The 56,252-nt window shown below is 56.8% G+C and carries 58 protein-coding genes and 1 pseudogene (2 of these 59 running past the window's edge); 23 read left to right on the forward strand and 36 right to left on the reverse strand.

The features are described from left to right. The 12 genes in view from H8E27_08070 to H8E27_08125 are tightly spaced (at most 31 nt apart) and all read right to left on the reverse strand, a layout consistent with a single transcriptional unit that may run on beyond the window. Window positions 1–704 carry the beginning of an NADH-quinone oxidoreductase subunit N gene (locus tag H8E27_08070; GenBank protein MBC8325566.1) on the reverse strand. The gene continues 796 nt to the left of window position 1, outside the view, so the window shows 704 of its 1,500 coding nt (coding positions 1–704); it begins with the start codon at window positions 702–704; its stop codon lies beyond the left edge, outside the window. A 1-nt stretch (window position 705) separates the two neighbouring features. Further along, window positions 706–2,169, reverse strand: coding sequence for an NADH-quinone oxidoreductase subunit M (locus H8E27_08075; GenBank protein ID MBC8325567.1), 1,464 nt, complete (start codon window positions 2,167–2,169; stop codon window positions 706–708). 4 nt (window positions 2,170–2,173) lie between these two features. Next, window positions 2,174–3,613 (reverse strand): NADH-quinone oxidoreductase subunit M, encoded by a 1,440-nt coding sequence (locus H8E27_08080; GenBank protein ID MBC8325568.1) that lies wholly within the window; start codon window positions 3,611–3,613, stop codon window positions 2,174–2,176. After that, the gene (gene nuoL / locus H8E27_08085) at window positions 3,610–5,517 is read right to left on the reverse strand and encodes an NADH-quinone oxidoreductase subunit L (protein ID MBC8325569.1); all 1,908 of its coding nucleotides are present in this window, start codon (window positions 5,515–5,517) and stop codon (window positions 3,610–3,612) included. Before nuoL ends, H8E27_08080 begins: the two co-directional genes overlap by 4 nt. Then, window positions 5,514–5,825, reverse strand: coding sequence for an NADH-quinone oxidoreductase subunit NuoK (nuoK, locus tag H8E27_08090; protein MBC8325570.1), 312 nt, complete (start codon window positions 5,823–5,825; stop codon window positions 5,514–5,516). The genes nuoL and nuoK overlap by 4 nt, the downstream gene beginning before the upstream one ends. After that, on the reverse strand, window positions 5,815–6,336 hold the full coding sequence (locus tag H8E27_08095) for an NADH-quinone oxidoreductase subunit J (protein MBC8325571.1): 522 nt from the start codon (window positions 6,334–6,336) through the stop codon (window positions 5,815–5,817). Before H8E27_08095 ends, nuoK begins: the two co-directional genes overlap by 11 nt. After that, a complete protein-coding gene (gene nuoH / locus H8E27_08100; protein ID MBC8325572.1) occupies window positions 6,333–7,490 on the reverse strand; it encodes an NADH-quinone oxidoreductase subunit NuoH in 1,158 nt (385 codons plus the stop codon). The genes H8E27_08095 and nuoH overlap by 4 nt, the downstream gene beginning before the upstream one ends. Then, complete coding sequence (locus tag H8E27_08105) at window positions 7,487–8,176, reverse strand: 4Fe-4S dicluster domain-containing protein (protein MBC8325573.1); 690 nt, start codon at window positions 8,174–8,176, stop codon at window positions 7,487–7,489. The genes nuoH and H8E27_08105 overlap by 4 nt, the downstream gene beginning before the upstream one ends. A gap of 2 nt (window positions 8,177–8,178) precedes the next feature. Further along, complete coding sequence (locus tag H8E27_08110) at window positions 8,179–9,390, reverse strand: NADH-quinone oxidoreductase subunit D (protein ID MBC8325574.1); 1,212 nt, start codon at window positions 9,388–9,390, stop codon at window positions 8,179–8,181. Further along, window positions 9,327–9,890, reverse strand: a complete 564-nt coding sequence (locus H8E27_08115; GenBank protein ID MBC8325575.1) for an NADH-quinone oxidoreductase subunit C — start codon at window positions 9,888–9,890, stop codon at window positions 9,327–9,329. Before H8E27_08115 ends, H8E27_08110 begins: the two co-directional genes overlap by 64 nt. Then, window positions 9,887–10,525 carry an NADH-quinone oxidoreductase subunit B gene (locus tag H8E27_08120; GenBank protein MBC8325576.1) on the reverse strand — a complete coding sequence of 213 codons (639 nt, stop codon included), beginning with the start codon at window positions 10,523–10,525 and terminating at the stop codon, window positions 9,887–9,889. The genes H8E27_08115 and H8E27_08120 overlap by 4 nt, the downstream gene beginning before the upstream one ends. 31 nt (window positions 10,526–10,556) lie before the next feature. Continuing rightward, window positions 10,557–10,883 carry an NADH-quinone oxidoreductase subunit A gene (locus H8E27_08125; GenBank protein ID MBC8325577.1) on the reverse strand — a complete coding sequence of 109 codons (327 nt, stop codon included), beginning with the start codon at window positions 10,881–10,883 and terminating at the stop codon, window positions 10,557–10,559. A gap of 210 nt (window positions 10,884–11,093) precedes the next feature. On the opposite strand from H8E27_08125, the gene trpS reads away from it, so the two are divergent. Continuing rightward, the gene (gene trpS, locus H8E27_08130; protein ID MBC8325578.1) at window positions 11,094–12,059 is read left to right on the forward strand and encodes a tryptophan--tRNA ligase; all 966 of its coding nucleotides are present in this window, start codon (window positions 11,094–11,096) and stop codon (window positions 12,057–12,059) included. A 4-nt stretch (window positions 12,060–12,063) separates the two neighbouring features. Here trpS and H8E27_08135 read toward each other — a convergent pair whose 3' ends face one another. Further along, on the reverse strand, window positions 12,064–12,444 hold the full coding sequence (locus tag H8E27_08135) for a leucine-rich repeat domain-containing protein (protein ID MBC8325579.1): 381 nt from the start codon (window positions 12,442–12,444) through the stop codon (window positions 12,064–12,066). Between the two features lie 172 nt (window positions 12,445–12,616). Then, window positions 12,617–13,483 carry a hypothetical protein gene (locus H8E27_08140; protein ID MBC8325580.1) on the reverse strand — a complete coding sequence of 289 codons (867 nt, stop codon included), beginning with the start codon at window positions 13,481–13,483 and terminating at the stop codon, window positions 12,617–12,619. A gap of 145 nt (window positions 13,484–13,628) precedes the next feature. Here H8E27_08140 and H8E27_08145 point away from each other — a divergent pair, with 145 nt between their 5' ends. Further along, window positions 13,629–14,015 (forward strand): rhodanese-like domain-containing protein, encoded by a 387-nt coding sequence (locus tag H8E27_08145; GenBank protein ID MBC8325581.1) that lies wholly within the window; start codon window positions 13,629–13,631, stop codon window positions 14,013–14,015. A 188-nt stretch (window positions 14,016–14,203) separates the two neighbouring features. Here H8E27_08145 and H8E27_08150 read toward each other — a convergent pair whose 3' ends face one another. After that, on the reverse strand, window positions 14,204–15,415 hold the full coding sequence (locus H8E27_08150; GenBank protein MBC8325582.1) for a hypothetical protein: 1,212 nt from the start codon (window positions 15,413–15,415) through the stop codon (window positions 14,204–14,206). 74 nt (window positions 15,416–15,489) lie between these two features. Between H8E27_08150 and H8E27_08155 the strand changes: the two genes are divergently transcribed. Further along, window positions 15,490–17,298, forward strand: coding sequence for a hypothetical protein (locus tag H8E27_08155; GenBank protein MBC8325583.1), 1,809 nt, complete (start codon window positions 15,490–15,492; stop codon window positions 17,296–17,298). 20 nt (window positions 17,299–17,318) lie between these two features. On the opposite strand, the gene H8E27_08160 is transcribed toward H8E27_08155, so the two are convergent. Beyond that, window positions 17,319–19,331 (reverse strand): acetylxylan esterase, encoded by a 2,013-nt coding sequence (locus H8E27_08160; protein ID MBC8325584.1) that lies wholly within the window; start codon window positions 19,329–19,331, stop codon window positions 17,319–17,321. A gap of 130 nt (window positions 19,332–19,461) precedes the next feature. On the opposite strand from H8E27_08160, the gene nifS reads away from it, so the two are divergent. From nifS to H8E27_08175, 3 genes are all read left to right on the forward strand, one after another. Next, a complete protein-coding gene (gene nifS / locus H8E27_08165) occupies window positions 19,462–20,652 on the forward strand; it encodes a cysteine desulfurase NifS (protein MBC8325585.1) in 1,191 nt (396 codons plus the stop codon). A gap of 71 nt (window positions 20,653–20,723) precedes the next feature. Continuing rightward, the gene (locus H8E27_08170) at window positions 20,724–21,491 is read left to right on the forward strand and encodes a hypothetical protein (GenBank protein ID MBC8325586.1); all 768 of its coding nucleotides are present in this window, start codon (window positions 20,724–20,726) and stop codon (window positions 21,489–21,491) included. Window positions 21,492–21,541: 50 nt separating this feature from the next. Then, complete coding sequence (locus H8E27_08175; GenBank protein MBC8325587.1) at window positions 21,542–22,696, forward strand: hypothetical protein; 1,155 nt, start codon at window positions 21,542–21,544, stop codon at window positions 22,694–22,696. A gap of 71 nt (window positions 22,697–22,767) precedes the next feature. On the opposite strand, the gene H8E27_08180 is transcribed toward H8E27_08175, so the two are convergent. Beyond that, the gene (locus tag H8E27_08180) at window positions 22,768–23,286 is read right to left on the reverse strand and encodes an N-acetyltransferase (GenBank protein ID MBC8325588.1); all 519 of its coding nucleotides are present in this window, start codon (window positions 23,284–23,286) and stop codon (window positions 22,768–22,770) included. Window positions 23,287–23,475: 189 nt separating this feature from the next. Here H8E27_08180 and H8E27_08185 point away from each other — a divergent pair, with 189 nt between their 5' ends. Next, window positions 23,476–24,480, forward strand: a complete 1,005-nt coding sequence (locus tag H8E27_08185; GenBank protein MBC8325589.1) for an aspartate-semialdehyde dehydrogenase — start codon at window positions 23,476–23,478, stop codon at window positions 24,478–24,480. Here the strand turns inward: H8E27_08185 and H8E27_08190 are convergent. Beyond that, complete coding sequence (locus tag H8E27_08190) at window positions 24,477–25,199, reverse strand: hypothetical protein (GenBank protein MBC8325590.1); 723 nt, start codon at window positions 25,197–25,199, stop codon at window positions 24,477–24,479. The two genes, H8E27_08185 and H8E27_08190, sit on opposite strands and share 4 nt — an antisense overlap. 189 nt (window positions 25,200–25,388) lie before the next feature. On the opposite strand from H8E27_08190, the gene H8E27_08195 reads away from it, so the two are divergent. The 5 genes from H8E27_08195 to H8E27_08215 all read left to right on the forward strand — a co-directional run bounded on the left by H8E27_08195 (window position 25,389) and on the right by H8E27_08215 (window position 31,206). Further along, window positions 25,389–25,970: a thioredoxin fold domain-containing protein gene (locus tag H8E27_08195; protein ID MBC8325591.1), complete on the forward strand. Its 582-nt coding sequence runs from the start codon at window positions 25,389–25,391 to the stop codon at window positions 25,968–25,970. A gap of 1 nt (window position 25,971) precedes the next feature. After that, complete coding sequence (locus H8E27_08200; protein MBC8325592.1) at window positions 25,972–27,492, forward strand: hypothetical protein; 1,521 nt, start codon at window positions 25,972–25,974, stop codon at window positions 27,490–27,492. Beyond that, a complete protein-coding gene (locus H8E27_08205) occupies window positions 27,489–28,766 on the forward strand; it encodes a hypothetical protein (GenBank protein ID MBC8325593.1) in 1,278 nt (425 codons plus the stop codon). The genes H8E27_08200 and H8E27_08205 overlap by 4 nt, the downstream gene beginning before the upstream one ends. Next, window positions 28,766–30,097 (forward strand): hypothetical protein, encoded by a 1,332-nt coding sequence (locus H8E27_08210; protein MBC8325594.1) that lies wholly within the window; start codon window positions 28,766–28,768, stop codon window positions 30,095–30,097. Before H8E27_08205 ends, H8E27_08210 begins: the two co-directional genes overlap by 1 nt. A gap of 104 nt (window positions 30,098–30,201) precedes the next feature. Next, complete coding sequence (locus H8E27_08215; protein ID MBC8325595.1) at window positions 30,202–31,206, forward strand: ThuA domain-containing protein; 1,005 nt, start codon at window positions 30,202–30,204, stop codon at window positions 31,204–31,206. A 53-nt stretch (window positions 31,207–31,259) separates the two neighbouring features. Here the strand turns inward: H8E27_08215 and H8E27_08220 are convergent, their stop codons facing one another. The 7 genes from H8E27_08220 to H8E27_08250 all read right to left on the reverse strand — a co-directional run bounded on the left by H8E27_08220 (window position 31,260) and on the right by H8E27_08250 (window position 39,710). Next, complete coding sequence (locus H8E27_08220; GenBank protein MBC8325596.1) at window positions 31,260–32,264, reverse strand: WD40 repeat domain-containing protein; 1,005 nt, start codon at window positions 32,262–32,264, stop codon at window positions 31,260–31,262. 5 nt (window positions 32,265–32,269) lie between these two features. After that, entirely contained in the window at window positions 32,270–33,559 is a 1,290-nt protein-coding gene (locus H8E27_08225) for a DUF1501 domain-containing protein (protein MBC8325597.1), read from the reverse strand. A gap of 99 nt (window positions 33,560–33,658) precedes the next feature. Continuing rightward, window positions 33,659–36,562, reverse strand: a complete 2,904-nt coding sequence (locus tag H8E27_08230; protein MBC8325598.1) for a DUF1549 domain-containing protein — start codon at window positions 36,560–36,562, stop codon at window positions 33,659–33,661. A 42-nt stretch (window positions 36,563–36,604) separates the two neighbouring features. Beyond that, complete coding sequence (locus H8E27_08235; GenBank protein ID MBC8325599.1) at window positions 36,605–37,561, reverse strand: acyl-ACP desaturase; 957 nt, start codon at window positions 37,559–37,561, stop codon at window positions 36,605–36,607. A 229-nt stretch (window positions 37,562–37,790) separates the two neighbouring features. After that, window positions 37,791–38,540 carry an NIPSNAP family protein gene (locus tag H8E27_08240; protein ID MBC8325600.1) on the reverse strand — a complete coding sequence of 250 codons (750 nt, stop codon included), beginning with the start codon at window positions 38,538–38,540 and terminating at the stop codon, window positions 37,791–37,793. 105 nt (window positions 38,541–38,645) lie between these two features. Then, on the reverse strand, window positions 38,646–39,482 hold the full coding sequence (locus H8E27_08245) for a hypothetical protein (protein ID MBC8325601.1): 837 nt from the start codon (window positions 39,480–39,482) through the stop codon (window positions 38,646–38,648). A 21-nt stretch (window positions 39,483–39,503) separates the two neighbouring features. Continuing rightward, complete coding sequence (locus tag H8E27_08250) at window positions 39,504–39,710, reverse strand: hypothetical protein (GenBank protein MBC8325602.1); 207 nt, start codon at window positions 39,708–39,710, stop codon at window positions 39,504–39,506. 206 nt (window positions 39,711–39,916) lie between these two features. Here H8E27_08250 and H8E27_08255 point away from each other — a divergent pair, with 206 nt between their 5' ends. Then, a complete protein-coding gene (locus tag H8E27_08255; protein ID MBC8325603.1) occupies window positions 39,917–40,552 on the forward strand; it encodes a DUF4339 domain-containing protein in 636 nt (211 codons plus the stop codon). 141 nt (window positions 40,553–40,693) lie between these two features. Here the strand turns inward: H8E27_08255 and H8E27_08260 are convergent, their stop codons facing one another. From H8E27_08260 to H8E27_08270, 3 genes are read right to left on the reverse strand one after another with little or no spacing between them, the layout of a single operon-like run. After that, on the reverse strand, window positions 40,694–42,136 hold the full coding sequence (locus H8E27_08260) for a hypothetical protein (protein MBC8325604.1): 1,443 nt from the start codon (window positions 42,134–42,136) through the stop codon (window positions 40,694–40,696). Then, on the reverse strand, window positions 42,133–42,840 hold the full coding sequence (locus tag H8E27_08265) for an acetyl xylan esterase (GenBank protein MBC8325605.1): 708 nt from the start codon (window positions 42,838–42,840) through the stop codon (window positions 42,133–42,135). The genes H8E27_08260 and H8E27_08265 overlap by 4 nt, the downstream gene beginning before the upstream one ends. 10 nt (window positions 42,841–42,850) lie before the next feature. Continuing rightward, a complete protein-coding gene (locus tag H8E27_08270) occupies window positions 42,851–43,036 on the reverse strand; it encodes a M24 family metallopeptidase (GenBank protein MBC8325606.1) in 186 nt (61 codons plus the stop codon). A gap of 253 nt (window positions 43,037–43,289) precedes the next feature. On the opposite strand from H8E27_08270, the gene H8E27_08275 reads away from it, so the two are divergent. Continuing rightward, complete coding sequence (locus H8E27_08275; protein ID MBC8325607.1) at window positions 43,290–43,484, forward strand: cold shock domain-containing protein; 195 nt, start codon at window positions 43,290–43,292, stop codon at window positions 43,482–43,484. Window positions 43,485–43,670: 186 nt separating this feature from the next. Here H8E27_08275 and H8E27_08280 read toward each other — a convergent pair whose 3' ends face one another. Together H8E27_08280 and H8E27_08285 are read right to left on the reverse strand one after the other, a co-directional pair. Next, a complete protein-coding gene (locus tag H8E27_08280; GenBank protein ID MBC8325608.1) occupies window positions 43,671–43,829 on the reverse strand; it encodes a hypothetical protein in 159 nt (52 codons plus the stop codon). Window positions 43,830–44,094: 265 nt separating this feature from the next. Next, the gene (locus tag H8E27_08285) at window positions 44,095–45,228 is read right to left on the reverse strand and encodes a prolyl oligopeptidase family serine peptidase (protein ID MBC8325609.1); all 1,134 of its coding nucleotides are present in this window, start codon (window positions 45,226–45,228) and stop codon (window positions 44,095–44,097) included. 151 nt (window positions 45,229–45,379) lie between these two features. Here H8E27_08285 and H8E27_08290 point away from each other — a divergent pair. From H8E27_08290 to H8E27_08315, 6 genes and pseudogenes are all read left to right on the forward strand, one after another. Further along, window positions 45,380–45,660, forward strand: a pseudogene (locus H8E27_08290) (DUF5615 family PIN-like protein). Between the two features lie 245 nt (window positions 45,661–45,905). After that, entirely contained in the window at window positions 45,906–47,420 is a 1,515-nt protein-coding gene (locus tag H8E27_08295) for a DEAD/DEAH box helicase (protein ID MBC8325610.1), read from the forward strand. A gap of 82 nt (window positions 47,421–47,502) precedes the next feature. Beyond that, on the forward strand, window positions 47,503–47,973 hold the full coding sequence (locus H8E27_08300) for an SRPBCC family protein (protein MBC8325611.1): 471 nt from the start codon (window positions 47,503–47,505) through the stop codon (window positions 47,971–47,973). Between the two features lie 63 nt (window positions 47,974–48,036). Next, entirely contained in the window at window positions 48,037–48,666 is a 630-nt protein-coding gene (locus tag H8E27_08305) for a carbonic anhydrase (protein MBC8325612.1), read from the forward strand. Between the two features lie 14 nt (window positions 48,667–48,680). Beyond that, entirely contained in the window at window positions 48,681–49,142 is a 462-nt protein-coding gene (locus H8E27_08310; protein ID MBC8325613.1) for a hypothetical protein, read from the forward strand. Window positions 49,143–49,145: 3 nt separating this feature from the next. Further along, window positions 49,146–49,577, forward strand: coding sequence for an SRPBCC domain-containing protein (locus H8E27_08315; protein MBC8325614.1), 432 nt, complete (start codon window positions 49,146–49,148; stop codon window positions 49,575–49,577). 2 nt (window positions 49,578–49,579) lie between these two features. Here H8E27_08315 and H8E27_08320 read toward each other — a convergent pair whose 3' ends face one another. The 3 genes from H8E27_08320 to H8E27_08330 form a co-directional block, all read right to left on the reverse strand. Beyond that, on the reverse strand, window positions 49,580–49,867 hold the full coding sequence (locus tag H8E27_08320; protein MBC8325615.1) for a DUF2442 domain-containing protein: 288 nt from the start codon (window positions 49,865–49,867) through the stop codon (window positions 49,580–49,582). Window positions 49,868–50,068: 201 nt separating this feature from the next. After that, complete coding sequence (locus tag H8E27_08325) at window positions 50,069–50,980, reverse strand: SUMF1/EgtB/PvdO family nonheme iron enzyme (GenBank protein ID MBC8325616.1); 912 nt, start codon at window positions 50,978–50,980, stop codon at window positions 50,069–50,071. A gap of 75 nt (window positions 50,981–51,055) precedes the next feature. Further along, window positions 51,056–51,994, reverse strand: coding sequence for a dihydrodipicolinate synthase family protein (locus H8E27_08330; GenBank protein ID MBC8325617.1), 939 nt, complete (start codon window positions 51,992–51,994; stop codon window positions 51,056–51,058). A gap of 193 nt (window positions 51,995–52,187) precedes the next feature. Between H8E27_08330 and H8E27_08335 the strand changes: the two genes are divergently transcribed. From H8E27_08335 to H8E27_08345, 3 genes are read left to right on the forward strand one after another with little or no spacing between them, the layout of a single operon-like run. Beyond that, window positions 52,188–52,835: a DUF1080 domain-containing protein gene (locus H8E27_08335; protein MBC8325618.1), complete on the forward strand. Its 648-nt coding sequence runs from the start codon at window positions 52,188–52,190 to the stop codon at window positions 52,833–52,835. A gap of 17 nt (window positions 52,836–52,852) precedes the next feature. Continuing rightward, a complete protein-coding gene (locus H8E27_08340; protein ID MBC8325619.1) occupies window positions 52,853–53,476 on the forward strand; it encodes a DUF1080 domain-containing protein in 624 nt (207 codons plus the stop codon). After that, window positions 53,473–53,943: a VOC family protein gene (locus H8E27_08345; GenBank protein ID MBC8325620.1), complete on the forward strand. Its 471-nt coding sequence runs from the start codon at window positions 53,473–53,475 to the stop codon at window positions 53,941–53,943. The genes H8E27_08340 and H8E27_08345 overlap by 4 nt, the downstream gene beginning before the upstream one ends. A 3-nt stretch (window positions 53,944–53,946) precedes the next feature. Here H8E27_08345 and H8E27_08350 read toward each other — a convergent pair whose 3' ends face one another. From H8E27_08350 to H8E27_08360, 3 genes are all read right to left on the reverse strand, one after another. Next, a complete protein-coding gene (locus tag H8E27_08350; protein MBC8325621.1) occupies window positions 53,947–54,324 on the reverse strand; it encodes a type II toxin-antitoxin system VapC family toxin in 378 nt (125 codons plus the stop codon). A 36-nt stretch (window positions 54,325–54,360) separates the two neighbouring features. After that, on the reverse strand, window positions 54,361–54,606 hold the full coding sequence (locus tag H8E27_08355; GenBank protein MBC8325622.1) for a DNA-binding protein: 246 nt from the start codon (window positions 54,604–54,606) through the stop codon (window positions 54,361–54,363). 185 nt (window positions 54,607–54,791) lie between these two features. Beyond that, window positions 54,792–56,252, reverse strand: partial view of an ABC-F family ATP-binding cassette domain-containing protein gene (locus tag H8E27_08360; GenBank protein MBC8325623.1) — the 3' portion only. Its footprint extends 465 nt past the window's final position; only the last 1,461 of its 1,926 coding nucleotides appear in the window; the start codon falls outside the window, past its right edge; it ends in the stop codon at window positions 54,792–54,794.

Genomic DNA, 56,252 nt, shown 5'->3' on the forward strand with positions numbered 1-56,252 from the left:
GGCGCGAGCGCAAGCTTGAAGCCAAGCCCGACCAAAATAAACAAATAAGCCACCACCACTAATCGCGGTGCTTCGGCCAGTGTGGCTTGCGTAATAACCAGTTGCCCCAATGCGCCAAATAAATAACTGATGCCGAATAAAAGAAACGCTGACGCCACCCCGCCATAAGTAAAATATTTAAGTGCGGCTTCAGCGGCTTCAGCGGATTTGGCCGACCCCTTTTGCGCAGAGTTCAGCGCCGTGAGCGCGTACAAGCTCAAGCTCACCAACTCCAACGCCACGAATGCCCCGAGCAGGTTGCGGCTCGTCACCATAAAACCCATCCCCAAAGTAGCCAGCAACAGCAACGCGAAATATTCGCTCACTTGCGGTGTGGAAATTGTTCGCGCCGCCAGCGGCAGCACCAATAGTCCCAGCAAAAACAACAGCGCCTTTAGCGCCAACGTGCCGGCGTTCAAAACCAATTGCCCGTGCGTGGCCACTTCCAGCGCGTGGCCGTCCAAGGCGAAGCTGCCGGTCAACTGAAATGCCAATGCCACCAATGCGCCCACCAGCCCCACGCCGCAAATGCGCAAAGCGGCGCACGCGCGGTCGGCCAATGACGCGCCGCGCAGTTTGGTGTAATCCACGCCCAGCGCCGCGAACAATGCCACCACCACTATTAGGTCGGGCAACAGCGCGGTGAATATTGCGGAGTAATCCATTTTAATTAAATCGGTTCAGCAAAAGTTGCAGGCTACCGGCGATGTGATTGGTCAACAGCCACGGGCAAAGCCCAATAACCAACGACGCGCCCAGCAACAACGCCACCCCCGCCTTTTCCGGCAAGGTCATTGGCGGATATTCCGCATCGCTTTCCCCGTTGTTGCTATTGCTCCGCTCGCGAAAAAATGCTTCGTGAATTTTTGCCAGCGTGTAGCCGAAGGTTGCGAACACTCCAACGCCCGCGCCGATGACAATCCAGGTTGGCAAACTCGCCCACGCCCCGAGCAGCACGTACAGCTCGGACACAAACCCGCTGAACCCCGGCAAGCCCATCGACGCCAATGCCACTATGATGAACACCCACGCGATGCCCGGCATCCGTTCCATCAACCGGTGCAGTTCGTCGAGCATCCGCGTTTTGGTGCGCGTGTAAATCACCGTGCCCACCACCGCGAAGAGCAGCGCGCCGATGACGCCGTGCGAAAACATTTGCAGCACCGCGCCCGTCATTCCCGTGAGATGCAACGTGCCGATACCGAGCAACACAAAGCCCATATGGCTCACGCTGGAATAGCCGATCACGTATTTGAAATCCTCCTGCCGCAACGCCGCCAGCGCTCCGTAAATAATATTGATCACCGCGAACACTGCCACCCACGGCGCCCAAACCATCGCGCCTTCAGGCATCAATCCCACCGCGATGCGCAGGCAACCATACGCGCCGAGCTTCATCACCACACCCGCCAACAGCATACTCGCCGCTGTGGGTGCTGCCGAATGGCCTTGCGGCGCCCACGTATGGAACGGCCACATACCGGCCAAGATCGCGAAGCCCACGAACATTACCGGAAACACCACCGCTTGCAGTCCGCTGGAATAATCCACTTCCATCAGCGCGCGCAAATCGAAGGTGTTCAGCCCCGAAGCAAAGAACAGCGCCAGCATTCCGATCAACACCAACGCGCTGCCGCCGAAAGAATACATCACCAGTTTCATCGCCGCGTATTCGCGCTTCGCGCCACCCCAGATTGCGATCAGAAAATATTTTGGCACAATCGCAATTTCATAAAACACAAACAGCAGAAACAAATCCATCGACAAAAACACGCCGTACACGCCGCCAATCAGCGCAAAGTAAAAGGCATAAAATTGATTGGCGCGGTGATCGAGATTCCAAGTGAAGAGCACACCCGCCACCGCCACCAATCCGGTCACCAACAGCAACGGCAAACTGATCCCATCAAAGCCGGTGTTGAAGCCAACCCCCATCGAAGGAATCCAAGTCCGGCTGATGATATCCTCCATCCCCGGCCCCGTGTAACGCAAGGCACAGCAGAAGGCCGCCGCAAACCCCAGCCCCGCTGTCAACAGCGCCACCCAACGAATCCTTCGATGCGCAGGCGCCGGCATCAACCCACAAACCAGTGCGCCGGTAAAACTTAAGATGACTGTGAGCAGGGCAATCATTTCAAAAAAGTGTCTCGCTAAACCGCAACCACGTGGCCGGCGCCATTCCAGCCCAGAAAACGAGGATGAGCAGCGGGATTAAAACCAGCGTTTCCATCAAAGACAAATCGGGCATCGCACGATGCCGTTCGGGCGTGGGGCCGGTGAACACTTTTTGCAGCATTGTCAGCAAAAACACCGCCGTCGCCAATAGCCCCAGCGTAGCCACCGCCGTGATGCCCGGCGCCACGGCGAAGCTGCTGCTGAAAATCAAAAACTCCGCTGCAAATCCCGCCATAAACGGCAGTCCGAGCGAGCAGAATGTGAGAATAAAAAACGCCGCCGCAAGACGGGGCGTCACCGAGCTCAGTCCTCCGAAGTCTCCCAAGCCGCGCGTGCCGCCGCGTTCCTCCAGCAACCCCACGAGATAAAATAATCCTGCCGCTGCAATACCGTGCGCGAACATTTGCAAAATAATTCCCTGCGTGGCCAGCGCCCGCACATCAATTTTCGCACCGTCGGCCACAAACCCTAACGCGCCCACAGCAAGCACGCAAAAGGCCACATGGTTGAGCGATGAGAAAGCGAGCATCCGTTTGAGATCCGTTTGGCGTAGCGCGAGAAATGCGCCCCACAAAATCGTCACCAACGCAAACGCCATCATCGCCGTGGCGTAGTGCTGCAAATGCGCCGGAAAAATCGGCACCACTAATCGTAGAAAACCGTACACGCCCATCTTGCTCATCACGCCGGTGAGCAGCATCGCCACCGGCGCGGGCGCGGCGGCATACGCGGGGGCCTGCCAAATGTGAAGCGGCGCCATCGGCACTTTCACCCAAAGCCCCGCGAGCACCGCGCAGAAAATCCACGGGCTGACATCCACGCCCATATTAGCGAGCGTAATGAAATCAAACGTTCCTGTTTTTTGAAACAGAAACAGGAATCCCAGCAGCATCGCCACGCTGCCGACCACGGTGAACAGAAAAAAGTTCAGCGCCGCGCGATGGCGTTCCTCGCCGTTACCAAAAAGTTTGATGAGGAAAAATGCCGGAACCAAAGCCAATTCCCAGTAGAGGAACCAATGGAAAAAATTCAACGCGGTAAACGTGCCAAAGAGACCTGTGAAAAGCAGACTGATCAACGCAAAATAAGTACGCGGCCGGTCGGTGTGATTCCACGAGGCCAACACCCCTAACGGCGCGAGCACCGCAGCGAGCAACAGCACGAGCGCATTCAAGCCATCGAGGCCGACAAAATAATCGATCCCGAGCGCAGGAATCCAATTGAATTTTTCCTGAAACTGAATGCCGGTTTCCGTGAGGTCAAACCGCGTGAGCATACAAACCGTCAGCGCCAGCGACACCAACGCGCCGCCGAGCGCGACCATTCGCGCGCGCGCCGCCGGCACAGACAAAATCAAAATCGCCGCCAGCACCGGTGCTAATGTAAGTGCGGTAATCATATCATCCAAAACAGGAGCAGCCCCAGCACCACCGCACCAAAGGCGATGAGCCGAAGGTAGCTTGGCAAAAATCCATTTTGCGGCCGCGTGACCGCCCAACCGCAGTCGCGGAGTTTTTCGCACAAGCCGTCGAAGGCAAAGGTGTCAATGAACCGACGATCACCGCCAATGGCCACCGCGCTGCTGAGTGCGCGCGCCAGTGCCACGGCCATTTCGCGAATGAAAAGCAGTAACTCGTTGAGCTGTTCCCAAATGATGGCCATCAAATTCCAAAGGCGGCCGACGGTGGCGGCGTACAATTCATCGAACCAAAGCTTCTCGCGCAACGGCGCAACCGCCAGCGGATCGGGCGCGGCACCCAGTTCGCGTTTGCCGTAAATCAACCAGCCAATGGCGATGCCGCCGAGCGCCACGGCGATGCTCACGACGATGACGATGGTTTCGTGCGGGAACGCCGTGCCCGGCAGTTTTTCAAAAATGGTTTCGTGTGCCACCGCGCCTAATCCCAGCGCGGCCATGGCGAGGATGACGAGCGGCACGGTCATTACTTTGGGACTTTCGTGTGGCTCGTGTTCGCCGCGATGCGTGCCGGTGAAGACGTACAAACATTGGCGCGTCATATACACTGCCGTAAGTAGCGAAGCGAAGGCGGCGATCCAAAAGATGGGGCGATTGGCCGCCCACGCGCCCGCGAGGATTTCGTCTTTACTGAAAAATCCGCTCGTAAATGGAAACGCCACCAACGCCGCCGTGCCGCACAAATAAGCGATGGAGGTGATGCGCATCGATTTCCACACGCCACCCATTTTGCGGATGTCCTGTTCCTCGTGGCAACCGTGGATGATACTGCCCGCGCCAAGAAAAAGCAGTGCCTTGAAAAACGCGTGCGTCAGCAAATGGAACATCCCAATCGCCACGCCGCCCACGCCGAGCCCCACCATCATTAGGCCGAGTTGGCTCACGGTGGAGTACGCAAGAATGCGTTTGATGTCGTATTGCCCAAGCGCAATGAACGCCGCCACCAACGCGGTGAGTGCGCCCACCCAAGCGACCACCGGCAACGTGCCGCCATCGACGAACAGCGGCATCGCGCGCGCCACAAGGAACACGCCCGCCGCCACCATCGTGGCCGCGTGGATGAGCGCGCTCACGGGCGTGGGGCCTTCCATCGCGTCCGGCAACCACACGTGCAGCGGCAACTGGCCGGACTTGCCCGCCGCGCCGCAAAATAAAAGCAAGCTCACCACGGCGGCAGTTTTGAAGCCCAACACTGTGCCGGCCATTCCGGTTTCCAACAGGCCCGCGCCGCCATCGTAGAGCATCAATGTGCCGGTGGATTTGAAGGCCAACAAAATGCCGATGAGAAAACCCATGTCCCCAATCCGCGTGACGATGAATGCTTTTTTGCCGGCGGCGGCGGCTTCGGGTTTATGATTCCAAAAACTGATGAGCAGGTACGACGCCACGCCGACAATTTCCCAGCACATAAACAACAGCAACAAACTGTTGGCCAACACGAGGCCGAGCATTCCGGCGGCGAACAGCGAAAGGTAACAAAAGAATCGTGCCATCCGTTTGTCGTCCTTCATATAGCCGAAGGAGAAAATGAAAATGAGCAGCCCGACGAACGTGACCATCGCGGCCATCGCACCGGTGAGGGGATCGAGCACGAAACCAAAATTGATCGCGGTACCGCCAACGGCGAGCCATTCGATGTCGAACGTTTTGTGCGTGTCCGCCGCCATTCCCCACGACTCGTGGCACGCCATCAGCGCGAGCACGCACGAGCCGAGCATCGCCGCGATGGCAATGCCCGCCGAGCGGCGTCCGCATTGCACGCCGCTCGTGATGGCAGCAGCCACCAACGGCAACAACGGAATCAATGCTAGTGTTTCGAGGGTCACTCTTCTTTGAGGGTATCAAGTTGTTCGAGATCCACGGTTTTGAAATGACGGTAAACGGCGATCACCAACGCAAGGCCGACGGCGACTTCAGCGGCGGCGACGGCGATGGTAAACAGAGTAAACAGTGGCCCGTGCAGTTCGGCTGGGTTGGGGCTAAATCGCCAAAAGGCGATGAAATTCAGGTTGGCGGCGTTGAGCATAATTTCGATCGAGAACAGTACCACCACCGCATTGCGCCGCGTAAACGCGCCGAGCAATCCGATGCAAAAAAGCACCGCGCCGAGGATGAGGCAATGCTCAAGCGTCATCGGCATCCTCCTTCTTTTTTTCGCCACCCTGCGAAGCGGCCACCGCGCCGACCAGCGCGGCGGTGAGCAGCAGTGCCAACACTTCAAGCGTGACGACGTACGGATTCATCATTTTAAACCCGAGCGCTTTGACCGATGGATTAATCGGTTGGGCGGTTTGCGATAAATCCGCACCCTGAATGGCCGGCAATAAAAGGAACACCAACACTGCCAGCGCCGCAGCCCAGCCCCAAAAGCTGCCGCGTGAACTGATGTCGCGCGCGTCGTCGCCCGTGACACGTTCGGTGAGCATAATGGCGAACAACAACAGAATGCCCACCGCGCCGATGTAAACGAGAATTTGCACCGCGGCGATGAACTCCGCCATCAACAACAGGAAGAGTCCCGCCAGTGCCGCGAAGAAAACCATCAGCGCGAACACGCCGTGGATGAGATTACGCCGCCGTACCGCCATCAGCGCGCCGAGTACGGCAATCACCGCCAACACCCAAAATGTAATTTCCTGCGTCATTCAGCGTATAAATATTCGCGCGGTTTGGCGGTGGAACGGCTGACGTTATTCAACCCCCAGGCCATCACATACAGCAGCACTAAACTCGCCGTCCATGCGCCAACCTTTGCGACAGGCCCAGAGTAAGCATCCATCACATGATGCGACAGACCGGCAAGCAGGATGTTTGCAATGGATAGTGGTAGCAAAAATTTCCACGCGAATGCCATTAGCTGATCCACGCGCAAACGCGGAAGTGTGCCGCGCAGCCAAATCATCACGGCGATCAACCCGAAGATTTTAGCAATAAACCACACCACGGAAAGCCACGGCGCGGCCGCCAAGAATGGCCCGTCGCCTGCACCAAGGAAGAGCGTCACGGCCAAGCCGCTGATGGCGAACATCGCGATGTATTCGCCAAGGAAAAAGAGCGCGAACTTGAAGCCGCTGTACTCGGTGAAATAGCCGGCGATGATCTCGCTTTCAGCTTCAGGAAGATCAAAGGGCGAGCGATTAGTTTCCGCCAGTGCGGCGATGAAGAAAACAATGAAGGCCGCAAGCCCCCACGGGCTGAAGACAAACCAGTTGAACCCGGCTTGCGCGGTGGCAATTTCTTTGGCGTTCAAGCTGCCAACCATCATCACCACGATCACGGCAGACAAGACGAGCGGGATTTCGTAGCTGACCATTTGCGCCACGGCACGCATTCCGCCGAGCAGGGAGTATTTGTTGCGCGAGGCCCAGCCGGCCATAAAAATAGCGAGCGTGTTGAGGCCGGTGATGGCAAAGAAAAAGATGATCGCGCTATCGAGCAAGAATGCCTGAACATTGCCGGACATAAGTTTACCCCACGGAAACTCAAGCGGCAGAAAACAAAGAATGAGCATCGCGGGAATGAGCGCGAGGATGGGGGCGAGCAAGTGGAACAAGCGATCCGCGCCGCGCGGCACGATGTCTTCCTTGAAAATCATTTTGATGCCGTCGGCCGCGGGTTGGCCAAGGCCAAAGAGACTGACGCGCGTGCAGGGCACGCCGATTTTGTTGGGGCCAATGCGGTTTTGAATTCGCGCGAGGGCTTTGCGTTCCATCCACGTGGTAAAGGCAAAGAGCGACGGGAAAATCACCAGCAACGGCACGGTGGCGATGAGGATGTCGATGATGAGCTGAAAACTCATTCGGCGTCCTCCTTAGCTTTTGCTTCGGCGGCGGCTTTTGCCTTGGCTTCCGCAGCCGCTTTAGCTTTTTCGGCGGCGGCTTTTTTCTTGGCTTCTTTGGCGGCTTTATCGGCGGCCATTTTTTGGTCTCGCGTGGCGGCTTCTTGCGGGTGAATTTTGTGGTAGTAATCGTTGCTCTTCAGCAAATCATCGCGGCGCACAAGCAACCCGCCAAACCGATTGGGCGTGCTTAGCTCGAACTGGCTGTTCATCACGATGGCGTCGAACGGGCAAACCTCCACGCAAATCTGGCAGCTCATACAAACGGAAACATCAATGTCAAACTTGGCGGGATAAAACTGCGCCTTGTTGTCGGACCGCTCCGTTTTGTCTTCGCTCTTCTCGATGTAAATGCATTGCGGCGGACACTCGCGCTCGCAGATTTGGCAGGCCACGCAGCGGATGGTGTCCATCGGCTCGCCGGTATCGTGCAGCAGCATTGGGAAGTTGCGGCTGTAATGATTGACCGTGGTGGTATCGCGCAGTTGCTCGCCTTCTTCCTTGGGATACTCGCCGATGCTTTGGGGCAATTTATCCTCGGGGCGCCAATCGTAATCATTGGTGATGAGGCGTTCCTTGTAAAAATAGGAACCCACAAAATTCCGCAAGGTTACCGCCATTCCCTTGAAAATTCCGCCGCCGAGTATGCTCATCGATCCACCTCCCCGAGCACGATGTCGATGCTGCCGAGAATGACGACGGCGTCAGCAATTTTGCCGCCGAGACACATCTCGCGCAGCACCGTGAGATTGATGAGTGACGGCGGCCGCACGCGGTAGCGGTAGGGCTTGGTGGTACCGTCGGCGATGAGATAAAATCCAAGCTCGCCTTTGGGGCCTTCGATGCGGCCGTAGGTTTCGGCGGGTTTGGGCTTAAACACTTTGGACACTTTGCCGATGATATCGCCTTCGGGAATGTCGGCGAGGGCTTGTTTCAAAATCGCGATGCTCTCGCGCATCTCGAGCATTCGAATCATAAATCGATCGTAGCAATCGCCGGTGTCGCCATCGGTGTAAGGCACGCGAAATTTGAACCGATCGTAAATGCCATAAGCGTCCACTTTGCGGAGGTCATAATTCACGCCGCTGGCGCGCAACATCGGGCCGGTGATGCCGGCATTGATGGCCAGTTCGCGTGATAAATTCCCGACACCCTGCGTGCGACTGAGGATGATTTCGTTTTCGCAAAGGAGCTGTTCGTACTCGTCGAGGAACGCAGGGAAGCGATCGACCAATTCCCGCGTGCGGTTGAGCCAACCTTCGGGCACATCATTGCGGAGGCCGCCAAAGCGGAAGTAATTGCACATCATCCGCGCGCCGCTGGCTTGCTCGAAGAGATCGAGAATTTTTTCTCGCTCGCGGAAGGCGTACATCAACGGCGTGCCCAGTGCGCCGAGGTCGTTCACAAAAAAACCGACGAGCGTCACGTGATTCACCAAGCGCGTGAGTTCGGCCATGATGACGCGCAGATATTCCGCGCGCTCGGGCACCTCGACATCCACGAGCTTTTCTGCCGCCAACGCGTAGGCCCAATTGTTGGTCATGCTGTTAAAATAATCGAGCCGATCGGTGAAGGGCATGCTCGAAAGGTAGCTCATATTTTCCGCGAGCTTTTCGTGATTGCGATGCAGGTAGCCAAACACCGGTTTCAGGTCCACCACCGTTTCGCCGTCGAGCTTCACGTCCATCCGAAACACGCCGTGCGTGCTCGGATGATGCGGCCCCATCGAGATTTCCAGCAGACTGGTTTCCAAACCTTCCTGCTGCAGCAGCTCGTAATTGGGCGCGGTGGCGGTGCTCAAATGATGACCTTCCCCCGTTGGTGTTTCTCCAAAATTTCGGCATGCGGCGTGGGCTCCCATTCGTAATCGAAAGGCTCGGCGTAATCGCGCCGCATCGGGTGGCCTTCAAATTCGTCCCACATCAAAATGCGGCGTTGATCCGGATGGCCTTTGAAATTCACGCCGAACAAATCGTACACCTCGCGCTCCTGCAAATCGCAACTGCGCCAAACCGGCGTGAGCGATTCCGCCACCGCACCCTCGCGACCGGTGCGTTGTTTGATGACCAGCGGACCGGTTTTGTTAGCGATGGAATAAAGATGATAGACCACATCAATGCGGCCGGCCTCGGTGCGTGTCACGGTTTCGGTTTCGCCGGCGTCGTTGGTGATTTTTTCTTTCACTTCGCGCTCGAGGTAATCTACGCCGGTGACGTTGCTGCAATAATCCCAGCCACTGGCGAGCAGCCACTCGGCGATGGTACGCGCATTTGCGGCGGGCAAAATCACCGCGCCCGCAGCTTCATCCCATCGCGCCTCGGGGAATTCTTTCAGCAATGATTCGCGGCAAACTTCGCTCATGCGGTGACTTCTTTCTCCTCCGGGGCATCAGGTGCATTTGGATTTTCCGGCGGCGACCATACTTCGGGATTGAACGGCGGCTCGAGATCCGTGCCTGTAAAACGCGGCACGGGATATTGCCGGCGACCCTCAGTGAAGGCGGGATCATCCTCAATTTTCATCCCGCGAATTTTTTCCTGCAAATAATTAAGCGACTGCAAAACCGCCTCCGGCCGTGGCGGACAACCCGGCAAATAAACGTCCACGGGGATGTAACGGTCGATGCCCTTCAGCACGTTGTAGCCTTGCTTGAATGGCCCGCCGGAAATCGCACACGCGCCCATCGCAATCACCCATTTGGGCTCGGGCATTTGATTGTAAATCCGCACCACTTGCGGCGCCATTTTTTTGGTGACCGTGCCGGAGACAATCATCAAATCCGCCTGCCGCGGCGTGGGGCGAAACACCTCCGAACCAAACCGCGAGATGTCAAAACGCGAAGTCGCCGAGGCAATCATCTCGATCGCGCAACACGCCAGCCCAAACGTCAGCGGCCACACCGAACCGCCGCGCGCCCAGTTGTAAAGAAAATCCACCTTCGATACGATCACCCCCGCCCGCTCCAACTCCGAGCGCGTGGTGTCGTCGAGGTCCATTCCGACGTTTATGTTTTCGGTCGTCATGAGTTTATTTCCAAGTCAGCACACCTTTGATCCACAAATAAATCAAACTCTCCGCCAGCAACAAAATGAAAACCCCCATCGCCAGAAACGCCCCGAAGGACAGCCCCGTGAACGCCACCGCCCACGGATAAATAAACACCGCCTCAATATCAAAAATCACAAACGCCAGCGCGTACAAATAATACTGCACGTTGAACTGCACCCAAGGATCGCCTTTTGATTCCAACCCGCACTCAAAGGTGGATTGCTTGATATCGTTCGGTTTGCGCGGCGCGAGAATGGCCGAGAGAATCAACGGCCCGCACGCAAAGCCCACCGCCATAACAGCCATCACGCCCAGCAAAAGATATTGGGCATACGGCGTCGGCGCTGTCGCGTCGGCGATTAGCAAAATGGTTTGCACCCCTCAGGTCGTGTCCGCCCTTGCAGACGCGCGGTTTGTAGCACGCCGCTCCGAAATGAAAAGCCCGATTTGTTCCCAACTCATCCGAACGAATCGAACCGCTTGAACCCCCCGCCCCGCCCTGCTACCGTCCGCGCTATGCGAATTTTATCGGGCATCCAACCCTCCGGCGCACTACACATCGGCAACTATTTCGGTATGATGCAGCCCGCCATAGAATTGCAAAACGAAGGCGAGGCCTATTATTTCATCGCCGACTACCACTCGATGACCTCGCTCTTTGACGCCGAGCAACGGCGCCAGAATACGCAGGATGTGGCGCTGGATTTCCTCGCGTGCGGACTGGACCCGGCCAAGGCGGTGTTCTTCCGCCAGAGCGATGTGCCCGAAGTCACTGAGCTGACCTGGCTGCTCACCACGCTCACGCCCATGCCGATGCTGGAGAATTGCCACAGCTATAAGGACAAGCTCGCCAAAGGTCTCAAGCCCAACCACGGCCTGTTCGCCTATCCCGTGCTGATGGCGGCGGATATTTTGATCTACGACAGCAACCTCGTGCCCGTGGGCCGCGATCAGAAACAACACGTGGAGGTCACGCGCGATATTGCCGGGAAATTTAATCAGACTTACGGCGAAACTTTTGTGATTCCTGAACCGCGCATCCGCGCCGATGTCGCCGCTGTGCCCGGCTCCGATGGCCAAAAGATGAGCAAAAGCTATGACAACACCATCGAGATTTTTGGAAATGAAAAGCCGCTGCGCAAAAAAATAATGCGCCTGGTCATGGACAGTCGGCCGCCCGAAGAACCCAAGCCCGATGCGGACCAAAACATCGCCATCCAGTTACTCAAGCTATTTGCCTCCGACGACGTCGCCCAAACCACCGAGGATCAACTCCGCGCCGGCGGTTACGGCTACGGCGATCTCAAGAAAACGCTCTTCGAGCACTACTGGGAACATTTCGCTGCTGCCCGCGCCCAACGCGCCGAGCTGGAAAACAACCTCGATTACGTGAATCAGGTCCTCCGCGAAAGCGCCGAAAAAGCCCGCGCACTGGCTACAACAGTGGTAGACCGCGCCAAGAAAAATTGTGGGTTGAGTTAGGCGGTTACTTCGTGGGGTTGCTGTGGATGAAGCACTTCGGCAATGCCTTTTGGAGCTGGTCAATCTGAGCCTTTGTGAGGTCCGGGTTGCCTGTAATCCAAAGATGTTTTAACTGCGTAAGCTTCTCCAAACCCTTCAGTTCGGTCAGTTTACACATTGAGAGGTCCAAATCTTCCAGTTTTTGGAGCTCCCCCAAACCTGTCGGCAATTTGGTCAGGTTTTTATCGTTTATTACTAGTGACTTTAATGCCGGAAGCTTCTCCAGATCTTTCACATCGGTCAGTTTACTTTCAGCGATGGTTAGCTTAGTCACTTTCCCTAAATCGGCCGAGGTGAGGTCGCCCGTGGATTTTTCGAGTTCATACCGAATCGCCGCCTCAATCATGGAGTTGTCGATGGTAACTATAAAAACTGGAGCTAGTTCTGGATTCTTAGTCTCTCTCTCCAGGGCCTTCTTTTCTGGATTCTTAACCTCTCCCTCTGGGGCTTCCTTTTTCCCACACCCCACCAACGTCACTGCCGCAATGATCAATAGAATCTCCCTCATGTCTTTACCTTTATTTCCACCTCTCAACTTCCTTTAAAATTTCTTCCCGCGAACATTTCGGACGCAATACTGCGCGCGCGCGGTATTTATATTCTTTATTCACCTCATACTTGGGCACAATAAACTGCCAATCCCACGCGGGGTTGGTGGTGTTGAATTCCTTGTTAAATCCTCCGCCACTGGGTGAATGGGTGAGGCGAATGCCTTCAGGCTTTTCAAAGATCAGGATATACACCAGGTCCTCAAAGTTGCCGTAGTAAAAGGGCCGTGAATAGCGCATGCGGGAGTAGTTCTTAAAGAGCGCATCCCGGCTACCTTCCTTCCAGCTCAGCTTAAAGTCATCGCCTTGGGCCAGCACGGTGCTTTCATCATCATGCTCTTGGGTGCAGAGCTGCATCCACATATCTTCCGTGGGTCGCCAACCGCCTTTAAAATAAATGCTCTTATCGATCGGCGCATTGATGTAGCTGGCCCAAAAGAGGCCGAACCAACCCCGCTCGTGTACGTGCTGGCGCGGGATGCAACGGAATTCGATATCGATATAGTGCGGCGCGCGCAGGCTAAAAGTCGTCCAGCTCTCCATATGAAAAGTCGGCGTGGGCGGCTGATGCAGCTCGGCGGTGTGGTCGTTGAGCTTGCGGAAGGTCATCGGCGCCCGGCGCGGTTCAAAGAACACATCCCGCCCGCCAAACTCCGTCTCGCCATTGAACACATGCTCCAGATTCAGCCCGGCAATCCCGGGCACAAACACGCTGCGGGTGCTGTTTTTGTGCCGCAGACTCCAGAGGCCGTTGTACCCGGCGCGATGGCCCTCATGCGCGGCGTTGTCGCCGATCACGGCAGTGAGATCCCCCACGGAAAAGGTGTCATGCGCCATGGCCTGATTCTGTCAGCAGGTCCATCCGATGCGAGTAAAAAAGGTTGCGCATTTGACGTGAATGATTAGGCTCCCACGCAAGTCCAACGTGACAATCCCGCTGCCTCTGGCGTCCGGGGAACAACTGAAAACCCAAAAAAAAGATATGAAAAAACTGTTATCTCTCATTGCAATCGCGGTTCTCGCGATTAACGTGCAGGCCGGCGAATACCCGGACATCAGCATCGGCGACCTCGAAAAAGCCATCAAGGCCGGCAAGGTAGTCGTCATCGACGTGAACGGCGCGAAGTCTTTCACCAAACGCGGGCACATCCCCGGCGCGGTAGCCTTCAAAGACGCGAAAAACCTGGCCAAGCAATTGGAAAAATCCGATAAAGACACCCTCGTGGTGGCTTACTGCGGCGGCCCCAAGTGCAATGCTTACAAGCGTGGCGCATCGGTGGCAGCGGATCTCGGCTTCAAAAACGTGAAGCACCTTTCCGCGGGCATCTCCGGCTGGATCAAAGCCGGCAAAAAGCTCGAGAAGAACTAAAACTTTTTCGACAACAAAAAATCACAAGGCGCCTTCGGGCGCCTTTTTTATTGGGAACATTTGCGACGGAATGAGCGAAGCCTCCTCGCCCCATTTTTTCCACCAGTGATCCACAGAGGTACAGAGAGGTAGGGCGTGCTCTCCGAGCGCGCCAAGGCAGTTTCGGGGAAACCGCCGGGGAAACCGCCCTACCAAACCTTCGTCGCCGAAAGTATTCCCGCGATGGCACGCTTCTCGGCCGCGGGCAAATGCGCAGAGGCGGGATGCGGTTTGGCCGGATTCAATGCCTCGCGAAGACTGGCGAAGACTTGCTGCTTCAATGGCGCAGGCAATCCAGTAAAGGCGGCGCTGTGGATCATGTAGCTGCAGCGGTGTTTGAACATTCGTGTGCGCAGTTCGAAATCACGCAGGGACAAGCCGGCATTCGTCCGGCGCGCTCGTTTGGCAAAATCCATTTTCAACAACGCATTGCCCTCGATGCCACCGGTTGGGAATTTCGCTTCGTTTGCGAATAATAAATAGCGCGTGAGCAGCGTCGCGTGTTTGGCAATCACCGCCTTGGCATCGCCCGCGACCAAGGCGGCGCGGGTGTCGTAGGTTGCCTTGATGGCGCGGTTGACGAAGCCGATTTGGTGCTCGTGCAGCAAATGCGCGAGCACATCGCTGGTGGGCACGGGATAGGTTTCCCAACGGAATTGTTTGCCCGGCGGATTGGCGTATTTTTTAAGGCCCTCGGGCGAGAGCGTCCCGACCAAGTTTCCCCAATGTTGAGCGATGCCGTGTTTGCCGGTGAGATGCCAACCGCCGAAACGATCCTTGAGCGGAATGCTGTGGCCGGTAAGATCCCCGTGAAATGATTCGAGACTGCCACCGCCGGGCCCGGGCACGACGGATTTTAACAGCAAGCCCGGCACGCGTCCGTTTTCGGATTCCGCGTGGCAATTGAAACAACGCGCGCTGCGTTCAATGCGAATCGGCGCGGGGCCTCGCGGGATGTCGAAGATATAAAAGATGCCTCCAAGCGCGGGATCGATGGACGCAATCTCAATTTGCCCGCGCGGCACCCAGCCGACGTAAACGTCCTCATTAAAATAAAGCGCGCGCGGATTGCGCGGCGAGATGCGGCTAAGCTGCAAACTGGTGGTGGAATACACGAGCGTCTGCGTGGCAGGCGAAATCTCCAGCGCTTTCAATAGGCTGACGACAAACGCCTTTTCGCTGGAACGATCCAGCGGCACTTTGCCAGTTTCCAGAGCGGCTTTGATCTTGGTGAACCGATCCTGCGGCGCGCGCTGCCAATAATTGTGCGGCGGCTTCTCAAAATCACGCAGGCGCTTAGCCGCTTCGGCCACGGGAACGGCCAGCATCAGAGCAAACAACATCAAACATCCGCGATTCATTGTTTTTTGGACGCCAAACAGTGCTGGCGATTCGCGGGGATTGTGCCAGACTTCCCCGCACGTTCACAAGCGCCATGAAAAACTTTCTACTAATTCTTCCGCTCCTCGCCCTCGGCTGCCAAAGCGCCCCGCAACGGCCACTCGAGTTTACCACCATGATCGCTCATTGGGCGAACTACGCGCACGCGGATTATCTCCCCTTCGTGAAGGAAGCGCAGCCTGAACTTGCGCAGGTTGGATTTTATGGCGGCCATTACTGGAGCCTTGCGCACACAAAACACGGTGGCGGCTATCCCGCGCATTTCCCGAAAGTGGGCCTCGCGGAAAACCGCTCATGGCTCGCCCAGCGCAACCGCGATTTACACAAACTAGATGTGCTGGTCATCGGCCATTTCAATATTGAATTTCTCGTGGGCGAACCGAAAGGCAAAGACGGCCCGCGCGGGTTTTTCAAATTTTACAACGAGCTATGGGACGAAAAAATCCTTGGCCCCAAGCCGGTGAAGGATCCGATGGACTTGTTAGAAAAAAACGCCGACGGCTCACCGCGCATCAACAACAGCTACTCCATCGGCGGTATGAAAGAATACTGGGCGTGCCTGAACAACCCGCACTGGCGCACGGTCCTTAAGGCCTGGGCGCGGCACGGCATTCGCGCGGGCCTGGATGGTTTTATGATCAATTATTTTTATCGCCACAACTGCTTGTGCAAACATTGCCAGCACGAATTTCGCGAATACCTCGGCAACCGCTTCACGGCGACGGAGTTAAAAACAAAATTCAATATTCAAAAACTCGCCACCCACAAGTTTACCGAAATCGGCGCGTGGCACGACCCCGCCAAGAGCACGCTCTTCAAACGCGAGCAACTGCGCTTTTCGCAAATCGCCACCAAGGAATGTTTCGACGAAGTGTTTGTGAATTACGGACGCTCAATCAAGCCCGGGCTGATTGTCGGCCAATGGAATCACCTCGGCCGCTTCGGGCAAATCAATGGCGACGAGCGCTGCCTCTTACCCAAGGAATTATGGGCGAAAGACGAAGATTACCTTTGGTACAGCACCGGCGGCTCCTCATTTTATACCGACCTCAAAAACGGCTTTCTCGGTGAAGGCACATTGCAAGCACGATACATTCGCGGTGCGACCGGCGGCAAACCCTTTACCCTCGGCAAATACGAAAGCACCCGCACCCGCGCGGCCATCGCCGAACTCATCGCCAACGGCGGCGCGCCGATGGGTTTTTACACCCGATTCACCAACGCGGACGCGCGCAAGATTATCACGCAATATTACCAATTCATCCGTCGTAACGCCGATATTTATAAAGGCAACCAAACCGCCGCCGCAAGCGTGCTGCTCTTCCCGCGCAAAGCCGTCCACGCGGGCAACGTGGCCGATGTGCAAAAATTCCTGAAGCTCGGCGATTCATTGCTGAACCGACACATCCTTTTCGACGTGCTACCCGACGACCTCGCCTCCACCGAGCGCCTCGCGGATTATCAAACAGTTTATCGCGTCAGCGGCAAAACGCCGACCGCATCGAGCCGATTCAAAATCACCGCGCCCACCACCGTTCGCGCCTCGCTCAGCCGACCCGCAAAAGGCGACAAATTGCATATGCATTTTGTGAATTACAATCGCACCGAGCCCGCCAAACCGAAAAGCGCTGGAAGCGGCATCCACGACGAAAAACCCATCGTCGTCGAAGGAGTACGATGTTCCATTCAAATGCCGGAAGGAAAGAAGCTAAAACGCATTCGCTTTCTCACGCCGGAAAACAACAAAGCGATTGAACTTCGTGGCACTTCCTCGGGAAACCAAATACAAATAAACGTCCCCAAATTTCTCGTGTACGGCGTGGTGGAACTGGATTTTGAATAATGGGTGGGACGAGCCTCCCCCTATTTCAGCGCCTCGATTTGTGGCAAATCAAAATGCTCAAGCAGTCCGTGGCACATCATTTCAGGGAAATGATTGGCGCCTTTGTTGGCGGTGATCATTTCTTTGAGGCTCTTCATCGGATTATCCAATTCAAGGGAGGCGATGGCTTCAGTTTGCACTGCCGCCAACCGCGCGGCCACGCTGAGCCGAGGGCCGATTGAATTGAGATTCACTTCACCGTCGAATTCGTTTTTAGCCCAGTTGGCAAGAGCAACGATCTGGCCGGATTGAACGCCGAGGGCGCGCTCGCCGACGGCGTGCATCAAAATCACGTGGAGGAAATCGCGGCTTTTGATTTTGGATTCGCCGAAGAAAAACGGGTCGAAAGCAACGACGCGTTGGCCGGTGGCGAGCAGTTCCTTCACGCGGGCGGTTTGGGTTTTGCGGCCGGTGTCGGAAATCAATAGCGTGGTGCCTTTGGGATTGGCCGGCGCGAAGACGGTTCCGGGAATTGTCCAGTCATTGGCGATTTGGAATTGGTAGTGCGCTACCCCGTCGAGGGCGTTTTCGCCATCGATTTTCATGGCCTTGGTTTTGTAGTTTTTGGCGTGAACGATTGTTAACAGCTTGGCGCGGCGGGCTTTTTTGCTGCCCTCTTGGGGTCGAGGCAGGTTTTTGATTAAGCCCAGCGCGAGGGTGTTAAAGGTGTGGTTGTCCTTCGGCAAAGGGACGATGAGTTCGTCGTAGGTTTTGATTTCTTTTTCACTGGGGATTTCGTTGCGGGGATATTGTTTGTCACCGGGATAAAACACGTCGCCGATGAAGCGATAAAGTTGCTGGCGATTGTCCACGCCGAAGTTGTGGGTGCCGGGTTTGAAGTTGATGTGCGTGCGCAGGAAATCGCGGCGGCCATGCAGGCTAAAGATGGGCGCGGCGGCATCGACGAGCGGCGGCAACGCGTGGCCGGCGGTGAAACAGCAGGCGTCGTAAGCGTTGTTGGTGAGCAGCACGGCGCGGTTGCCGAGCATCGCGGTGAAGTGCGTGTAGTCGGCGTAGAGGGCGAGATCGTTGGGGGTTTGCTCGGAATCACCGAGGTCCTTGCCGTGGCGCGCGCGGGTTTTGAAGCTGGAATAGCCGGCCACAGGATTGGCAAGCGTGACGCGTTCATCGAGTGAACTGATAAAAATCGTCTGCCAACCGCCACCCGAAAGGCCCGCCACCGCCACGCGTTTGGGGTCGGCACTGGGATGGGCGAGCAACACGTCGAGGCCCTTGCTCATATTGAGATAAAACGGCGCGATACCCGATGAGCCGCAGAGGTCGAGCTGGTTCATTTGATAATGCCCCATCCGATTGGCGAATTGGCCCATGCCGATCCATTCCACATTTAGCACAATCATCCCGCGCTTCACGAGGTTGATGCAGCGGAGTTGTTTGTAGTCCGTCGCCTTGCCGGTGCGCGCGTGGCCGTTGACATTCATCACCACGGGCACTTTGCCCTTGAGCTCGAACGGCTCGTAAAGAAGCGCTGGAATCCACCAGCCGGGCAATGCCTCAAATTTCAGTTTTCTGATGCGATAGCCGGGAAAATTTTCAATGGTTTCGCCCCATTCCACTTTCAGCGGCGTTTGGCGCCAAGCCGCCGCGCTGCCGCGGAAGATAACTTTGTCGAGGACGTCCTTGCGCATTTGAGCGGCCTTGGTTTTCCATTCGGCGGCGGTGCGAACGCGGGGCATTTCGGGCACGCGGGTTTCGTTGAAGACACGGACTTCTTCCAACGCAAGGTCGGGGCCAATGATTTTTTCACTGAGCGCGGCGGCGATTTGTTTTTCGTCAAGCGGAGCGGGATTGGCAATCAAAGCAGGCTGCGCCATCAAGAGCGAGGCGCGGCTGCCGGGGGAGACGCAGAGTTCGCACAGCGGCTCGGCGGTTTTGGATTGCACCGGTTCCACGTGTTTAATTTGAGTGGCTTTCCAGCCCCAACCGCCCAGCGCGACCAAGGCTGCGATGCCAAAAATAAGTACTGCTTTCATCCCAATGTGTGCTGTTGAATTGGCTGCCAATTTACCGCCAGCAGTGTGGCTTCACAAGAAAAAGCTTTGATTTTAGTGTCGAAAAGCTGTTTAACTCGCCGTTCCCCCGCGCTGTGTTGCGGCTGTATCCATGAGCGAAGAGCCAGTTTATTATTTCGATAACAACGCCACCACGCGTGTCGCGCCGGAGGTGTTGGAGACGATGCTGCCGTTTCTCACGGAGCAATGGGGTAACCCTTCCAGCGCGTATACGTTTGGCAATCGCCTCGTGGGGGCGGTGGAGGCCGCGCGCGAACAGGTGGCGGCGCTGATCAATGCCGATCCGCACGAAATCATTTTCACCAGTTGCGGCACCGAGAGTAGCAATGCCGCGCTCAATAGCGCGTTGCTCACGCGACCGGGCAAGCGACACCTTGTCACCACGGCGGTGGAGCATTCGGCCAATATTAAATTTTGCCAGGCCTTTGAAAAACGCGGCGGCGAAGTCACGTGGCTGCCGGTGGATCGCGCGGGCCAACTGGATGTGCACGAACTGCACGAAGCCATTCGCGAAGACACGGCAGCCGTCACGGTGATGCTGGCTAACAACGAGACAGGCGTGATTTTTCCGATCGAAGAAATCGCCGCGATGTGTCGTGCCAAGAATGTGCTGTTCCATACCGACGCCGTGCAGACGCCCGGCAAATTGAAGCTCGATGTGAAATCGATGGGCGTGGATTTCCTTTCGCTCTCGGCCCATAAACTCCACGCGCCCAAAGGCATCGGATTATTGTACGTGCGGCGAGGCACGCCGTGGCAACCGTACGTGATGGGTGGCGGTCAGGAAAGCGGCCGACGCGGCGGCACAGAAAACGTCGCGCAAATCGCCGCCTTCGGTCGCGCAGCTGAGTTGGCGATGGCAGGCTTGGAAAAGGACGCCGCGCGCATCCGCGCACTGCGCGATCGGATGGAGGAAGGCATTATGAGCAGCATCGAAGGGGTCACGCGCAATGGCGCGCGGGAACCGCGTTTGCTGAACACCAGCAACTTGAGTTTTGCTAATTGCGAAGCGGAGGCAATTTTGTTGCTGCTCGATCGCGAAGGCATTTGCGCCAGCAGCGGCTCGGCGTGCACCACCGGTTCGCTGGCGCCGAGCCACGTTTTGACGGCGATGGGCGTTTCGCCCGAACACGCGCTCGGCTCGGTGCGACTGAGCCTCAGCCATTACTCCACCGATGCGGAAGTCGATTTTCTGCTAGAAAAACTACCCGGAATGATTGCCAAACTACGCGGCGCTTCCCCGCGCTCGATGGAGCCCACCGCGCAATCCGCCCGATCTTAGCCCGAACAAAAACCTGGTTTTTCTTTGTAACGCTTCGCAACATAAAACGTCATAAAGACGGAAATAATTTTATGAAAACAGTTGTAGCCATCATTGCAGCCATGCTCGTGAGTTCAGCGATTACTTTCGTTGTCACCAGCTCATCCAAACAATCCAATGTCCAAGAGCGAAAGGACTCGGAGAAAAACGCCCACGGAGAAGAATTGGTTAAACTCCGCAAAAAAGTGCAGGAATTGGAGACCGCAGCCAAATCGCAGGCCGCTATTGTACTCAAGGAATCCAACATTCAAGTGCCCGGCGTGGTTACTGATCCGGCGGATCTCATCGACCAACTTTCAGCCGATGGCACCACCGGAGCAGACGTGGAATCACAGAAGCGAGTGATCCATTATTTTGAAAGCCTCGTGGATGCCGGAGAAACCTCGTTGCCCGCCATCTCTGATTTTATGAATCAACGATTGGACAGAGAATTTGGCCGCCCCAGCTTCCGCCAACAGCTCAATATCACCAACGCACAAATGGAGGAAATGAAAGCCTTCGGGGAAAAACAAAGGGATGAAATTCGCGCCAAGATGGGTGAAATAATGGGCAATCAGGAACTGACCCGCGACGAACGCCGCGATAAAATTCGGGAAATCTTCACCGGCGGTGCCGAAAAATTTATGGGACTGATGACCGACGAACAAAAAGCTCAACTGGAACAAATGGGAGGAGATCAAGGCGACCGTATCCGGATGATGATGCGCGGCTTCGGCGGTGACCGAGGAGGCTGGGGCGGTGGCGGTGGCGGAGGTGATCGCGGCGGACGAACATTCGGTGGCGACCGCGGGGGGCGTTAGGCCAACGACCAAGCCAATCAATCTGAAACTCAAATCACGAATCCAATACAATGAAACATACGCTTAATATCCTAATTATCCTGATGCTCACCGGAGTTGTCTCCGCTCAACCCGGCGGCGGCCGCCCAGGCGGTGGACGCCCCGGCGGCGAACGGCCCGGAGGCGAGCGCCCCAGTCGTCCCGGCGAACCCCAACGCGTGATGCCCATTTCCCTGCGCATCGGCCTCATCGAAACCCTGGGCCGCATTGGCGGTGCGGATGCCGAAGCGATCCTCGTGAGAACCCTCAAGCAAACACAGGTTGGCGTTGAAGTATCGCTCATCGACCGCCAGCTCACCAAGCTGGCCGACGGCGCAGAACATCCGTACAAAGACAAAGTACTCAGCGCGGCCAAATACATACTCCGAAATCCGCCTGACGCGGCCAACGATATCCCCGGCCAACTCGATATGCGCGCCGTGGGTGCTCTGTGGGATATTTTAGTGCGCTACAAAGACACCACCTTCAAGGATGATGCCGAGAAAATGCTTGTCACCGAAGAAGGCCTCAACCGCCGCGCGCTTGACTACCTCACCCGCGTGCTCGAAGCGCAGTCGGTACCCATCCTTGCCACCGCTTATTATGATGCCAATATTAAGGATAGCACCAAGAATGATCTGTGGGGACGCATCAACGATTACCTCGACGAATCCCCCGCAGCCGGCACGGTGATGGTGGATCGCTTCAAGGACGGCCTGCAAAAAATGGCCACCGAAGCGGCCGAAAAAGCCAAACGCGATGCCGAGCGCGCCGCAGGCGGCAACACCCAAGGCGGCGGAAACCGCGGCGGATTTGATTTCCGTAGCATGATGGGTGGCGGCAGAGGCGGGGGCGCACGCAATGAACTGGTGCGCGACCTCACCCGGCTAGGCGAAGGCAAAGACCTTACCGCCGAAGCCATTAACAACCGCCGCGGCATTCTCACGAGCATCAAGGCCACCACCAATGATGAGAACTTTCAAACCATGTTTGTCTCCGTTGAAAAACGCCTCGATGAACTCGCCAACCCCACCGAGGAAACCAGCAGCCGATTCCGCATCAGCGACCCGCAGGAAGCCGCCCGCCGCGAAGAAATGCGCAAGCGCCTCGAAACCTTACGCAATGGCGGAGGCGGTGGTGGCGAAGGCAGACCCACTGCACCGCGCACACCCGGCGGAGGAAACTAAGCCAGCTCAAACCCCACATTCATTTCACAGCGCCCCACAGAAACGTGGGGCGTTTTTTTGTGGCCAAACCGTTAGGGCATCGGCCGATCGTCCAGCCGCCGCTGCAGGCAAACCACATCCCGCCATTCGCCAAACTTGCAGCCCGCCTCTGGAAACACCCCCGCCTGTGTGAAGCCGTGTTGCGCGTGCAGTTGCAGGCTCGGTTCATTGCCCGCATCAATCGTCGCCAGCACCACGTGCAGCTGCCGCGCGCGCCCCGCCTCCATCAACTTACCCAATAACCGGCCGCCGATGCCCTGCCGCCGATGCCGCTCCGCCACGTACACCGCCACCGCGCCGGTGAAGCGAAATCCCATCCGCTCCTGATGCGGCCCCAGCGAGCCCCAGCCCACAATCACTCCGTTTGATTCCGCCACCAAAACGGGAAAATTGCGCCCCGAAAAATGATCAAACCATTCCTCCCGTTGCGCCAGCGTGTGCGGCACGTCTTCATACGCCGACGCCGGCTCGCGCACGGCGGCATTATAAATCACCAAAATCCCCGGCACATCCTCGCGCAACGCCGGCCGAATTTTTACAGCATCGCTCACCCACGCAAGAAACCACACGGCCCCAATCGGCACGAGCCTTTTTGCTGTAGCCCGTGCCGGTGGCACGGGCCCCCGGCCCACCGGGCCGGGCTACAAAAAACCAAAGCGCCAGAACCTCGGGAGGGCGATGGTTTTTGCCAGTTTGACTCCCTGCACTTTTCCGCTATCCTCCGCGCCCCAATTCAATCAATGAGCAAACGCAAATACAATGTAGCCGTCGTGGGCGTGACCGGTGCCGTGGGGCAGGCGATGCTGCGCGTACTGGAGGCGCGACGCTTCCCCGTGGACCAACTCGTACCGCTCGCTTCCAAGCGCAGTGCCGGCAAGCGCGTGCGTTTCAACGGCAAACAAATTACCGTGCGCGAACTCACGCACAATTCGTTTGATGGCGTGGACATCGCACTCTTCAGTGCCGGCGGCGACATCAGCAACAAGTTTGCGCCCGCGGCCGTAAAAGCCGGCGCGGTGGTGGTGGATAATTCCAGCGCCTTCCGAATGGAAAAAAATGTGCCGCTCGTGGTGCCGGAAATCAATGGCGCGGATGTGCCCAAACATCACGGCATCATCGCCAATCCCAACTGCAGCACCATTGTCACGCTGATGGCGTTGCATCCGTTGCACGCGGCGTTTGGCGTGAAGCGGATTTTTGCGGCCACCTATCAGGCCGTGTCGGGCAGCGGTGCGCAGGGGATTGTGGAATTGGAATCGCAGGTGAAAGACCTCGCGCGCGGACGCAAAATTTCAAAATCAGTTTACCCTCACCAAATTGCCTTCAACGCCCTGCCCCACGTGGATGCCTTTCTCCCAAACGGCTACACAAAGGAAGAAATGAAACTCGAAAATGAAGGCCGTAAAATTTTGCATCACGCACGGTTCAAAGCCAGCACCACCTGCGTGCGCGTGCCGGTGTACCGCGCGCATTCCATTGCGGTGAACGCGGAGTTCGACAAACCCGTCACTGTAGCCGCAGCGCGCCGGGTTTTAACCAAAGCCCCGGGACTGGAACTGATCGATGACGTATCCAAAAACATTTACCCGCTGGCGCTGGAATGTGCTGAAAAAGACAACTGCGCCGTGGGCCGCATCCGCAAAGATTGCGCCATGAAAAACGGCCTGAGTTTTTGGGTCGTTGGGGATCAAATCCTCAAAGGCGCCGCGCTCAACGCGGTGCAAATTGCGGAGGAACTCGTTTAACGCACCTGCGCTATTGAAGCGGCCCCACCGGATTGGGCTTCCGCTCCACCCTTGGAGGAGGATTCAGCGGAACTGCTGGAACTTGAGTTCCCTTTTGAACCCCCTTTAAAACTCCCTTCATTGCCTGTTCCTTCTTTGGCCTTTTTTGTGCCACGCTCAAAACGCTTATGCGCGTGTGTATTGATGGCCGGGGCTCTGCTGCCCGATGTAAAACGTGCCACGGGTTGGCGCATCCTCAGAGAATAACGCATGCTTTGGCCCACGGTGCGGGCGGCGCGAGTGCCAACTATGGCTCCGCGGCGAGCACTGGATACAGCCACTCTTGACTGCCTGCCACGCACGACCGCATTGATCGCGCTGCGCGGTTGGGTGTTCACGACCACCTTGGTATTGGTTTTCTGCTGTTGCTTTTTCTGAGTGGTTTGCTGGGTTTGAGTTATCACTTTGGATTGAGTCGCGTTACTGGATTTGCCTTGGGTTTTACCCAGACCCGCTTCGCTGGCCCCCACTGAAGTTTTCACAGGATCGTTTTTGGATTTACTGCTCGACTGCTGCTTTGAAACCAACGAGCCTGACGTGCCGTTCATCTGGGTGGCGCTCCCACCGGAGGTCACCATTTTGCCACCGGAACTCGAACTGCCGCCCGAAGACACCGCTGCGCGGCCCAACTCCACGATGCCAAATACCAACATCGAAAAAACAACGATGCCAATCATCATCGGAGGAAATCTTTCTTCAATAAGCTTTCTCACTGCGTTCAAACTACCTGAATTGGACGGTTTGTAAAGCTTCTGTCCCTATAAAAAGAAGAGATTTTTTGCCAACACACAATTCCAAGGAAAAACACCTTTTTTTCGACTCATGTAACCTCACCGGCCCGTTATCCGTATTAAAAGCTGGGACACCCTATGAATTTCAGCCTAACCATTTTGCTGCTGCTAATCACCCCCGCGCCCGCAAAGGTGGCGGATACCGGCTTGGCGCTGCCGGATTTACGCGGGCGCGAGATCACGCCATTGCGTGCGCCGGGCAAAAAAAACAAGCAGCCCGCCGTGCTTGTGTTCACCACCCCCGATTGTCCGGTGGCCAATAAAATGGTGCCGGAGATTCGGCGCATCGCAAAAGATTTTAATGGGCGCGCACAATTCACGCTGGTGTATGTGGATCCTGAGTCCACTCCCAAAACACTCGAGCAACATCAAACTGATTTTGCGTTGGGCAACATCGCCGGCGTGCACGATCGCCAACACCGGCTCGTGCGCACGGTAGGTGCCACGGTAACGCCCGAGGTGGTGGTGGTGCTGCCCGATGGCGCCATTGCCTATCGCGGGCGCATCAATAATTTTTATGAGGACTTCGGCAAACCACGCCGGGTGATCACCCAACACGACCTGCGCGATGCCCTCACCGCCGTGCTCGCCGGACGGCCCGCACCCAAGCCGCGCGGCGAATGCATCGGCTGTTTCATTCCCAAACTAAAGCGCCAATAAAATGAAAACCACCTTGTTCAAATTGATTGCACTCACCAGCCTCGCCGCATTGCCGGCGCGGGCGGAAGTGACTTTCACCCAAGACGTCGCGCCGATTATTTTTAATAATTGCACTTCCTGCCATCGGGCCGGCGAGGCGGCGCCGTTTGAGTTGATCAACTTCAACGACGTACGCAAACGCGGGCGGTTGATTGCGCGCGTCACCGAAGACCGCGTGATGCCGCCTTGGCACGCGAAGAAAAGTTCATTTGCCTTTCACGGCGACCGACGGCTTTCGGACAAACAAATCAAAACCATCAGCCAATGGGTGGAGGCGGGGATGCCCGAAGGCGATGCGGCGCAGTTGCCACCCTTGCCCAAGTTCACCGCCGGTTGGCAGCTGGGCAAGCCGGATCTCATTGTGAAAATGACCGAACCCTTTTCCGTGCCGGCCGAGGGCCGCGATATTTATCGCAGCTTCGTCGTGCCGCTGAATTTGCCGAATGATAAATGGCTTAAGGCCGTGGAGTTCCGGCCCGGCGCGCGGGCGGTGGTGCATCACTGTTTGTTTTCGTATGACACCACCGGCGAGGCGCGCCAACTGGATGCCGCGGACCGTCAACCGGGTTTTCGCCGCATGCGCAGGCAGGGGCGCGGTGTGGGCTCGCTGGGCGGCTGGGCGGTGGGCGGGCAGCCGCGTCCGTTGCCGGCGGATCTTGCGTGGCATCTGCCCAAAACCGCAGACTTGGTTTTGAATATGCACTACCATCCCAGCGGTAAACCCGAGATGGACCAATCCACGATCGGATTTTATTTTACGGACAAGCCGCCACGCACGGCGTTCACAGGCGTGCAATTGCCACCGGCATTTGGCGCGCTCTCGGGCGTCGATATTCCACCCGGCGATAAGGCGTACAAGGTGACCGACAGCTTCACGCTGCCCATCGCGGTGGAGGCCTTTGCCATCAGCGCACACGCGCATTATCTCGGCAAACATCTTCAGATGACCGCCACCTTGCCGACCGGTAAACAATTGGATTTGCTGAACATCCCCGACTGGGATTTTTCGTGGCAGGAACAATATCAATTTAAAGAATTCATTCAGCTCCCCAAAGGCACGCGATTGGATTCCACGGTGATTTGGGATAATTCCGCCGCCAACCCGAACAATCCCAGCGTGCCACCGTCGCGCGTGCGATGGGGCGTGGAGAGCGACGACGAAATGGGCTGCCTCACCCTCCTCTGCCGCCCCGCACCGGGCGAGCGTTATGCGACCTTGACCTCCGCGTACTTCCGGCACTTCGCCGAGGTGCGCACCCGCACAGCGCGCGAAATGGCCGCACGCGCACAGGGGCCCAACGGCGATCGTATACTCGATGCGTTCCTGCGCCGCAATGATCGCAACCGCAACGGCAAAATCGATTTGAACGAAGCCCCGCGCTGGTTACAACCGGCGTTTGACCGGGCTGACAAAAATAAAGATAAAGCGCTCGATGCCGCTGAATTAAAAGCGGCCCGCGATCGTTTAAGAATAAATCAATGAAACAACTCATCGCCATCTTCGCCGCCGCATTGGTGGGCGGCGCCGCCACGTTTGTCATTACCTCGGGCAACGACACACCCGCGCGTGCCGACCACGAAAACTTCGCGATCCACGACGAAAAACTCGCCGAACTGCGCCGCGAAAATCAAGCTCTCAAAGCGCGCCGCAACATCCCGGAGATCATCGAAATTGAAGCGCCCCCCGTAACGCCGGAAGCGCCCATAACGGATGCCACGTTTTATTTGGACAAACTCAAGGAACTCAAACCCGACGACGGCCGCACCAAACGCCGCGCAGTACATTACTTTGAATCGTTGGTGGATTTGGACGACACCGCGCTGCCGCCCATCGGGGAGTTCCTCGCCGCCAGTCAGGATTTGGAATTTCTAATGCCAGCGGAGCCGCGCCCCGAACCGCGCAATGAAGACGAAGCCCGCCGCCGCAAATGGCGCGAAGGTGAGGCCGGCCGTTACTTCCGCCCCTTTCCGAAACCGGATAATTCCTTCCCGCCCACGCTAAGGCTTGGCCTTTTGGAAACCATCGCCCACATCGGCGGCAACTCCGCCGAGACGTTGCTGCTTAAGGTGCTGGAAAAAACCCTGCGAGGCGTGGAGGTCGCTTACCTCGAAATTGCCCTGCAGGAAATCGCCCCGGATCAATACCTCGACCGCATCCTCGCCGTCACCCGCGCCATCCTCGCCAATCCGCCCGCGGTGGCCGAGGACGCCGGCGAATTGGACCGCCGCACCAAGGGTTATCTTTATTCCATTCTCGTGAAACACAACGACCGCATTTTTGTGGATACCGCTAAAGGGTTGCTCATTACCGAGGATGGCTCGCTCGATGGCTACGCGCTTTCGTACCTGCGCCAAGTGCTCGGCGTGGACGCCATGCCCATTTTGCTTGCGGCCTACAAAGATCCGCGCATCACCAATGAATTTCACAAAGCCGCCCTGCGCGATGCCGCCCTGCGCTTCATCGGCACCAGCGCCGAGGCCGATGCCATTTTTCACGAGAGCGTGAAGGAAGGCCTCGCCAAAGTGAAGAAGGGCGATATGTTTGACTTCAAACGCTACGAGCACATCGCCCAACCACTCGGCGCGTTGATGCGCGATGTGCACGAGCAACCCGTGCACGTCATCACCGCCCGCCGCAAACTGCTCGGCGATGTGCGCAAACAATCCAGTGACATCCTCCTGCAATTCGGTTTCTCCGCTATGGACAAACGACTCGGCGAAGAACAAAAACGCAGGCAATCCGGAGACCCCAAATAATGAAACAAATCATCGCCATCCTCGTCGCCACCTTCGTGGGCGCCGCCGCCACATTCATCCTCAAATCCCCTGCCGCCACCTCAGCCGGATTTGACGCGGAAAAGGAAAAACTAAAAGAACAAATCGCCCGGCTACGCGGTGAACTCAAAAATACCGATGCCCAAGGCAACCGCATCACCACGGTTGAAACAGAAAAAGTCATCACCGTCACGGCCCGAATCCAGCCGGAGGAAATTTTGGAGGAACTCAAAACCATGCGCCCCGGCGATGAGAACCGCCAACAAACGATGCGCCGCGTCATCCATTATATGGTGGGCCTCACCGATGCCGGCGAAGCCGCCTTTCCGGCGATCAAAGCATTTTTGTTGCAGGAAAATCCCGTGGACATCGAATACGAATCCAACGCCATCGCCTTCGACCGCGAACAAGCCGCCGCCGCCGCTGCCAAGGCCAAAGGCGAGGACGCCACGCAAGGCCGCATCAGCGGCTTTGTACGATCGGGCTTTGGCACCTATTTCATGTCTCGCGAACTCCTCAAACAAACCCGCCAACTCGCTCCGCGATCATTGCGCCTCGGCCTGTTGGACGTCGTGGCCGACATCGGCGGCAACCCAGCCGAGGCCATTCTCGCCAATGTACTCGCCAAAACCGGCCGAGGCCTTGAGGTGGCTTACCTCGACGGCTTGCTCGAAAAAATCGCCGGCGATGCCTATCGCGATCAAGTGCTCGAGACCGCCCATTTGCTCCTCAAACATTCCCCCAGCGGCGATGCCGCCAGCCTTTTCGACGAAACCTCACGCGCCTATCTCTTTGCCCTGTTGGTAAAATACCGCGACGCCACCTTCGTCGACATCGCTAAAACCCAAATCATCACCGCCGATGGCCGCGTCGATGGCGCCGTCGTCCACTACCTCACCTCCGTCCTCGGCGAAAAAGCCGTTCCGCTTTTGTACGCAAAAATAAACGACAAAAGCCTCACCGATAACGGCGACAAAATGGCCCTCGGCGATGCCATCCTCAAACACGTCGGCACCAACGCCGACAGCGACAAATTTTTCGCCGAAGTCATCACCGACGAAAAACTAGGCACCATTCGTTTCATGGCACTGGGCCACCTTATGGGTGGCGACAACTCCGAGCAAACCCTCCGCAACCGCCAAAAACTCATCCAATCCATCCAAGCCGATTCCAAAGACGAAGGCCTCAACCGAATGCTCGAAGGCACAAACAACCGCATCGAAGTCATGCTAGACCCCACCAAAGCCGGCACCCTAAACACCGGCGGCGGCCCCGCCGGTTTGCTCGAACTCTTCAACCCCGGCAACAAATAACTCGACCAGTAACGCAGATCAAAATCTGCACCAATTTCGTTTTTGTGATTTGCAGTCGGCAGCGGAATAGCTAAAATATCGGCGTTCACAACATCCTTCATCCAATGAAAAATCTATTTGCACTTCTTTTCGCATCCACACTGATCGCCTTCCAAATTCAAGCCCAGCTGGATCACATTGTATACGAAGCCAAATCCGGCCCCGGCAACGGGAAACACTTGGTTTTCCTGACTGGCGACGAGGAATACCGGGGCGAGGAAGGCCTGCCGATGATGGCTAAGATTCTCAGTCAGCGTCACGGATTCAAGTGTACCGTGCTCTTTTCATTGAATGACAAAGGCGAAATTGATCCCAATAATCAGAAAAGCCTTTCTCACCCGGAAGCGTTGGATTCCGCTGATGCCATCATCATGCTGTTGCGTTTCCGCACGTGGGATGAGGCAACCTACAAGCATTTTGACAATGCCTGCAATCGGGGCGTGCCGATCATCGGCCTACGCACCAGCACCCACGCGTTCCGGGGCAAACTCGGCGGCTTTGGCAAACGTGTCCTGGGCGAAGGCTGGGTGAGTCACTGGGGCGGTCACAAACGTGAGGCCTGCCGCGGTGTGATTGAACCCTCCGAGAAGAACAACCCCATCTTCAATGGCGTCACCGACGTATTTGCTGACTCCGATGTTTACGAAGCCTACCCGGCTCAGGACGCGAAAATCCTCATGCGAGGCTTGGTGCTGGAAAACATGAAACCCGATTCAAAGCCGTCCACCCGCACGAAGAAGAACCGTAAGCTCAAACAAGAATCCGGCATCAACGATCCCGCCATGCCCGTGGCTTGGACGCGCAACTATCAGTGGCCGTCGGGTAAAATCAGCAAAATTTTCTGCTCCACCATGGGTGCGGCCACAGATCTGCAAAGCGAAGGGCTGCGCCGGTTAATCGTCAATGCCGTTTACGCCGGCCTGGAAATAGACGTGCCAAAAAAGGCCAATGTGGACTACGTAGACCCCTATAAGCCACTCTTCTATGGGTTCAATAGTTTCCGCCGCGGCATCAAGCCCGCCGATCACGCGCTTGGAAAAATGCTTCCTGCCGGACAACAGAAGAAATAGTTGAATCTAAAAAATAAAACAGGTTGCCCAGAGCAGCCTTGTTTATTTCTTCTTCATTTCTTCTTCGAATCAGCCTTCTTTTCAAGTCTGCAAAGGGACACTTTCTTGTTCCAATGCACCGCTGCAACTTGGATGCCGTCAGGATGCAGATCCATCCCGCGGGCGGTGTCCTGCATTTTGAATTTGTGAAACGCCTTGTCCTCACCCGCGTTCCAAAATAGCAAATACCCGCCACTGCTGCCACCGGAGCAGCCCATCATAAATCCATCCGGATGAATTACGTTACGCCAGATGACGCCTTTCACACCGGTGGTGATGTGCTTCTTCACCACCTTTTGGCTGTCCCAATCAAAGCGCAAAACAATCGGTTCGTGCACTGCGCCCAGCGGATTGCTGCCTTTGTACAGCCCACCGGCAAGCAACTGCTTCTGATCCGCCGTGAGCGCGAGGCTGCGCACGCCGCCAAAGTGCACCTGCTGGCCGCTGTTGTAGGTGTGTAAATCTTTGGCATCGAATTTACGTACTTCCTTCGCACCGGCCACATCCCACTGGCGGATGTGGCCCATTAAATCCCCGCTGAGCAACTGCTTGCCATCGGGATGAAACATCACCGAATACACATCCAGCTCGTGCCCCGCCAATTCGGCCACAGGTTTGCCGTCGGCCATGTTCCAGATTTTCACCACCCGATCATTGCCGCCGCTGGCGAGCAACGCGCCGTCCGGGCTCACGGCGAGAGTGCGAATCCAACCTTTATGCGCGGTGACCTTGCGGATGGGTTCGGGCTTGTCCGTTGCCACCGGCCACCAGATGAGCGTGTCGTCAAATCCGCTGCTCACCAGCGCATTGCCGTCTTCAGAAAACTCCAACCCGCGCACCCACGAATCGTGCCCCTTGAAAATAGTTTTGCTGCCATCGGCAAGCTTCCAGCGAATGATGGCGCGATCCTCTGCGGTGGCAAAGAGAAATTGGCCGGAGGGATCGAATCGGCAATTGATCAACGGCGCGGTATGCGCCAGTGACTTGGCGAGGTGAACCTGTTTCGCGTCCGCCGCCATGGCCGCTATGCCAACAGTTCCTTGATCGGCTCGAAGGCGGGATCCGCCAGCGGGATTTTTTGGCCGCCGATTTTGAAATTCCGGCGCGGGTTGAGGCCTAATGCGCGCAGGTAGGTGTGGAATAAATGCCCCGCGTCCACCTGCCCGTCACTGACCGCCGTACCGTTTTTGTTGGTAGCACCGTGCACCGCGCCGCGAGCAATGCCCGCGCCGCCCATGCACACACTCCACGCATTGCCCCAGTGATCGCGCCCGTAGTATTTGTTGATACGCGGCGTGCGGCCAAATTCGCTGAGCACCACGATGAGGGTGTGTTCCAGCAACCCGCGCGCGGCGAGGTCGGCCACGAGCGTGGCAAAGGGCGCATCAAATTCACCGAGCTGTTCAAAATGAAAACTAAAATTCTCATTGTGCGTGTCGTAGTTGCTGTGCGTCACCTGTACGTAGGTGATGCCATTTTCCACCAACCGCCGCGCCAACAGGCAGTGCTCGCCGAATTGCGTTTTTCCGTAGCGCTCACGGTCCTTGTCTGATTCCTTGCTCAGATCAAACACATCGCGCTGGCGCATCAATTCCTGCGCCTGCTCGAAGCTTTGTACATACGCGTCCGTCTCCGCGGTGCGACGGCGTTGGGCAAATCGATCGTTGGCTTGCTTGCGAAATTGATTCTGATTTTTTGCCGCCGCCTCAGTCACGTCCTTCGGGCGCTCGGTATAGGCCGGCGGTTTGCCGCCTCCCAGTGAAATGCTCGCGTACTTGGGGCCGAGATATGCTGCGTCATTGTTGCGGCCGCCACTCCCGCCGCTGGTCACTTTGATGTGGCCGGGCAAAGTGATCGATTCATTATCCAACCCACGCGCCACCACCGCACCCAGCTCGGGATGTGTTTGGCCGGGAGCCCGGTGACGGCCAGTGAGCATCATATAAGTGCCCTTGCCGTGATCGCCATTGCGGGTGTTGATGCCGCGCGCCAGCGCGAGATGATGCATCACCTTCGCCGTATGCGGCAGGAGTTCGCTGATTCGGATGCCCGGCACGCTGGTGGGAATGGAACGGAACGGCCCGCCGGTGTCAGTGCCCGGTTTAGGATCCCAACTCTCAAGCTGACTCAAGCCGCCGGCCATGCGCACGACGATGACTCGCTTTTGATCCTTCGTCATCTTGGCCACCGCTTCGGGCGTAGCAAACGCGCCGAGCCCGCCCAACACGGCCCCGGCCCCGGTTGCCACCCCGCCGATAAATTGTCGACGGGCAATCAAGTGCTCCTCCGAGCCACACGCATAATTACAGTTCATCGCTGATTCCTTTCCAAAAAACTAAAAGACGGGCGGCTCGTTGACGACAAACCACTGCCTCTTGGACGCCTCTGAATGCGGGCGCATTCGATGCCCCATTCAATGCCGAAACCGAAACTCCGTTGAGGTCATCAACCCCCAGGCCATCTCGCGGATGGCATCGGAGCGGTTTTTGTTTTGAGCGGTGAGGTGTTGTGCCACGGCCGCAACTTCGGCGGATGTCGGGCGGCGGGTAAGTATGGAAAGATACAATTCCTCCGCCAGCATCTTGGGGTCCGTCAATTGATTGAGCCGCCCCGCCAGCGTGCCTGTCCAACTTCGCACCGTGCCCCCGTTGGCAAAGTAAAGAGCCTGGTCGGCCGTCGCATAAAAATCCGTCTGGACCTCGCCCGCCGCACCGCCGAAGAGTTTGATGAAAATTGCCGTGTTGCCTTTCAGCTTATCATAGATAAATTTTTCCACGTGCGTTGCTCGCACCAACCCCCGCGCGGGGTCTTCCTTTGCTCCCTCCTTCAACGGATTCTTTTTGTCAAAATCCGCGAGCGCCGCCGCGCGTTGGGTAGCCACCTGGCCGCTGGCGCGCAACATACTCCAGCACAGTTGTTCAGGCGTAAGATGCGCAAAACCGCCGACCCCAAAATTATTCGCCCACCGACGGCCCAATGTTTCCGTTGCCGCAGCCACCGCCGCACCGGCTTCGTTGGCGATCGCTTGCACATCAACCAATTCCGCGGCTAATTTCCCTGTGCGCTTTTGCGCCTCTGCCAACTTCGCTTCAGCGACTGCCACGGCGCGAGTAGCCGAATCGAGTTTCCCTTGGGCGGATTGTTCAGTTGCGACGCGCCCATTGACTTCCTGCTGCGCGCGGACCACATCCCGATCCACCAGCTTCTGTAACGCCTGCAACGTGGCAATGGCATCCCGCGAGCGGGCGACGGCATTTGTCACGGGAGCCTGCAATTCGGTGACGGTGGCGAGAAAGGGTTGAGTAACCAACGCGGCAGCTTCAGCGGCGAGCTTGGCACTCGAGATGGCATTGACCACGGCGGCGGCGGCGGTTTTGGCGTGGGCTTGTTTTTCGGAAAGTGTTTTTTGTGAGGCAGCCAAAACTTGAGCCGAGGCGGCGTGTTCCTTTTGCGCGGCAACGCGGGGAAATTGCAGTTGAGCTAAAACGATGCTGAGCGGTTCCTCCTCGGCTTTGGCAGCGGCTAATTGTTTCGCGGCATCATTTACTTTGGCGATTGCAGCGACTTGAACGTTTTGCGATCGGGCCAACTCGACCATGGCTTGCGCGTCCTCCAACCGACGAATGGCGCGAGCCTCAAGGTGCATTGCGCGTTCGCGACCGCGGGCGGCGGCCTGCCATGCACGGTCGAGTGACTGCACTTGCTTGTCGATCACTGCCCAATTGGCGCGGGAGGCATCACTGATTGTTTGGGCGGCATCCAATTTTTCGGCGGCCGTCTTGGCGGTGGCCGTTTTGGTGATAGTGTCTTTTTGCGCGGCAGCAACTTCGGCGGCCAGTTTATCGACCTTGGCTTTGAGTTTGGCGGCGGGGTCAGCCAATTCCTTGTCATCCTTGAATTCATCCGCCACGGCTTTGGCCTGTGCGGCAAGGGCAGCCACTTTTTTATGCGCGGCTTGTTTGTCGGTTAATTTTTTCTGTGCAGCTGCTAATGCTTTACCAGCTGCATCGCTGGATTTTTTGGCCGTGCTGACAGGGTTAAGGGTTTTGTCCAACACACCCTGCGCGGCATATCGTTTGCCTCGGGCGACGGCCAAGGCCTCGTATGCCTTGTCGAATGCGGCCTGCGCGATTTCGGTTCCGGCATTTAATTTTTTCTGTTCAGTTTCCAGCGTGGGAATCAGGGCTGTCGGTTTTATCTGCGCAGGCAAATCGAATTGGCGCTGATAAGTTTGCGACAAGGCCAATTCGCGCAGGAAAACGCGCACATCATAGTTATGGGCGGCAAATTCATCGGCCAATAATCCGAGCAATTCTGGGTGAGCCGAGGGGTTGCCGGTATGCAGTCCGTCACGCGGCTCCACCAGCGCGCGGCCCATCATATGGCCCCACAGGCGGTTGGCGATGTTACGGCCGAAGTACGGGCTTGCGGCGGCGTGTTTGGCGAGTTGGGCGCGGCGGCTGTATTTGGGAATGCCGCGGAGGTTTTTGTTCTTTGGATTAGGTGCCACCTGCCATTCGTCGCCGAGGGAAAAGACGGGTTCGGTAATTTCAAAATCTCCGGGGACGCGCGGACGCATGCCTCCGGAGATTTCGGTGAAGACGCTCTTGAATTTGGCTTCACCGGTGGCACGCTCGGCCAGCACGGCGGGTTTTTGGGCGTCGGGCCTAAACACAAAACTGCGGCTCACGAAGGCGTAGATTCCGAAGTAGTCGCGTTGATAATAATCGTCAATGTTCGGGTGGTCGTGGCATTGGGCGCACTGGAGGTCCATGCCGAAAAATTTGCGGGCGAGGTCGCGAGTCACGAGATTGGGTTCGGCTTCGCGATCAAGGATGAATTTGGCGGCGGCGTGCGGGATGCCCGTGCGATTTCCGTCGGTGCCGATGATTTCGCCGGCCATCGCATCCCAAGGTTTATTGGCAGCAAACGCGTCTCGCAAATAACCGCGCCATGCGGGGGTTTTCACATATTTATCCGCGCGGCGCTCCATGAGCATCACGTCGAACACCGTGGCCATATGACGGGCATATTCCGGCGAAGCCAGCAATGCATCAATGGCGGCGCGGCGTTTGGTGGCCGACGTGTCATCAATGAAATCGCGGGCCTCGGCGCTGGAGGGAATGCGGCCAGTGAGATCGAGGTGCAGTCGGCGGATGAATTCTCCATCACTCGCCTGCCCGGCCAGCGGGCCCACCTGCCCCGCCGCCACGTGGCGATCGATGCGCACGTGGAAGGGCAACCCATCCGCCGCCGTCGCGCCCCATACAGGCAGCAGGGTTACAATCAAAAATAATCGGGCTTTGTGCACGTTCATTGGATTGCCGTGCGGCACAGATATTCACTGAGGTTTGGGCGATTATACGGTGCGATTGAAAATCCAGCTGAATTCCCGCGACTCCGTCTTCGGCGCGCGGCGCAGACTTCGCTCGGCCAATTTTGCATAACGCGCGCCCAATCGGCATAAATAATCCTGCGCCTCGGCGGACTCACCGGTGAGGTCGGTTAAGTGTTCCACATTCCAACGGCGGACGAGGTGCTTCACAATCTCCGCGTAATGGTTTGCCGTGTACACCCCGAGTTGCTGGGCGACGGTTGAGAAACTTTCGAACAAGCCGGGGCCCTCGCCGTCTTCCATCAGATGCGAGGGCATTACGATTTGGTCGCGCATTAAATCACGAAACGCCAGCACGGCGCCATTGGGATCCTGCTCGAAAATGTGGCCCATGAAATTGGTGTACGCCTTTTCGTGGCGCGCTTCATCGGTGGCGATGGCGCTGCAGATGGCCTGCAATCCGTCATCGCCTTCCGCGCGCGCGAGTTGGGCGACGTTTTTGTGCGAAATCTTGGTGGCCCGTTCCTGAAACGAGGTGTAAACAAATCCCTTGTACGGATCCTGCGCCGTGCCGGGATCAAATCCGTTGCGCAATAAATTTTGGATCGTCAGCTCCACCGCGCGCATATCCACCCGGCCGGTGAGGTACAGATATTTATTAAGCAAATCGCCGTGCCGGTTTTCTTCCGCGGTCCAGCCGCGCGTCCATTGCGCCCACGGGCTTTCGTCCGTGCCGGTTTTGTCACCGATTCCCTCGAATCCATTCAGCAATGATTGGTAAGTGGGCAGCGCTTCTTCCGTCACCATATCGCCCACCAAAACCACCAGCACGGCATCGGACAAGCCCTTTGCGGGTTCACGGAATTCCCCGACTTGATCCGCCCAATCTTCGGCGGTCAAGTTTGGCAGCAAATCCTGCGGCTGCCAGCATTCCTCCAGTGAATCCAGCAACCCCAGCTGGCCGGAGACAAAGCCCTCCATATCGGCGATGACCTCTCGCTGTTGTGGATTCAAGATTGGGTCTTTCGCTTGAAGCTCAAAAAATTATTCATCTTCAAATTGGAAGCCGGAGCCTCCGCTCCTGACCATACACGCAGCCTCTCCAACAACCAACGCAATACGCATTCAAATTGTTTGGAGTTGAACACAGATGACACAAATGACACTGATGAACTGGATATTCAGGATTCTTTATCCTGAATATCTGTGTTCATTTGATGGGCGAAAAATCCGTGGCGTTGAGATAAATGCGCTCTGGCCGTCTGGAGAGAATTTTGCCATCGGCCTCGGAGGCAGCTCGGGCTTTTTTCCAAGCCGGATCGCCACCAAAGCCGCTCCAATTCTTTTTGGCCTGATCCGTATTGCCGAAATGGGAAATGATGTAGATCAGCGTATTGGATTTACCCTGGTTGGCATCCATTGGCGTCCAGTAGGCGACATTCGTCATGTCATGATTCTCGAAGATCTTACAAGTATGGTCGCGGAATCGTGCATGTAGATTCTTCAACCGCTCAGGGGCCGTGGTGTAGGTGCGCAGCTCGAACGTACGGATTTTTTTGGTTATGACGGGCTTTACGAAGGGTGAGTAATCGGTGGCACTCATAAAAATACTATCGACCTTGGCGACCAACGCACCATCTTGGGTTGAGGCCTTATACGCCTTTTTCCAGTCTGGATTATTCAGAAAGGCCTGCCATGATTTCTTGTGTGCCTCCCGACTGGGCGAGCTAATTACATAAATCAACCGGTTATCGGATTGATCAACCGGCACCCAGTATCCCACGTTGGTGAGCCCGTGCTTTTCAAATAATTTGCAGGTGTGGTCGCGAAATCGCGCATTGAGTGCCTCGAGCTTACCCTCGGCCGCCGTGTAAATACGCAGCTCATAACAGCGCGTGTCCTCCGCCAAAACCCCAGCGGCCAACAGCAAAAATGCAAAGAAAGGAAGAATGCGTTTCATGTGTGCGGAAATGTTAGGGCCCGCCGTCTGAAAGGCAACTGAAAAGAGATGTCCGTTGGGTTCGATTTTGCAAATCGGCAATGCCTTGCGTTATTCAGCCAACTCCTACTTTACCCTCCGTGGTGAAGCTGCGTTTCGTGAATTGGTAATTTCGGACGGGATTAGATCGTAGCCTTGTTTGCGCCCTCCCATTAGGCGGTTGAAAACTCGTTGAGTTGTTTTGCTTGGATGCCTCAGCCCTAAATTGTGTCCCAACTCATGAGCACAAGTCCGCCCAATAGATCCAATTTTGAATGGCCGTTGTTCGAAAACAGGAAACCGGATGGGAGGCCTAGTCCCTCCCGAAGGTTTATCGGTCCAAACCCCGACCACTGCACGGTTGTTTCCTGTGCCGGAAGCATTGCCTTGAGAGGTTTGTCCGATATAGGGGAAAAGGTATAAATTAAACATATCCGGCCGGAAATTACGCTTCGGAAAAAAACTATAAATATGCGGAATGCGCGATGGGTCTGATCGCCCGTTCGCATCTCGCTTGGCGTTAAGAATAACGTTTACACTTGAATGAGTGTCGATAGTCCTTTGCAAAGGTGTGCTAATGATTTTTTCGAGTTCCCAGCTAATGTTCGCCTGTTTCCAAATCCTGTTAATTTCCGGGAGTAGATACTGTGAAATGTGTTGAGGATTGACCCACATGTCCATTTTCACGCCGCGCTTTTCCATGACTAGATCGGTTAGTATATGAACTCTCAACGGCAATACCATCAATTCATCTGGTCGAGGCGTTGGAGTCCGTGTTTGAGCTAATTCCGGGCCGGGCTCAGCATTGGAAGGCGTTGCATCTAGTAGTTGAATTGAATCGGTTTCCTTGTCGCATCCAGCGAGCATCAGCAAGGCCGATATCATCCAAGTTGTGAAACTAAAACTAGTGAATCGTAATTTCATGTTACTTCATTGCGTTGTGACTCATCTTGCTCTTCGGCAATGTTCTTCCAGCTCGTTAATCTGAGTCTCGGTGAGTGCAGATCCCCTGCCGGGGCTCAAAAATGTTTTAAAGAAATGGACTTCTTTCCCATCAATCTTCCAAGGCCCATCATCAACCTGCTTGCCATTCTTGTAAATCTCAACTACTGCATTTTCAACGCAAGACATATTTGTATTGCCCGTCTTCATAGCTGCCAGCAATTTTTTCTTCAGGGCTTTTCTATACCCCACCATCCTGACTCAGAGAAGTTTTGAGGACCATCATCAATGAGGCATTGAGAGAACGGGGCTCTGAATGACGTTCGCTGCGTTGAAACTAACCTAAGGACAGGAAACACTCTGGGCCAAAATAAATTTATGTTGAATCAAAAATCATATTTATTTATGATTCTGCCATGAGGATTGCTTTGTTCATTGCTCCACTGTTCTTCTTGATGCTCACAGAAAAAGCAGACGCGTTTGTATGGTCATTTGGGGGTGAAAAATTCGAGAAAGTTGAAGATTTACCCGACACTGATGACTACCGTAATGAGAATGGAGTATATCAAGATGCTTATGTAATATATAAACACGGTTGGATTTTATGGATACCATTATGGAATTGGGATGCACGTTATGTGCTATCGAGCGGCGGAGGAATGTATTATGAATTTGCTAATAAATCCGACGTAGCCCTGCTGGCCTTAACATATGGCCCACCCGACAAGGCTATACCGTTTTGGGAGAGTGTCGGCGGTAAAATTTTGTGGGGTGTTGTTTTGTTAATATGGGCATTTGTTAAGTTTGGTGGCGGTATGATCGCATCTTTCAGAAATACTAGTCAACAAACAGCATACGTTCAGCACCCTCCACCTTCGATAGGTTTCCCAAAAGAAATCCTAATCTCGAGAAATGGCCAACAATACGGGCCATATTCACATGAACAAGCCAAAGCGATGCTCTCATCTGGGGACCTTATTGACTCTGACAATGCTTGGTTTCAGGGCGCCGAAGGTTGGATGCCCCTTCATCAAGTTCCAGGAATCAGATAAATTCATAACTCAAACCGGCACACTCATTTTCTGAGAATGAGGTCTCTCAGGGTTTTCTGAGTGATCAGTGTGATCGCTGTATTTCCCCTGAAAACGGAGGATTTGATGTTCGTTGGGTTCGATTCCCAATCAACATTCAGTTCACTTCAACTCCACGCGTGTGTAGGGGCTGGAGATGTAGGTGGGATACACACGCGGGCCGCGGCGGATGAGCTTGCGGTGGTTGGTGAAAAAATCCACGCGCTGCGCGTCGGGCGGCAGGGGCACGGTGACGTTCCACGTGTTGCTTGGCCGATGGGCGGTCATGTTGGCCCATTGTTTGGGCTGGAAAAGTTCGCGAATGTACGCGGCGCTGCCGTCTGGGCCACGATCGAACATCCAAAAGATCCGGCCGTTATCCGCCCGCGCGCCTGAGGGGAAGGTCACCGCCACGTCGAGGCGCTGGCCCTTGCGGGTGGTTTTTACCGTGGGCGGCGGTAGCATTTTTTCGCCGCCGAAAAAATGGCTGAGCAGGAAGGCCGCCTTGTTTTGTTCATCCCGTTCCACAGCCGGATGCCGGTCGCGCACGCCGTGCCCGGAATTGGCGCGCAAATACACGGGCACTTCGGGATACTCTTTGCCGCCCCAAGCCAGATCGAACGCCACGAAATCATGGGTACCCGGATGGAACAGTACCTCCGCCCCGCGCCGGCGCAGGGCGGCGAGTTTCGGCGCTACAAAGACCTCCTCGCCCATGGCTTTCGAGAGCCGTTGCAGATCGGCCCATTTGTGCCCCACCTCCAGCGCGTCGCCGTTGTAAATGGGCCCAAAGGTGCCGCCGAGAAAGGGGTGATGCAGCAGGCGCCCCTCGACCACGCGCTCTCCGCGTTCGCGCAGTCGCGCGGCGTAGCGTGTGTTGGCTTTCCGCAGATCAGTCCACGCCGGTTCATCGCAAAGTCGCAGAGGCGACGGCCAGATGGGCGACACCGCCGCGTGCAAGGCGGTGAGGCGGTCATCCTGCAACAACGCCACCGACGGCGAGGCGCCGTTCTTCGAGCCGCCGGACATGGCCACTTTGCCTTGTTCGAAATGAGCCTTCTCCGCATAAGCCGCCGTGGTGGCCCGCATCAACGCCGCCGGCCAGCCCCAGTATTGGATGGAGTGTTTCGGATTGAGGGTCTCAATAAACTTCCGTTCCGCCAGCCGCCCCAGTTCGGGCTGCCCCGAGGCCGGCAACACCTGCACGACGGTAAAGACCAGCCCCACCCCGCCCCGCAGCAATTCGGCATCCAGCCCGCGCGGCGTGAAATTGTTCTGCATGTTTTGAAAATTATGACCGCCAGTCAGGTGGAACCCCTTTGCCTTGCGATCATGCGGCACGATAAACCGCACGGGCAACCGGTATTCATGCCCCGGCACCAATTCGCCCACGCGAATGCTGATCAGCTTCTGCCGCGTCACCACCTCCCCGCGCACGGCGTGCCAATCCTTCAACACCTTCACCTCCAGCGTGGAGGCATCGCGCATGGCGGCCATGTCGAAGAGTTCGGCCGCCAGCGAGGTCAGCGCGCCCAAACAGATACCGAGGTAAAGCCAGATTCTCATTTCTGGATGATCTTTAGCGCGGCTTCGGCGAAGCGTTTGCCCAGGGTCTTGTAGCCTTCGGCCGAGTAATGAAGGTCGTTTTTGATCTCCCTGCCGGCGCGATTTTTGCCGTCGTTCAGATCGTCCGTATCGACCCAGGCATAATTCTTCGCGCGATTGGCGATTTTCACCTGCGCTTCACGCACCATCGTCCAGTGCGGGTACCGAGTGTTTTTCAGATCAAAATCGCTGAGCCGACCGATGATGAAATTCACGTCCGTCCGCTCAAACTCCCGGCACACCTGCAGGTGCAAGCCCACCAGGCTCTCGGCATACACCGGCCCCCATTTCATTTTCGCGTCGCGCTCGCCCTGCATCCAAATAAAGGTCACTGACTTGAGTTGGTGCCCCTTCACCGCCGGACGCACCTTGGCCATCAACCGATCATACAGATCACCGGTCTTGGCCGGCTTCACGTCCTCCGGCGAGGTCCAATTTTTGTACCAACGCTGAATCGGCTGCCCGCCCAGTGCGTCCTGCACCACGATCACGTTGTCTTTGCCCAAGGCCTTTTCCACCGCGGGCGTAAAGGCCTCCTGCGGCCGGTGCCCTTGCATGTTCGATTGGCCGGACAGGATGAAGACATGCTTCGCCTCCTCGGCTTTCAAATTCCCCGCCACCAGCAGCAACGCCAGTGCGGCCATTCCGTTCATTAGATATTTCATGTTCATAAACTCACTTCCAATCCAGTCCTGAATGGAGCTGGTTAAAATTCTCGTGCCCGTCGGCGGTCACCGCCACCATGTCCTCCACGCGCACACCGCCGTGGATGGCCGAGTACAGGCCGGGCTCCACGGTGAACACTTCACGCTCCAGAATCTCGCCGCCGCCCGTGGCAAACCGTTTGCCCGGCTCTTGTATTCTCTGGCCGGATGGTTGGGGTCATCGAAAATATCTTTGTTTCGTGGGCTTCATTGAGCAAATCTTTAGTAAAACAAGATCTACGGCCATGCTCATCGCGTGTTCGAACCAAACTCTCTGCATTCGAAAAAGTCAATGTTGCGATCGATATCGCGCCCGTTGTTCGACAGTTTTTCTTGAATTCGCTTGCTATCTCGTCTCATTCGGGCACTCTCCGCACATCGCCAACAAGGCGACTTAACAAAATAAGATTATGCCAACAGGAAAAGTAGCTCGGTTCTTCGACCAAAAAGGTTTCGGTTTCATCCAACCCGATGACGGCGGCAAAGATTTGTTCGTCCACATCAACGAGGTGGATGGCGGCCAACTTCAGGAAGGTGATGCCGTTGAGTTTGAGGAAACCGAAGGCCGTAAAGGCCCGCAGGCTTCCAGCGTGAAGGTTATCTAACCTCCACCCGCTGACAGCTCAACAACTCCAACCCCGCATTAGGGCGCTCTCGATTTGAGAACATCCCCTTGTCGGCGGAGCGTTGCCTATACATCCCAAAGTATTTCAACGCACCATCCCCGCTTCGCGCAGGGCGTTGAGAATCATTTCTTTGGGGGGGACGCCGCCGGCGCCCGGGTAGCGACGTCAGCCGAGGCCGTAGTCTTCGAAGCCACGCGCTTCGGGATCGATGTCCAGCCCATGAATCTGAATGGAAGGGCTGCCCAGATAACGATGCCGCACCGCCTCTTCTTCGGTGGTGACATCCTGAATACGAATCGATAGCGAAATCTTGTGCTCCGCCAAAACCTCCCGCAAGCGTACGACCGCACGCGCGCCGTTGGATCAGCTGCCGGATTTGAGCACCACGATGGCGTCCGTTCCCACCGGCCCCTGCTCCGTGGTACACGCACCCAACCCAAGGGCCAAGGTGCAGACAGCGATGTACTTGAAAGCGTTCATCTCAAAAATTCGTAGTGGACTCGTATCGGACTCGCAGGCTCGTCCCTCCATTGCGAGTGCCGCTAGAGTAGCATTGGTGGGACGAGCCTGCGAGTCCGAATATCCATGATCACCCCAGCAAAAACCGCTCGAAGAAATTGTAAATCACCGCGTTGCTTTTTTCGTTGGGCGAATGATCGGGGCGATTGGTCATCGCGACGCGGTTTTTGACGCCGAGCAAATCATTGACGGCAATGGTGTGGTTGAGCGCTTCCCAGCGGTGCGGGCCATCCTCGGAACCGCCACTGACGAGAAATGGACGCGGGGCCATTAGCGCGTGCAGCTCGTGGAGATCGCGCTTGGCGACGAGGAGTTTGGGGTACAACCCGCGGGCGGGATTGTCCGCCGTCGGCACCCCGCGTTTGCGCCACGGCTTGGGGTGATAACCCATATACCACGGTTCCCAATAATTCACGCTCGGGCGCGTGTCGAAAACAATGCCGGGATCCGACCACGCGGCGCAGGCGAATTTCTCGAACAAGCACGACGCGAACATCGCCCACTTGCCGCCATACGAATGGCCGACGATGCCGATGCGTTTGCTGTCCACTTCCGGTCGTTGCGCGAGGACGTGCCACGCATTGGCCGCCGCGCAGCCTAGCATCGAGAGCGGCTGCACGGTGGCGTTTTTTATCGAGGGATAATACGTGGCGTAAGTGCGATTGTTCGTCGTCTCTGTACTGCCGAGCGAGAGCGCCACAAACCCGCGCCGCGCTAGTTGCAGCGCGAAATCCCGATGCGGATTTTTGCCGAGCCCAATCGCCGTTTCCGGTTCATAAAAAACCGTCACCACCGCCGGCCGTTTACCTTTGCCATCGGGAATGAGCAAATACCCCGTAGTGAATTCAACCGGCGTCCAATTAAACCGCACCTTGAGTTGCCGAAAATTTTCCCGTCGTTTCGTTTCCAAAACCTCCACCTTTGGCTCCGTAATCAACTCCGGCCACGGCCCCAACAGTCGTATCCAATCCTCGCGAAGCTCCAACCGCCGCCGCGCCCAATCCGCCGCCGTTTTCGCTTTCGATCCATCCTTAAAAACCAACGGCGACCGAAACGCCCCCAACTTCCCCCGCCACTTCGCCGGCGCCGTGAAGTACGGATCAATCGCCCCAATCACATTCGGCCGCGCCAACAACGACGGTCCCGCAAGCGCTCCCGCCGTCAGCCCCTTCAAAAACATCCGCCGATCAGTTTGAATCCGCATCGGCGAATTATAGAATCCCATTAGCCTATGTCGCGAAAATACCGCCTTTGTTTTATTGCCCGCGCTTGACAATTCACTTCCCATACGAGTCAATCAAACCGTGGACTTTGACAGAGCAAATTTGGTTATGGCCCTTGAGGTTTCTTTTGGCGTGAAGCTGTTGCTGGATGAAAACTTGAGCCACCGGCTGGTTGCGAAGTGGGCCGACAAATTTCCGGGCTCTGTGCACGTCGATGAAATTGGTCTGCGCGGCCAGCCGATTTCCGCCAGCTCAGCCTACATCACGGCCAGCCTCCCAAAGTTATTTTGCTGGGCGTTGGCAATACGGGGACCGAGCGCATCGCTGAATTAGTGATGCAAAGCTACTCACGTATTTCGGATTTTGTGAATCACCCCGAGGACTCGCTCTTGACTCTTGGAAAATTGGATTAGTGCCGCCACCGCAAATTTTCTTAAATTTGTGCTTGTATTTGCCTTTAGCCTCCTGTAGACACCGCCGCTCACGAGGTTTTCGCGCAGGCGGTTCTGTCTGTAGATTGCGAATACATTCCGATTCGGGTTAAAGGCCTGCTGTTCGGTTTGGCCTTTTAACTGAGTTAGTCGCCGAAACATTCGGCTCGTTCTTTTCCACGCGTCCGGCGGGTAGAGAGTTTATAACACGCCGGACCAGGAAAATAATGAAAGTAAACGAATACGCGCCTCGCGCGCGCAGGGGACGTAGTGTCTCCAAATCCTCCAATGGTAAATCGCGGAATTCCCGGAATCACCGGAATTCCAACTCGCGGTTTGAATCCCCCGAATCCCGTTTTGAATCCGAAGCGCGTTCTCAATCGCATTCCGAGCCGCAAAGGAAACGTCCGGAGTACAATGGCCGCCCGCGAGGCGCATTTGGCACTTTGATGCCGGAGCTGCAAAAGGCGGTCGCCGCGCAGGGTTATTCTGATCCCACTCCGATTCAGGCGGAGTGCATTCCGCATTTGCTCGATGGGCGCGACTTACTCGGCAGCGCGCAAACGGGTACCGGCAAAACGGCGGCCTTCACGCTGCCGCTCTTGCAACAGCTCGCCAGCGAACCACGCCGACCCAACAAGGGTTGCCCACGCGCGCTTATCCTTGCGCCCACCCGCGAACTTGCCGCGCAGATTGGTGACAGCCTAAAAACGTACGGTCGTTTTTTGCGTCTCGATCACACGGTCATCTTTGGCGGTGTAAACCAATTCCGCCAAGTGAACGCGCTCAAGCGCGGAGTCGATGTGCTCGTCGCCACGCCGGGCCGCTTGCTCGACTTGATGCAGCAAGGCCACATCAACTTGAACGAGGTAGAATTTTTTGTGCTCGATGAGGTGGACCGGATGCTCGATATGGGCTTCATCCCCGACATTCAGCGCGTGATCGGCAAACTACCGGCCGAACGGCAGACGTTGTTTTTCTCCGCCACCATGACGCCCAAGATGGTGCAGCTCGCCCACACGATGGTGACCGATCCGGTGCGCGTGGCCATCGCGCCCGAACAACCGGCAGTGGAACGCATCGAGCAACAGGTTTTGTTTGTCGGCCAAAAAGACAAAGACGCGCTCTTGGTCGCGTTGTTTGAAAAATTCTCCGTCGGCAAGGCACTGGTGTTCACGCAAATGAAGCATCAAGCCAATCGCGTGGTGAAATCTTTGGAAGACGCGGGCATTCGTTGCACCGCCATTCACGGCAACAAAACGCAGGCCGCACGCACACGCGCGCTGGATGGCTTCAAGCGCGGGCGCTTTCAAGTGCTCGTAGCCACGGACGTCGCCGCTCGCGGATTGGACGTCGACGACATCACGCACGTGATTAACTACGATCTGCCGATGGAAGCGGAAACCTACGTGCACCGCATCGGCCGCACCGCGCGCGCAGGAACGGACGGCAACGCCATTTCATTCTGCAGCGCGGAAGACCGCGCCTTGCTCCGCAGCATCGAGCGTCTGCTTGATCAACCCGTGCCGGCCATTATGGAACATCCCTTCCACTGCGAGCGCGCCTTCCACTCCAGCCAACCCGCCCCGAAAAACTTCGGCCGAGGCCGTGGCAACAGTGGCGGTGGTGGCGGTGGACGCCGCAATGGTGGCGGAGGAGGCAATCACCGTGGCGGACGCCCCCAATCACGCGGACGCAACAGCCCTCAAAACAGCCGAGGCCGAAGCCGGTTTAAGCGTTAACGAAAATGTAGCCCGGCCCGTTGGGCCGGGAACCCGGGCCACCGGCCCGGGCTACATTGTGCAGCTTGCCAAACTCGCATCGATGCCCGACACTTCTGGCGTTATGAAATCTTCCGGTAGCGTTGAAATCGACAAGCCCATCGAGGCGGTTTTTGAATACACCAACAACAACGTTGCCGATTGGAGCAGCATCGTGGTTGAGGACGAAGTCATTGAGGAGAAAAATGGCGGAGGCGTCGGCACGACGTTTCGCTCGGTGACGGAGGATCGCGGGCGGCGGATGGAATTCGCGGGCACGGTAACAGAGTACGAGCGCCCGACGCTGTGCACCGTGGTGTTGGTCGGCGACGCGTTTGACATCGAGGCGGCGTATCACTACGAGGCGCTGGACGAGGGCCGCACACGGGTGACGCAAAAGTCAAACGTTACGCCCAAGGGGTTCATAAAGGTTTTCTTTTTCCTGTTCGGTTGGCTGATGAAAAAAGGCGGCTGCGACGCGCAACAGCGCGAGCTGGAAAACCTCAAGCAAAAGTGCGAGGCGCTGGAGGGATGACACGATGGAATCAGCAGCAGCTTTACGCGCGGCCCGCGACGGGTTAGCTTCCCCGCCGAACAGATGATTACCGCCAACGAAGCGCTTCAGCAACTCAAGGAAGGCAACCGACGATTCGTCAATGGCGGACGCGTGGTGAAAGATCTCACCAACCGCGAGCGCCTCACCGAAGTGATGAAAGGCCAAGAGCCCTTCGCCATCGTCCTCGGCTGCTCCGATGCCCGCGTGCCGCTGGAAATCGTTTTCGACCATGGCCTCGGCGATCTCTTTGTCATTCGTGTGGCCGGCAACATCGTGGCGCCCTCGCAAGTGGGCAGCATCGAGTTTGCCGCCGAACGCTTTGGCACGCGGCTGGTCGTCGTGCTGGGCCACTCCAACTGCGGCGCCATCGCCGCCACCGTCGAGGAACTCGAAACCCCCGACGCAATCCACTCGCCCAACCTCGCCTCCATCATCAACCGCATCCGCCCCTCCGTGGAGCCTCTCTTCAATAACGGCAGCAACCGCGACCACGACGAGCTGCTGCACGACGCGATGCTCGCCAACGTCCGCGCCTCCGTCGACCAACTCCGCCACGGCTCCGCCATCCTCGAAAACCTCGTGCAAAACGACAGCCTCCAAATCGTGGGCGCCGAATATTCTGTCGAGACGGGCCAAGTAGATTTTCTTGAAAACCAGCACGAAGCCGGTTAATCCACGGGCAATCCATGCCCGACTTCGACCCCACGCCCGCCCACAAATTTTTCTCCGCCCACTGTTTCAACCGCGCGTGGGAATTCATCGACCAACCCAAACGCACGCCCGCCGAAAACGAGCAAATGATCCAGCGCACGATGACCTCGCTGTGGCACTGGACGCAACGCGAGGATTGCACCGACCAAAATCGCTCCATCGGCTACTGGCAAGCCGCCCGTGTATTTGCCTTGGCCGGCGAACCGGATAACGCCCGCAAGTACGCGAAGCTCTGCCTCGACATCACGCCCACCGACGATCCCTTCTGCCTCGGCTACGCCCACGAAGCGATGGCCCGCGCGGAGGCTTTGGCTGGCAATGCTGAGTTGGCCGATCAACATTTGGAAACCGCCACACAACTGGCCCCAAAAATCACCGAACCGGAGAATCGCAAATTGCTGGAAATCGATTTGAAGTCTCTCGCCCAATCCACTTAAACAATGAACGACACGCCCTTTACCAAAAACAAAACGTTCGCCACCCCGCGCGCGGAAGTTTGGGAAGCCATCACCGATCCCGCTCAAATGCGGCAGTGGTATTTTGAGCAAATGCCGAACTTCAAACCCGAAGTCGGTTTTGAAATTGAATTCAACGTGCGCTGCGAAGATCGTGATTTTCTACACTGCTGGAAAGTCACCGAAGTCATCACAGAAAAAAAGATCGCCTACCGCTGGCGCTACGGCGGCTACGCGGGAGATTCACTCGTCACGTGGGAACTCTCCGATGCGGGCGAAAACACACGCCTCACTTTCACCCACGCCATCCTCGCCCCCTTCCCGCCCGACGACCCCATCTTCGCCCGCGAAGGCTACGAAGCCGGCTGGAACTATTTCCTCAACGACCGCCTGCCGCCGTTTCTTGAAACGGATTAAACTCAAGCCGACGTCGACTCGGCTTTCGGCAATCGCTGCAGAGCGCGACAAAACTCATCCCCCGCCGCATCCCATTGATACAGAATACTCGGATCAATATCCGCACCATTCGGCCAAGTGATGACGCCCACTTCCGCATCCACCGCCGCCTGCCGAAACAGCGCCAAGTCCCGCAGCGGCCCGAACAAGTCGCCGTGCAGTGCGGCGTAGAATTCGCAGGCCCGCTCAAGGTCGGCCACGGGAATGTCCAGCCACACGGCGCGGTTTTTTTCGGAATTATAATCGCTCATGGGTCGCCTTTCTGGTGGGCGGGATTGTTGATGATTTCAGGCGGACTCGCAAGCTCGTCCCACCACAAAAACCACCGGCCCCCGCAATGGAGGGACGAGCCTGCGAGTCCGTGGCTGTCCCTGGCGCAAGCGGACTCGCAGGCTCGTCCCTCCATCGCGAAGCTGCCCCAAGGTAAGCGATAAGGTAACAGAAGCCAATCCTCACCGACCGGAACGCCCCGTCAACACACACCGGAAGCCGGCGCGGACGTCGCGACCACCGGGGACGGCGTCGAATCGGCGGGACGACATAAGGTTGACGGGATCGCTGCTGCCCCCAGATGCACCGCGCAACACACGGTATTCTTGAGCTGCCGGATCATACCAGTCTTCGCACCATTCCAACACGTTGCCGCCCAAGTCATGCAGCCCAAACTGGTTGGCCCCAAAGCTCCCAGCCGGTGAGGTGAAGGCAAATCCGTCGGTGTATCCTTTTATCACCGGTAATTCTTCTCCAACAGCCGCTTTGTATTTCGGCCCAAGTTTCAATTTGCACGCCGTATCTGCATAATTACCCGCCCCCTTCGGCGGCGGCCACTCTTTGCCCCATGGGTACACGCCCTTGATTCCCCTGCTCTTCGCTTTCGGCGTGTTCCCTTGCTCCTTGCCCAAGCCCACCGCCGCACTCCATTCCGCATCGGTCGGTAGCCGGTAGCGCTGATTGGCCGTTATCTTCCCCGCCGCTCGTTCCTTCCGCGTCAGCCACACGCAAAACGCATTCGCGTCGTTCCAACTCACATTCACTACCGGGTGGGACTCTTTCTGGGCAAGGCTTATCCCAAATGCCGAGGGCTCCTTCCAGCGCCCATCCCCCCCCGCATTCGCCGCCGCGTACGCCGCATAATCCTTCACCCGCGTTTCCCATATGCAAAACGAAACGTCCGTCCCAGGCACCGGAACAAACTTCATGCCCAAGGTGTTGGTAAAGGCGTTAACAAGGGCTGGCTTCTCCTCAGCCTTCTTCAGCCCGCCCGCCTTGGGTTCGCTCTTCACTTCCGGTTCCGCCGGAGTGGTTTTCTTCCCGCACCCCGCCAACACCATCGCCAATATCAAAACCAAAGAGAATTGCTTCATCCACAGAATCTACAGAAATCCAGCCTTTTGACAAGGGGTGTATTGGAGGGACGAGCCTGCGAGTCCGGTTGACACTCAACGCTTGCCGTCCCAATTGGCCCACCAGTTTTGGAAGAGCTTCAACTGATCCTCGGCGTAGCGGCGTTGGCTTTCGCTGAGGCGATCGGTGGGGTTGAAGTGATGCGTGAAATCGGTGTCGCCCTGTAACACGAGGAGGTATTTGTAATAGAGCACGAGATCCGGGCCTTCGTCGAAGACGGATAGGACGTGCAGTGCCTGCTCGAGTTCTTTGGCGTGACGCCGGGCAGTGGCGCAGCCTTCGGCCGCTTGGCCGCAGAGCTTGAGGTAATGCAGCACCTCGGCGGGCAGGCAATTGCCAATGCCGGTGATGGCGCCGCGCGCGCCGCAGTTGACGAAGCCGTGGAAGACCTGCGTGTCCACGCCAGCCATTAGCACGAGGTTGTCGTCAGTGCTGGTGATGTGTTCGGCGGCGTAACTGAGGGCATCGGCCCCGCCGAATTCCTTGAAGCCGACGAGGTTTGGAAAATCACTGCGCAGATTGAAAAATAAATCTGCCTTGGTCTCGAAGCCGTAGTAGGGGCTGTTGTAAATCACCGCGGGCAGTTCCGGCGCTGCCTCAAGGATGGCGGCGAAATGATCGCGTTGCGCGGCCGGCGAAGTGCCTCGGGAAAGGAGCCGCGGAATGACCATCAGGCCTTTGGCACCCACTGCCTGCGCGTGCGCGGCGTGGGCCACGGCCGTGCGGGTATTGACCGCGCCGGTGCCGACGATGATCGGTACCCCGGCTTCGGTCAGGGCGGTCACGCCGGCTTGGCGTTGATCATCGGTGAGCAGCGGCCAATCACCCATGGAACCGCAGTAGACGGCGGCGTTCATGCCGGCGGCGATGAGTTCGTTACCCTTGCGCACGAGGGCGTTGGTATTCGGCGTGCCCGCCTCGTCGCAGGGCGTCATGAGAGCGGGAATGCCGCCACAAAAAATCGAGCTATCCATGATTTCGGTCGCAAGGTTTTAGGGGGAGCGAGCCGTTTTGTCGATAGTTGGAGTTCGCAGCTGCATTTTTTACCACAGAGACACTGAGAACACAGTGGAATGCATGGGGTTCGATCTCTGTGCACTTTGTGTCTTAGTGGTAAATCTGGTTTCCGGCATTGACGGTTGGCGCTGACGCGGCAAGAGTTTGCCCATGACCAAGTATTTGCTCACTCCGATTCTATTGCTGGCCTTCTCCGTCAACGTTTTGGCGAAGGACAAGTATACGCCGATTTTTGACGGCAAAACGCTGAAGGGCTGGACACAGCGCAATGGGACGGCGACGTACCGCGTGGAGAATGGCGCGATTGTCGGCAAGACCAAGGAAGGCAGTCCAAATTCATTCCTCTGCTCAGACAAGCTCTACGGCGATTTTGATCTGAAGTTTGAGGTGAAGGTGGACAACGGCCTGAACAGCGGCGTGCAGATCCGCTCGCAGACCAAGGACGGCCCCAAAGGTCGCGTGAACGGGCCGCAGGTGGAGATCGAAATGAGCGGCAAAAACGGCGCGGAATCCGGATACATTTATGGCGAGGCAGCCGGTGGCTGGATGACGCCCGCTGACAAGCGCAAGCCGCACAAGCATTTCAAGGACGGCCAATGGAACGCCTACCGCGTAGTGGCCAAGGGCGCGCACATTCAGGTGTGGATTAACGGCGCGCAGATTTCCGACCTCGTGCATGAGGAGAAATTCAAGAGCCATCCCAAGGGGTTCATTGGCCTGCAAGTGCACGGCATTCGCAAAGGCAGCGGGCCCTTCGAGGTGAGCTGGCGTAACTTGGGCATCATCGAACTGAAGTAACCTTTAAGACCTCGACCATGAAAAAGTTTTTCCTCATCGCATTCCTCGGGCTTGCCACGCTGGTGCAGGCGGACGACCAGGGCTGGGTCACGCTCTACAACGGCAAAGACCTCACCGGCTGGCAGACCACCGGCAATTGGCTCCCGCAACAGGACGGTTCCCTGCTCATCAAACCGCGCAAAGGGGAACGTGGCTGGCAACGCTACAGCGCCTACCTCTGGAGCGAGAAAAAGTACAAGGACTTCGTCCTGCACGTGGAATACAAGTACCCGCCCAAGGGCAATAGCGGCATTCACTTCCGCGTAGGCGACCTGAAAAACCCGGTGCACACGGGCATCGAGGCGCAGGTGCTTGATTCGTACGGCAAAAAGAAAGTGGGCCCGCACGATCACGGCGGCATCATCCGCACGGTGGGCGCGTCCAAAAACATGTCCAAGAAACCCGGCGAATGGAACACCATGATCGTCACCTGCAAAGGGTCCCACCTGAAAGTAACCCTGAACGGCGAACAGATCGTGGATGTGCAACTCGACAAAACCCCGATGAAAGATCGCCCGCTCGAGGGCTACATCGGCCTGCAGGATCACGGCGAGCCGAACAACCTCCACTTCCGCAACATCAAGATCAAAGAACTGAAATGAGCGATCCGGTTCAAAACCCGCCCGCCAACATGCCCCGCATCATCGCCGGGGTGTACTACAACGATTCCAAGACCGGGCTGGAGTTTCTGGAAAACGCATTTGGTTTCAAAGCCCGCTGCAAATACCCCGGCCCGGATGGCCAGATCATGCACTCCGAGCTGGAGCTGGAAGACGGCCTCATCTTCGTCGGCCAAGCCTGCCAGGAAAATCTCTGCAGCCCCGCCGCCGTGGACGGCAACAACACCATCAGCCTCTACGTGTATGTGAAGGACGTAGACGCCCACTGCGAACACGCCCGAGCTAACGGCGCGGAGATTGTGGCTGAACCCACCGACCAATTTTACGGCGACCGGCACTACACCGCCAAGGACCCCGAAGGCCGACTCTGGACCTTCGGCCAGCACGTCCGCGACGTCTCCGAAGAAGAATGCCTCGAAGCCATGAAGCAAATGGGCGGCGGAGAGTGAGCCTCACCCTGCGAAGGGATCCAAAAATCGCACCCCGGTCTCAGCCAAGTCCTTGGTGTTGCGCGTCACGAAAATCAATCCGTGCACATTAGCTGTGGCGGCCATAAGACTATCGGCCACGGGTAAGGGACGCATGGCGTTGAGGCGGCCCCACTCCACGGCAATCATCGAAGTAACGGGGAGGATGCGGTTTTCATATCGCTGGTGGATATTTTGCAGCCATATTTCTAAATGTTTGGCGGTAGCCGGATCGCGCGGCTTCAAGCGGTCAATGCCGTTGCGGATTTCAACCAAAGCCAAGACGCTTATCCAAAGGTTTGCCGCATCCACAGGTTCAACCCACCGCGCCACTGCTGAATCGCAGCGACGGCCTTTGCGCATTTCGGACAGGACGTTTGTATCGAGCAGATACACAACCTAATCGGAAAAGTCTATCTCCCTCATTTTGTCCTTTGCTCTAGGAAATTCCACATCCACGTCAGTGGCGCAGCCAAACATCAGGAATTCTTTGAAATTCTCCTCGGGCTTAGGGGCGTTCTCGTTCTCGGCATTCCGCAAAATTCGTCGATGCTCTTCCTCGGCGGAAACACCGTTTTTGGCGGCGCGTTCGCGGAGTTTTTGCGCGACTTCATCCTCGAGGTTTCTAACGATTAACTGGGCCATGGGGATAATATGATATCACTTGTCAAGGGGGAGAATGGCGGAAAACTTGGGTTTTGGTAGGGCGTGCCTCCGATCAAGTCGCCGTAACCCGGATCGGTGATCCGGGGCCTGGGCCACCGGCCCGGGCTACATTGGGGTGTTTCAGAGAAACCGCTCAACCCTCACCCCCGGGCCAGCGGCCCGGGCTACATTGCTTCTAGTTTTTCTGATGCTTGTTCCCACTCGGGCGTTAGGCTGTCGAGGGTGGTTTGGGCTTGGGTTAACTCACGGTTGATGGTCATGGCGAGGCCGGGGTTTTCGTAGGTTTCGGGGTCTTCCAAATCGGCGGTGAGTTTTGTGATTTTGGATTCGGCGGTTTGGATTTCTTTTTCGAGGCGTTGGACTTCTTTTTCGATGGTGCGGCGGCCCCGGCTCTTGGCGTTGCGGGCTTCGGCTTCGGCGCGTTTGCGGGCGCGTTGGTCGCCTTTGCTGACTGCGGCGACGGGGGCGTTGGCGGGATTTTTGGCCACAGCTTGGGCGCCGCCGGTGAGGCCGGCGCGGGCGGTTTCGGCGTGGGTCTTTTGCAAATAATAATCGTACCCGCCGGGGAAGTTGCGCAGGCGACCGGCGTTGACGTGGACGGTTTGCTCGGAAATCAATCGGATAAAATGGACGTCGTGGCTGATAAACACAAGCGTACCTTCGTATTGTTTGAGCGCGGCGATGAGGGCATCGATGCTGGCGATGTCGAGGTGGGTGGTGGGTTCGTCCATCAACAATAGATTGGGCGGATCGAGCAAGAGTTTCACCAACGCGAGCCGGCTTTTTTCACCGCCACTGAGGACGCCGACGCGCTTGAATACGTCATCGCCACGAAAGAGGAATGAGCCGAGCACGGTGCGGGCGTGTTCTTCGGTGAGGCGTTCGGGCGTGTCGAGCGCTTCCTCGAGGACGGTGGCGCTGGCGTTGAGTACGTCCACGCGGTTTTGCGAAAAGTAACCGCTCTTGCAATTGTGCCCGGGGAGGTGCTGACCGGCTTGGGGCGTGAGCACACCGGCAAGGAGTTTTAACAGCGTCGATTTGCCCGCGCCGTTGGGGCCCACGAGGACGGTGCGTTGGCCGCGCTCGATTTCGATTTCCATTCCGCGGTACACCTCGTTGTCGCCGTAAGCGAAGTCGATGCCTTTGAGCGTGAGCACGCGTTGACCGCTGCGCTCGGGTTGCGGAAAGCGGAAGCCCTTCATCCGGCGCTCCTCGCCTTGCGGCGCGTCCACCATCGCGGCCTTCATTCGGTCGATTTGCTTTTGCTTACTCTTGGCTTGGGTAGCCTTGGTGTTCTTCGCGCCAAAACGATCAACGAATGTTTGAAGATGATCAATCTGCCGCTGCTGATTTTTGTGCGCGGCGAGTTGTTGGTTTTCGTGCGCGTCGCGTTGTTGCAAAAATGAATCGTAATTTCCCGTCCACCGAAACAACCGCTCGCGGCGAATCTCCAGGATGCCGTGTACGAGTTGGTTGATAAATTCGCGGTCGTGAGAAATCATCAAAATCGCGCCGGGATAATTTTTCAAATACTCCTGCACCCAAATCAACGCCTCGAGATCGAGATGGTTCGTCGGCTCATCGAGCATGAGCAAGTCTGGCTCCTGCACCAGCAACCGGCCGAG

This window comes from Limisphaerales bacterium (assembly GCA_014382585.1).
In the GTDB taxonomy this organism is placed as follows: Bacteria; Verrucomicrobiota; Verrucomicrobiia; order Limisphaerales; family UBA1100; genus JACNJL01.

Excerpts from the sequence above, each read along its gene's own strand:
- H8E27_08125 (MBC8325577.1), bottom strand. The coding sequence starts at position 10,883 with ATGGCTGTTATGGCGGTGGGCTTTGCGTGCGGGCCGTTGATTCTCTCG.
- H8E27_08185 (MBC8325589.1), top strand. The coding sequence starts at position 23,476 with ATGAGCAAACGCAAATACAATGTAGCCGTCGTGGGCGTGACCGGTGCC.
- H8E27_08260 (MBC8325604.1), bottom strand. The coding sequence starts at position 42,136 with ATGAGAATCTGGCTTTACCTCGGTATCTGTTTGGGCGCGCTGACCTCG.
- H8E27_08195 (MBC8325591.1), top strand. The coding sequence starts at position 25,389 with ATGAATTTCAGCCTAACCATTTTGCTGCTGCTAATCACCCCCGCGCCC.
- H8E27_08210 (MBC8325594.1), top strand. The coding sequence starts at position 28,766 with ATGAAACAAATCATCGCCATCCTCGTCGCCACCTTCGTGGGCGCCGCC.
- H8E27_08145 (MBC8325581.1), top strand. The coding sequence starts at position 13,629 with ATGAAAAAACTGTTATCTCTCATTGCAATCGCGGTTCTCGCGATTAAC.
- H8E27_08305 (MBC8325612.1), top strand. The coding sequence starts at position 48,037 with ATGATTACCGCCAACGAAGCGCTTCAGCAACTCAAGGAAGGCAACCGA.
- H8E27_08350 (MBC8325621.1), bottom strand. The coding sequence starts at position 54,324 with ATGCGCAAAGGCCGTCGCTGCGATTCAGCAGTGGCGCGGTGGGTTGAA.
- H8E27_08115 (MBC8325575.1), bottom strand. The coding sequence starts at position 9,890 with ATGAGCGAAGTTTGCCGCGAATCATTGCTGAAAGAATTCCCCGAGGCG.
- H8E27_08220 (MBC8325596.1), bottom strand. The coding sequence starts at position 32,264 with ATGGCGGCGGACGCGAAACAGGTTCACCTCGCCAAGTCACTGGCGCAT.
- H8E27_08240 (MBC8325600.1), bottom strand. The coding sequence starts at position 38,540 with ATGAAACGCATTCTTCCTTTCTTTGCATTTTTGCTGTTGGCCGCTGGG.
- H8E27_08095 (MBC8325571.1), bottom strand. The coding sequence starts at position 6,336 with ATGACGCAGGAAATTACATTTTGGGTGTTGGCGGTGATTGCCGTACTC.
- nuoK (MBC8325570.1), bottom strand. The coding sequence starts at position 5,825 with ATGACGCTTGAGCATTGCCTCATCCTCGGCGCGGTGCTTTTTTGCATC.
- H8E27_08310 (MBC8325613.1), top strand. The coding sequence starts at position 48,681 with ATGCCCGACTTCGACCCCACGCCCGCCCACAAATTTTTCTCCGCCCAC.
- H8E27_08340 (MBC8325619.1), top strand. The coding sequence starts at position 52,853 with ATGAAAAAGTTTTTCCTCATCGCATTCCTCGGGCTTGCCACGCTGGTG.
- H8E27_08255 (MBC8325603.1), top strand. The coding sequence starts at position 39,917 with ATGAGGATTGCTTTGTTCATTGCTCCACTGTTCTTCTTGATGCTCACA.
- H8E27_08135 (MBC8325579.1), bottom strand. The coding sequence starts at position 12,444 with ATGATTGAGGCGGCGATTCGGTATGAACTCGAAAAATCCACGGGCGAC.
- H8E27_08120 (MBC8325576.1), bottom strand. The coding sequence starts at position 10,525 with ATGGACCTCGACGACACCACGCGCTCGGAGTTGGAGCGGGCGGGGGTG.
- H8E27_08160 (MBC8325584.1), bottom strand. The coding sequence starts at position 19,331 with ATGAAAGCAGTACTTATTTTTGGCATCGCAGCCTTGGTCGCGCTGGGC.
- H8E27_08335 (MBC8325618.1), top strand. The coding sequence starts at position 52,188 with ATGACCAAGTATTTGCTCACTCCGATTCTATTGCTGGCCTTCTCCGTC.
- H8E27_08235 (MBC8325599.1), bottom strand. The coding sequence starts at position 37,561 with ATGGAGGGCTTTGTCTCCGGCCAGCTGGGGTTGCTGGATTCACTGGAG.
- H8E27_08275 (MBC8325607.1), top strand. The coding sequence starts at position 43,290 with ATGCCAACAGGAAAAGTAGCTCGGTTCTTCGACCAAAAAGGTTTCGGT.
- H8E27_08230 (MBC8325598.1), bottom strand. The coding sequence starts at position 36,562 with ATGAACGTGCACAAAGCCCGATTATTTTTGATTGTAACCCTGCTGCCT.
- H8E27_08190 (MBC8325590.1), bottom strand. The coding sequence starts at position 25,199 with ATGATGATTGGCATCGTTGTTTTTTCGATGTTGGTATTTGGCATCGTG.
- H8E27_08325 (MBC8325616.1), bottom strand. The coding sequence starts at position 50,980 with ATGAAGCAATTCTCTTTGGTTTTGATATTGGCGATGGTGTTGGCGGGG.
- H8E27_08355 (MBC8325622.1), bottom strand. The coding sequence starts at position 54,606 with ATGGCCCAGTTAATCGTTAGAAACCTCGAGGATGAAGTCGCGCAAAAA.
- H8E27_08225 (MBC8325597.1), bottom strand. The coding sequence starts at position 33,559 with ATGAACTGTAATTATGCGTGTGGCTCGGAGGAGCACTTGATTGCCCGT.
- H8E27_08245 (MBC8325601.1), bottom strand. The coding sequence starts at position 39,482 with ATGAAATTACGATTCACTAGTTTTAGTTTCACAACTTGGATGATATCG.
- H8E27_08110 (MBC8325574.1), bottom strand. The coding sequence starts at position 9,390 with ATGGGAGCCCACGCCGCATGCCGAAATTTTGGAGAAACACCAACGGGG.
- H8E27_08150 (MBC8325582.1), bottom strand. The coding sequence starts at position 15,415 with ATGAATCGCGGATGTTTGATGTTGTTTGCTCTGATGCTGGCCGTTCCC.
- H8E27_08250 (MBC8325602.1), bottom strand. The coding sequence starts at position 39,710 with ATGAAGACGGGCAATACAAATATGTCTTGCGTTGAAAATGCAGTAGTT.
- H8E27_08170 (MBC8325586.1), top strand. The coding sequence starts at position 20,724 with ATGAAAACAGTTGTAGCCATCATTGCAGCCATGCTCGTGAGTTCAGCG.
- H8E27_08155 (MBC8325583.1), top strand. The coding sequence starts at position 15,490 with ATGAAAAACTTTCTACTAATTCTTCCGCTCCTCGCCCTCGGCTGCCAA.
- nifS (MBC8325585.1), top strand. The coding sequence starts at position 19,462 with ATGAGCGAAGAGCCAGTTTATTATTTCGATAACAACGCCACCACGCGT.
- H8E27_08200 (MBC8325592.1), top strand. The coding sequence starts at position 25,972 with ATGAAAACCACCTTGTTCAAATTGATTGCACTCACCAGCCTCGCCGCA.
- H8E27_08285 (MBC8325609.1), bottom strand. The coding sequence starts at position 45,228 with ATGCGGATTCAAACTGATCGGCGGATGTTTTTGAAGGGGCTGACGGCG.
- H8E27_08080 (MBC8325568.1), bottom strand. The coding sequence starts at position 3,613 with ATGATTACCGCACTTACATTAGCACCGGTGCTGGCGGCGATTTTGATT.
- H8E27_08140 (MBC8325580.1), bottom strand. The coding sequence starts at position 13,483 with ATGGCGCATGACACCTTTTCCGTGGGGGATCTCACTGCCGTGATCGGC.
- H8E27_08315 (MBC8325614.1), top strand. The coding sequence starts at position 49,146 with ATGAACGACACGCCCTTTACCAAAAACAAAACGTTCGCCACCCCGCGC.
- H8E27_08175 (MBC8325587.1), top strand. The coding sequence starts at position 21,542 with ATGAAACATACGCTTAATATCCTAATTATCCTGATGCTCACCGGAGTT.
- H8E27_08265 (MBC8325605.1), bottom strand. The coding sequence starts at position 42,840 with ATGAAATATCTAATGAACGGAATGGCCGCACTGGCGTTGCTGCTGGTG.
- H8E27_08345 (MBC8325620.1), top strand. The coding sequence starts at position 53,473 with ATGAGCGATCCGGTTCAAAACCCGCCCGCCAACATGCCCCGCATCATC.
- H8E27_08320 (MBC8325615.1), bottom strand. The coding sequence starts at position 49,867 with ATGAGCGATTATAATTCCGAAAAAAACCGCGCCGTGTGGCTGGACATT.
- H8E27_08205 (MBC8325593.1), top strand. The coding sequence starts at position 27,489 with ATGAAACAACTCATCGCCATCTTCGCCGCCGCATTGGTGGGCGGCGCC.
- H8E27_08330 (MBC8325617.1), bottom strand. The coding sequence starts at position 51,994 with ATGGATAGCTCGATTTTTTGTGGCGGCATTCCCGCTCTCATGACGCCC.
- nuoH (MBC8325572.1), bottom strand. The coding sequence starts at position 7,490 with ATGAGTTTTCAGCTCATCATCGACATCCTCATCGCCACCGTGCCGTTG.
- trpS (MBC8325578.1), top strand. The coding sequence starts at position 11,094 with ATGCGAATTTTATCGGGCATCCAACCCTCCGGCGCACTACACATCGGC.
- H8E27_08215 (MBC8325595.1), top strand. The coding sequence starts at position 30,202 with ATGAAAAATCTATTTGCACTTCTTTTCGCATCCACACTGATCGCCTTC.
- H8E27_08300 (MBC8325611.1), top strand. The coding sequence starts at position 47,503 with ATGCCCGACACTTCTGGCGTTATGAAATCTTCCGGTAGCGTTGAAATC.
- H8E27_08295 (MBC8325610.1), top strand. The coding sequence starts at position 45,906 with ATGAAAGTAAACGAATACGCGCCTCGCGCGCGCAGGGGACGTAGTGTC.